This is a genomic window from Helicobacter sp. 23-1044 (assembly GCF_053654695.1).
Window position 1 is genome coordinate 1 of sequence record NZ_JBSIUQ010000010.1, and the last position, 55808, is coordinate 55808.

The window sequence follows — 55808 nt, forward strand, 5'->3', positions numbered from 1 at the left end:
ATTAAATTCCGCATTTATGGTGCTAAATTTATATGAATTTGGTGCGATGAAAAATGTCGTCTCTGCACTTACAGATTTGCCATCTTTGCTAGTGCCGACACAAGAGATACTCGCCTCACCGCTAGATTCAGGTGTGTATTCGCCAAAGATGAAATTTTTCCCTTTGCCTGAAAATAGCGCGCTAAAAAAGCTATTTTCTTTTGCTTGCCCGCTAAAACTTTTGCCACTTTTTTCGGTGATGGTGCAGTTTAATGATGAAATGCCACTGCTAAATTTCCCCGCGCTATCGATTGAAAAAATGCGGAAATTATATGAATTGCCTGAGATTTTGGTATGGACTTTTGAGGCGATTTGATTTGTATTGCCATCTTTTTCATCTAAAATTACTAAATTGCCTAACTCATCTGGCTTTTCGGGGTTGGGCTTAGAAGTGTCGCTCCACCCGCCACTTGGTGAATCTGAGCTCTGCTCGCAGGGGATTGCAGCGGTGCCCTGCCAATTTATGTATTCTTGGAATACGACAGATTGCCCGTTGCCGTTTCGTGGCATATTTGCAGGTGGTGCTGGGTCGGTGTATGTGTAGCAAAATCGCCATCCACTTGCTAGTCCTTTTATGCCTTTTAGGTGCTTTTCGCAATCGTCTTTTGTCATATCTGCCTTGCAGTTTGGCTTCCAATAATATCGTGTGCCATCAGCGTCTCTCTCGCATTTCATTGTGTCTATTTCATCTTTGCCTGTTTGCTTATCCACGCATTTTGCGACTTTGGACCAATCGCTGGTGCGGACGCAATATTTGTAGGTTGTAAATGGATTTTTGGAGCCGGTGCCGATGGCGAAGTTATTATCTTGGCATTGCAAGGGGCAGTCTGTGCCTACTTCGGCAACTCTGTCATCCTTGCCATCCAAGCTCCACACCCACTCTTTGTTGCAGTTTTCCGTTGTCGGTTTTGGGAGGCAGTAACTGCCAAGCATATTTTTTTTCGTGCTTTCCGTTTTGCCAATTTTGGAAAAACAGCGAAATTGTTTGTCAGATGGTTTTATGCCCCCCCCCGCTGCAAAAACAGCAGAAACGCTAAATCCAAGCAACAAAAGCAGTGCAAATATCTTTTTCATCGTAAGTCTCCAAAGGTTAAATTTATGAAAATTCGGCATTTTAGCAGGATTGATTTAAAAAATGTTTAAGATTCTGCGAAATTTATGAAAATCGCAGAATCTTGCCCCAAATCCGCAGAATCTGCCACAAAAATCATAGATTCTGCCCCTACAACCTCATCTCTAACACCTGATAGCTAAAATCAAACACCATCACACCGACATTTTCAACCTCCATTATTAGCTTCATATTCTTTTTTTGCTGATATTCTAACTCATCAAATGCGATTAGAAATCCCCTTGCCCAGCGGTTTCGCACCCCTAAAATCTCATCGCTTTCATCACTCTCAATCTCCCGCATCCACATAAAATCCACATTATTTGTCAGCCGAAAATGTAGCGATTCTACAAGCGGGATATCCACTTCGCTAAAAATCTCAATGAAAAAATACTCCCGCCCCGCGCCAAAAATGCGTGAATTTACATTATTTAAATGCGTGGCGATGGCGATTACTTCGCTTTTGCCATCCTTTGAAATCTCTGCCTTGCGACTTTGATTGATTTTTTTCTCCATCAGCACACTTGGCTTATATCCATCTTTGTAAAGTCCGCACCCGCTAAAAAATCCCGCATTTAGAAACGCAATTAGAATAATCCACCGCACCATTAAACTTCTTTTTTTAAAAATTTTTGGATAAGATTTTAGCAATTTTTTCTTTAAAGGATAAAAATGGCAAAGCACCTTTTAAGCACGACAGAATTAAGCGTAGATGAGATTTATGGCATTTTGGATGAAGCACTTGCGATGAAAAATGCGCCAAATATCGCGCCATTTTTGAGCGATAAACTTGTTAGCACGATTTTTTTTGAGAACTCCACTCGCACATTAAGCAGTTTTGAAATCGCTGTAAAACGCTTGGGCGGGAAGGTTGTCCGCCTTGATATCTCTAAAAGCTCCACACTCAAAGGCGAAAGTATGGCAGATACCGCCGCAAATATCAACGCAATGCGCCCAAATGCCATCATCATTCGCCACAGCCAAGCGGGAGCGGGCGAATATCTCGCGCGGTATGTGAGTGCGCCAATCATAAACGGCGGAGATGGCGCGCACGCCCACCCTACGCAAGCATTGCTAGATGCGATGACGATGAGAGAGCATTTTGGCGAGTTGCGTGGCAAGCGAATCGCGATTGTAGGCGATATCGCAAACTCGCGCGTGGCGACAAGCGGGATTGATTTATTTACGCGACTTGGTATGAAGGTGATTTTAGTCGCGCCACCGCATTTTCAAAGTTTGGCACAAGAATCGCAAAACTTGCAAAAATGCGCTGATTTGCGCGAAGTAATAGATTGCGTAGATGCGATTATGAGTTTGCGGACGCAAAGTGAGCGGCACAATCATCAAATCTATGGTTCGCTAAAAGATTATGCCTCCAAATTTTGCATAACGCGCGAGTTGCTTGGGGAGCGGGATATCATCATCTTGCACCCGGGACCTGTGCATCGAAATATCGATATTGATGATGAGATTTTGCGTGATAGGCGAAGCAAAGTGCTCTCACAAGTCGCAAATGGCGTTTTCGTGCGAATGGCAGTGTTGAAGCAATTTGTGCGATGAGAGTGCGCGAAAATTGTGAGATTCTGCGAATTTGGCGCGATTAAGATTCTGCGAAAATTGCGAGATTCTGCGAATCGCACGAAAATTGCAGAATCTACCACAAATCCGTCATTGCGAGGCACGAAGTGCCGAAGCAATCCACACATTTCGCCATTGCGAGATTCTGCGAATTTGGCGCATTAGATTCTGCGAATCGCAGAATCTGCATTAAAATTTCACATTTTTATTAAGGATTTGAGTTTTGAAAATTTTTATTTTATTTTGCGCTATTTTTTCCGCACTCATTGCACAGCCCTACATTTCAATCGATGGCAAAATCAAATACAAAAATTTAAAGCACTTTGATTATGCAAATCCAAACGCGCCCAAAGGCGGGACGCTCAAATCCGCTGCGATTGGCACTTTTGATAGCCTAAATAATTTTAGCCTAAAAGGCGCGAAAGCTGAAGGTTTGGAGCTGATTTATGACACGCTCACGGTGCAGAGCAAAGATGAGCCTTTTAGCGAGTATGGGTTGATTGCTGAATCTATCGCGCTTTGCCCAAAAAATGACTGCGTGATTTTCACCATAAATCGCAATGCGCGCTTTAATGACGGCGTTGCTGTGAAGCCAAGCGATGTGAAGTTTAGCTTTGAAGTGCTGATGAAGTATGGCAATCCGCTTATAAAGCAGTATTATGCCGATGTGAGCGCGGTTTCGCTGATTGGCGATGATAAAATCAAATTTAGTTTCAAAAACGGCGATAACCGCGAGTTGCCTTTGATTTTGGGGCAGTTAAGCGTGTTGCCAGAGCATTTTTACAAAGACAAGGATTTTGAAAATCCGCTGTTAGTCCCGCTAGGCAGTGGCGCGTATAAAATCAAATCCTTTGAAGTGGGGCGCAAAATCGTCTATGAGCGCGTAAAAGACTATTGGGCGCAAAATCACCCCACGCGTAAGGGGCTTTTTAACTTTGATGAAGTGATTTATGAATATTACAAGGACGAAAATGTCGCATTGCTCGCATTTAAAAGCGGTGCGTTTGATTATCGATTAGAAAATAGCGCAAAAGTGTGGGCTACGGGCTACGATGGCAAGGCGTTGCAAAGCGGTGCGCTAAAAAAGGCGACATTCACTCACGCGCTCCCTAGCGGAATGCAGGGCTTTTTTATGAATACGGCGCGGGAGGTTTTTAGCGATATTGCCTTGCGCAAGGCGATAAACTATGCCTTTGATTTTGAGTGGAGCAATAAAAATCTCTTTTTCTCCCAATACACGCGCACAAAGAGCTACTTTGATAATTCGATTTTCGCTTCGCGCGGGATTCCTAGTGGCAAAGAAAAAGAGATTTTGCGCGATTTGGGCGTGGATTCGCATATTTTAGATTCGCCATTTCCTAGCGTGGCGTTTAAAAATGCAAAACAAAGGCGCAAATCGCTTCTCCACGCGCAAAAAATCCTAAAAGACGCAGGATACACAAAGCACAACAATCGCCTTTTTAAAGACAATCGCCAAGTCAAATTTGAGATTTTGCTAGTCTCAAAGGCAATGGAGCGAGTCGCTTTGCCCTTTGTGGCAAATCTAAAAATTTTAGGCATTGAGGCAACTTTGCGGACGATTGATTTGGGGAGCTACATAAATCGCGTGAATAATTTTGATTATGATATGATTGTCGCAGTAATCCCGCAGTCGCTATTTCCGGGCAATGAGCAGCGGTATTTTTGGAGTAGCAAGAGCGCGGAGACAAAGGGTTCGCGCAATTTTGCGCGGATAAAATCGCCCATTGTCGATAAACTCATAGAAAATATTATAAATGCCAAAGATAGCGATTCGCAAGTCGCAAATGTCCGTGCGCTAGATAGAATCTTGCTTTGGGGATTTTATGTCGTGCCACATTTTCACTCACGCGAATTTCGCGTGGCGTATTATGATAAATTCGCATATCCCGCAACTTCACCACTCTATGACTTTGATATTTTTTCGTGGTGGGCGAAGTAGATTTGATGGATTTGTGCAAATCTAAAAGATAAATTCGCGCAATGATTCAAAGTCGAATCAATAAATAATTTGCATTTAGATTCGCTTAAAGTCCGCGAATCGCATAAGATTCACGATTCACTAAAATAGATTGCTTCGTTGCGTTCGTTTCACTTTGCTACACTCACGCGCCTCGCAATGATGAAATATTTACGCTTTAATTCGTGCAACGAATTACAATCGAAGTAATGGCGGTGTGGCTTTGCACGAAGTTTGCCCTATTGCAAGGAAATAGGACTAATCGTCCATTGACGAAGCAATAGGGCAAACTTCGTGTGAATTGCATACCCCAGAACAAATTGCCCCGCCCTGCGCTTACTTCCGCTTTTTCAACACTTCCGCCAACAAAAACGCCAACTCAATCGCCTGCGTCGCATTAAGTCGCGGGTCGCATTGTGTGCTATAATTTGACGCAAGCGCACTCTCCGTGATTTGCGCCCCGCCACCGATACATTCCGTTACATCTTGCCCTGTCATTTCCAAGTGAATGCCCCCAGCGTAGCTATTATGCGCCTTGTGAATCTCAAAAAAACTTTTCACTTCCTCCAAAATCTTGTCAAATGCGCGGGTTTTGTAGCCATTACTTGCCTTAATTGTGTTGCCGTGCATTGGGTCGATACTCCACAAAATCTTGCGCCCCTCAGGTAGCACCGCCTTTAAAAGCGAAGGCAACTTCGCCTTTATCTTATCTGCGCCCATTCGCACGATGAGATTTAGCCGTCCTGCTTCATTTTGTGGATTTAGCGCATCGCAGATTCCCATAATCTCATCTTTTGTCGCGGTCGCGCCAATTTTCACGCCAAGCGGATTTTCCACCCCGCGCAAAAATTCTATATGCGCGCAATCAAGCCCCCGTGTGCGCTCCCCTATCCACAGCATATGCGCAGAGCAGTCATACCAGCGTGAAGTCAGCGAATCCTTGCGACAAAGCTGCTCTTCATAGTTTAGCAGCAATGCCTCGTGGCTTGTGTAAAACTCCGTTTCTTTGAGCTGTTGCGTATTTTGCGCATCGATTCCACAGGATTTCATAAACTCCAACGCCTCCGTGATTCGCTCTGCCAAAACCTCATATTTCTTGCCAAATGCGTTGTTTTTAACAAATTTCATATTCCACTTATGCACTTCATTCAAATCCGCAAAGCCCCCTTGCGCAAAGGCACGGAGCAGATTTAGCGTAGCTGCGGATTGATTGTATGCCTGCAACATTCGCTTTGGATTTGGCGTCCGCGCCTCTACGCTAAAATCCGTGCTATTTATAATATCGCCCCGATAAATAGGGATTTCTACGCCATTTACAATCTCACTATCATTGCTTCTAGGCTTTGCAAACTGCCCTGCTAGTCGCCCGACTTTCACCACAGGCATACCCCCTGCAAATGTCAAAATCGCGCTCATCTGCATTATCACCTTAAACATATCGCGGATATTCACAGCGTTAAACTCGCTAAAAGATTCGGCGCAATCGCCCCCTTGTAGCAAAAATGCCCTACCCTCCACTGCGTCTGCAAGGCGTTTTTTAAGGTTTCGCGCCTCCCCTGCAAAAACAAGTGGCGGATAGCTTTTTAGTTCGCCCTCCACGCGCTTTAATAGCGTTTTATTTTCGTAAGTGGGCTGTTGCTTGATAGGGAAATTTCTCCAACTCTTTGGCGTCCAATCTTTTGTATGTGGCATAAATCCGTCCTTAAAAATTTATAAAAAATCGCCATTTTAGCAGAATCTGCTTTAAAATTTATCAAATTCGCAGAATCTAGTGGGCGGATTGCTTCGTCAGTGCTTCGCACTTCCTCGCAATGACGAAATTATTTTTTGTAGATTGCTTCGTCAGTGCTTCGCACTTCCTCGTAATGACGAAAAGAAAACGCGAAATCTAAAATCTTAAAACAAACTTTGCCATACAAATACTACCGCTCCAATCGCAAGTGCAGTAAATGCAATAGTGCTAATGGTGGTTAATATAAACTTCGCTACCGCTTTGCCACCAAAAAATCTAGCCACTACGGCTATAATAGCGATGATTGCCACAAGCACAAATATGATAATGCCATAGCCAAGCATAGAGCGGATATTATCAGCACCAATCACCGAAATTAGCTTAAATAGTAACATAATGCCAATTATGCCACCTGCAATTAGTGCAATGTATGTGATGATGGACTTTATAACGATTTTACTGCCAAATATTTTGATAATCCCCACACAAACAAACACCACAACAAACAATCCAAATAAAAACGCAATCACGCCAAATCTCCCATTAAATTATCCTCTTGTGGTAGCTCTATGTCTAGCTCTTTTGCTTTTGCCTTTATGCTTTCAAAGTCGCTTTGCAGTATTTTTTCTAACTCCGCGTTGTTTGCGATAAATTCATTTAGCTTATCGCCCACAAAGCCTTTGGGTTTTACAAAAAGATTTTTTAATCTAGTGAAAAACGAGCCACTCAACCCTTTTTCCAAATCCACTATCGCACAGCGAAAAACAAGCGTTTGGTGCATTGATACCAATAGCTCATAGCTCATCGCAAATTTTTCTTTTTCTAAACGCTGTATTTCTTCATTTAGCCTTGTTATTTCATTAGAATAAGCGATGATTTTACTTGAATCGCTTTTAGATTTATCGCCAAAAATCAAATCTTTTGTTTTACTCGCCAAATCTAATCCCATCGAAGCTATGCCAAGACTTTTAACTATGCCAAATTTAGCGATTGTAGCCCCAGCTGCCGCAAAAATCGGTAATGCCATTTTATATCCTTTGCTTGTTTGTAGGCAGCGCAACGCCCAATTTCTCTGCATCGCGTTTTAGGCTATCATAGCTTTCGCTAATGATTTTTTCTAGCTCTTTGTTATCAGTCATAAAATTATCCATTTTATCGCCTATAAAGCTCTTATGCGATTTAAATAAATTGCCTAATTTAGCGAAAAATGAACCGCTTAATTGCCCTTCCATCTCAACCATCGCACGGCGGAAAATCAGCGTTTGCTTCATCGCTTCTAATAATTCGTATTTAAGATTTATATTTTCTTTTTCTAACTCATTTATTTTGCTAGATAGCGCAAAAGTATCCACACTACTGCTAGATTCGTTGCTTGAATCGCTAAAAAACATATTTTTTACGCCACCCAATACGCCCAATCCGCCACTTATCAAACCAAATCCCTTTTCGATATTTTCAGTAGTTAGAAAGTCGCTCCAACTAGTTTTGCTTGTTTTCTTTGCCATCGCTATTTCCCCACTTCATAAACACTAGCTTTTCCGCCGACAATATCCCACTTAATGCGCCTTTTGCAATTAGGGCAATTCGCACTTCCGCTAGATTTCGTATTTGGCGAGTCGCTAACCTGCCTTGTGGATAATAATTTGCCACATTTGCATTTTATTAAAACTTGCACATTTGCCATTTTCTCTCCTTAATCTTAAAATTTCAGCGAATAATACAAAAAAAAAAAAAAAAAAAAACGCAAGTCAATAAAAGTGATTTATTTTTTGATATTTTTGTAAGTGCTTTGTCGGTGCTTTGGCGCAAACTCAAATGATAAATTCGCAGAATCTAGCATAAACTCGCACGAAATTTCGCAGAATCTAGCGCGGTTTTCGTAAAAAAACGCAGAATCTGCGCTCAAATTTGTCATTCTGAGCGAACAAAGTGAGCGAAGAATCTCTTTTATTTTTTTGAGATACTTCACTTCGCTCAGTATGACAAAATTTTAGATTGCCACGACTTCGCTTTGCAAAGTCTTGCAATGACGGATTTGATTTGGATTGCTTCGTTGTGGCTTCGCCACGCCTCGCAATGACGAAATAAAAGCAGATTCTGCGAAAGGCACAATTTTCGCAGAATCTCGCACAGCAAAATCGCAGAATCCCGCACGAAAACCGAAATTTTCGCAGAATCCCGCATAAAAACCGAAATTTCGCAGAATCTTCGCACATTGTCGCACAAATCCCCACGCAACCTAACGCATTTGATTACCCATCATTTTCCCCCACATTAGCTTATATTTGCGTTGCACTGCTTCTAATTCGCGCTTTTTGTTTTCCACCTCTTGCAAAAGCGTTTCTATCATTTTTTTGTCATCCGCTTCTTTTTCCCTAGCACTTAAAAGCGTATCTTTTAAAAACTGATTTTCGCCCTTGATTGTGGCAATCGTCTCATCTTTTGCCTCAATGACTTTTTCGTGCAAACTCAAAATCGTCCCTATGCTTTGTTCAAAAAACTCGCCCTCCACGCCACTTTTTGCCACCAAATCGCTCTGTGTGCTTCGCACAAGCGCGTTTGTCCCGCTCACACTATCGACATATAGGACATTTTCGATATATTTTGCGTTGATTTGCCCCTTTGCGATTAGCTCTTTGATTTGTTCGGTTTTTAGTCCTGTGATTGTCAAAAACTCATCGATTTTTATCCAATTTTCTTTTGTATTCGCGCTCATTGCTTAAATCCTAACTTCGATTTCCGCAGAATCTAACTCGACTTTTTTTGCCTTCATCACCCTATCTTGAATGAGTTTTCCAGCCAACTCTTCATTTTTCAGTGCCAAAATCTGCATTGCCAAATACGCCGCATTTATCGCACCTGCCTTGCCTATCGCCATTGTCGCCACAGGCATTGCGGATGGCATTTGCGCAGTTGATAGTAGCGAATCTAGCCCACCAAGCGCACTTGCATTCAGTGGCACACCAATCACAGGGCGCGAAGTCTCCGCTGCCACCGCACCTGCCAAATGCGCCGCCATCCCCGCAGCCGCTATAAACACACACGCACCGCGATTTTGCGCGTCTGCGACATATTTACGCGTCCGCTCGGGGCTTCTATGCGCAGAACTAATGATGACTTCATAAAGGCAATCAAACTTTTTTAGCACACGCGCGCACTCGCTCATCGTCTCATAATCGCTTTTGCTTCCCATAATTATGCTGATAAAATCCATATTCGCGCTCCCAAAATTAAACTTTTTGAAATGATAGCAAATTTTAATCCCTTTGCCAAAAACTCTCATATAGGCGCGAATCTGTGCTGATTTGCGATGCAAAATCCGCACCGTTAGATTCAAGTAAGGTTTGTCCTAAAAACGGATTGCGCCCTAATCCAAATGATTTTGTGCAAATTCCTAGCGAATCTAAAATAAGTGGCGCAAAGTCAAAGTGCGAAAGATTACGGGATTTTGTCAAATCGTCATACTTTTTATTTTTGTCATTCTGAGCGAGTGCAACGAGCGAAGAATCTCTCTTTTGAGATATTTCGCTACGCTCAATATGACAATTATTTTTATGACAATTATTTAAGTTTTTTGTGTGTGAATCACAAAAGCGCGGATTTATAAAGGCATTGTAAATTTTGCGCGATTCGCGGGGCAAATCGATATTTGCATTCATCAAATGGTCGCCCACAATCAAAATCGTAGTATTTTTATAAAAATCCTGCGTGCGAATCCACGCCACAAATTCGCCAATTAGCAAATCTTCGCAATGTATGGCGTTTTGGTAGTTTTTTTCCATTTCGCCACAAGTTTGCTCAATAAAAAAGTCAGGCGAATGGGTGTTATTAGTCAATAAATATAACGCAAAAGGGCGTGAATTGCTGTCATTGCGAGACAAGCCTTTGGCTTGGCGTGGCAATCCATTTTCGTGATTTGTGGATTGCTTCGGCGAATCTTGCGATTCGCCTCGCAATGACGGAGCGGGGGTTGAATCTTGCGTTAGTTTTCGCAACTCATCTTTTGCAAATTCAAATAGTTTGCTATCCGAAAATCCCCAATGGTGCGGATAATCATTTGGCAATGCGCCGATATTTTTGTAGTGTTTTACATCTTTGCTTTGTATTTTGTGAGTGGCTAAAAACGCGCCCTTTGCGACAAAATCATCGTTTTCACCCATAATCATCACTTGATTGTAGCCCATTTTTGCAAGCGAATCGCTCACGCACTCCGCATTTGGCAAAAATGTCTTTGCGATGATTGAGGGCGAATTTAGCGGGATTCCGCACATATAGCCAACTATTCCAGCGATTGTCCAAGAAGTCGCGCCCACTTGATTATGCCCACCAAAGCCCTGTGTGGTTGAAAAATTCACATTTTTATTTGCAAAGGCGCGTAGATTTGGGATAAGAAAATTTGACTCCAAAGATTCGACAAAGATTACAATAAGATTGCGCTTTTGCGTGGAGTGTGGCAAATCAGAGCTTTCTATCCTATAATTTTCCTCATAAAAATTGCTATAATCCTTTGGCGCGAAGTATTTTTGCAAATGAAAATGCGAATCCAAAATCCACGCATTTAGCACGATGACAGCGATAAAAAGCGTGATTTGTGCGTAGAGATTCATAAGCGCACAGATTTTTTTAAACAGCCAAAATATCGCAAAAAACACAAATGCGATTGCGCCAATCCACAAAATCGCCTTTATCGCAAACCACGCGCCAAAAGGCTCATTCCACCAAAATGATTTGAAATATCCGCCTTTGATGAAAGTTAGCACCATTTCATAAAGCGGAATGTGTTGTTGCCACGCCACAAGCATTGAGACTTTGATGATTTTTTGTGCTTTTAGCAAAAATACCCCAAAGATTAAGCCTAAAAATAGCGCGACATTTGGGCGAATCGCAAACAAAACCGCCACCAAAACGCTAGGGATTAAAGCGCGTGTTGCATAGCTTATCAAAAAGTCGCTATTTACGCCCACAAGGGGAAATCGCAAGTGAAACATAACCACATCAATGGTAATGTCGGCGTAATAATTATTGACAATCCAAATATAGCTAAACACCGACAACGCGCTTAAAAATGCGATAAAAATCGCAAGGATTCGCAAGGAAAGGCGAATCTTTTGGTGCGAATCTAAAAAATGTCGCAAAGGCGCGTCAAATTTTTGATTTGGGCTTTGATTTGCATTTTGATTTGCGCTTTGATTCACGCCAATCCTCGCAAGTAAAATGGTAGATTTTTTTGCTCATCTTTGATAGTTGTGCTCTGTCCGTGTCCGGGATAAAGCGTGGCGTTGTAGGGGATTTTGCCAAATCTTTGCAATGAATCTTTCATATCACTAGGACTTGAATAGGGAAAATCACTGCGCCCGATAGTGCGATAGAAAATAAAATCACCGCTAAAAATGTAGATTTCGCTAGATTCTGTGATATTTGTGCGATTCGCAGAATCTAGCTTGTTTTCCGTCATTGCGAGATTTGACGAAGTCAAATCGTGGCAATCCATTTTTAGATTCTGCGTTTTGGTGCAAGATTCTGCGATTTTTATTTGATTCGCAGAATCTGCGATAGTTTCGTTATTTTGTTTATTTGATTCGTTTGTTTTTTCTCGCAAAAGGGCTGCACCCCTTCCCCGCTCCCCCCGACTATTTAATTGTGTCCCCAAAAGCTCACGCTTTTCGCTTTTAGGGGGAGTGCCTCGCTTATCCGCTTCTAGCAAAAAATCGGCGGTTGCACTACTGCAACCTTCAATCCGATTTTTTGCACCACGAAGCGGGCGAGATTCGGTGCTGTCGCACGGATTTGATTTTATTGTGGATTGCCACGAAAATTCGCTACGCTCATTTTCTAGCAATGACGGATTTTTTGCACTTTGATTCGCATCGCGAATCACAATCGAAGTATTTGCGGTATGGCTTTGCGCCGTTTTTGCGTGAAACGAGCGAGATAGAACTTGGGGTTCATCGAGCGAAGTTTTATGCGAAAACGGCGCAAATTGCATACCCAAAGACAAATTGCCCCCGCTAATTTTTATCATCGAACAGCCCGGCGTATGCCCCGCAAAGTGCATAAACTCCACTTCAATATCCCCAAATCTAAAAATTTCATTTGGCTCTACTTCAAAATCCGCCGCACACGGCGTTAATCCCAAATCAAAACAATCGCTTTTTAACATAAACGCATCGCCTTTTGGGCAGTAAATGGGGACGCCTAGCAATTTTTTCAACTCCGCATTGCACCAAATGTGGTCAAAATGCCCGTGTGTGTTTAAAATCGCTAATGGTTTGCGGACATTTTCACACACCCATTTTGCCGAATCCACTCCCGCATCGATGATAAATTCGCCCATTTTCGTGCGTAAAATGTAGCAGTTTGTTTCATAGATTCCAAATGCTTTGCTTAATAATTCCACGATTCGCCCCCTAAAATTTCAGCAAAAAACGCAATTTTAAAGTAATTTTGATAAAATCGCAAATTTTAAAATTTTAAGATTCGGGGGCAAAAATGGCGCAAAAAAAGCAAAAAAATACAGATTCGCACACAAAAAGCGCAAAAAAATATAGCGACACACATAGATTTTATGATTCAAGCTATGATTTTAGAGAGCCCTTTGCGCGGGACAAAGATAGGATTATTCATTGCAGTTCATTTCGCCGTTTGGAGTATAAAACGCAGGTTTTTTTAAACGCGCATATCGAATCGCTTGAAGGCGATTATTTTCGCACACGGCTAACGCATAGCATTGAAGTTAGCCAAATAGCGCGGACGATTGCAAGATATTGCGGATTAGATGAAAATTTGGCAGAAGCCATTGCATTGTCGCACGATTTGGGACACTCGCCTTTTGGGCATTGCGGGGGTGATGAGTTGGATTTGCTACTCAAACAAAATGGCTTTAAAAATGGCTTTGAGCATAATTTCCAAAGTTTTCGCGTGGTTACGAAACTAGAAAAACGCTATCAAAATTTTGATGGGCTAAATCTCACTTTTGCCACGATAGAGGGCATTTTGAAGCATTCTGCGCCGTATAAAAAGCCATTTTTTAGTGAAAAGCTAAATAGCGAATTTAGCATTGATTTGCCCCCGCGAATCGAAGCGATAATCGTAGATTTTAGCGATGAAATCGCCTATATTAGCCACGATATTGATGATGGCGTGAAACTTGGATTGATTGATTTTGACATAATCGAATCTAACAAAATCGCAAAAGAAATCATCGCAAAAATCGAAGCGCAGGGCATTAGTCGCAATGATAAGATTTTCAAATATCGCTTTACAAGTGCGCTAATTTGCTATCTAATCGAAGAAATTATCCGCAATTTTAAGGCAAGTGGGGCGATTTTCTATGATGAATCCATCGCAAAAAATCTCTCCAAACTAAAACAAATTTTATTCAAAAATCTCTACCGCCACGAAGATGTCGTGCGAAAAATGGCATTTGGCAAAAATGTCGTGCGCAATTTGTTTAGCGATTTTATGAATGATAGAGATTTACTGCCTTATGATTTGCGCGAGAAAATATCGCAAGGCGCGAAGTTGCATCGCGTTGTCAGCGACTATATCGCCTCTATGACGGATAGATTTGCCATAAAACTTTACAAGGAGCTTCACATTGGATAAAGAAATTTTCAGCAAAAAATATTTGTTAGATACTTATGCGAGAGATTACACGCATTTTGTGCGTGGGGAGGGGGCGAAACTCTACACCGATAAGGGCGAAGAGTTTATCGACTTTACCGCTGGGATTGGCGTAAATGCGCTAGGGCATAATCACCCCGCTTTGGTTAAATCAATCGCAAATCAGGCGCAAAAAGTGCTTCATTTGTCAAATCTTTTTTATATTGATTCACAAGCGCATTTGGCAAAAAAAATGGTTGAGTTAGCGGGGCAAGGCTCAAAAAATCAGTGCGAAATAAAAGTGTTTTTTTGCAATTCAGGGTTAGAAGCAAATGAATGCGCCATAAAAATAGCGCGAATCTACGGGGAGCGATTTAGGGTAGATTCTGCGAAAAACGCAGAATCTGCTTCATTTTCTCATTCTCAAAACGCAGAATCTGCTTCATTTTGTCATTCTAATGGTGTGAAGCAATCCACCACTTTTTGTCATTCTGAGCGAAGCGAAGAATCTAAGAAAAATAGAGATTTTTCGCCTATGGCTCAAAATGACAATAATGATTTTTTCTCCGCATACAAAAATCACCGCTACAAAATCATCACGCTCAAAAATAGCTTTCACGGGCGCAGTATCGCCACGCTCCGCGCTTGTGGGCAGGACAAAATGCACACGCATTTTTCGCCATTCCCAGATGGATTTCTCTACGCAAAGGACATTAGCGAGATGATTGAACTTGCAAAGAGCGATAATGCTGTAGCTGCGGTGTTTATCGAGCTTATTCAAGGCGAGGGCGGAATCTACGCTTTGCCAAAAGAGCAAGTGCAAGAATTAGCGCGATTTTGCGATGAGCGCGATATTTTGCTGATGATTGATGAAGTGCAAAGTGGCGTTTTTCGCAGTGGCAAATTTTTGGCGTCTCAATATTACGAAATCGCCCCAAATGTCGTAACTTTGGCAAAGGGATTGGCAGGTGGAGTGCCTATTGGCGCGGTTATGTGCGATAAGGGCGATATTTTTGCCCCATCACAACACGGAAGCACCTTTGGAGGCAATCCACTATCCACAACAGCGGGACTTACCACACTTGAAGTGCTTGAAAAATACCAAAAAAGCGGCGATTTAGCCAAAAATATCGCGCTTTTTGATTCGCAACTACAAGCAATCAAAAGCGCGTTTAGTGGCGTAGTGAGTGGCGTTAGTGGCGTTGGATTTATGCGCGGACTAAAAATCAAAGATGATGAAACTTTGGGGCGAATCATCGCAAAAGCAAGAGAAAAGCGACTTTTGGTGCTTCGCTCAGGCAACGCCACACTGCGCTTTTTGCCCCCGCTTTTAATTAGCGAAGGCGAGATAGACGATGGCTTTGCGCGACTAAAAAGCGCGTTTGGCGAAATTTAGATTTGCGATTTAGCGAGTATTTTGGCGAATGGATTTGCGCGTATTATGCGCAAACTCCGCTTGGGCGCGACTTTTATACGGCTGTTAGCGCAAGTCGCTTTTTTGGTGGTGCAATCGCAAAATATATTTTGGATTTGCTTGAATCTGGCGCGATTTTGTTGCCTTTAAATATCATTGATTTGGGCGCAAATAGCGCGAATCTTTTGAGTGATATTTGCGCATTTTTAGAGACGCTAGGGCTTGGCGTGGTTGAGAAATGCAATTTTATCGCAGTAGAGGCAAATGCGCCTGAATTGTCATTACGAGATTCGCAACGCAAATCAAAGCAATCCGCTCCCGCCCCGTCATTTCAATGCAAGTTATCGCCAAAGCAATCCGCTCCCGTCCTGTTATTGCAAGATAGCGAAGCTGTTGCCCGTTTTTGTCATTCTGAGCGAAGCGAAGAATCTCAAAAAAATAGAGATTTTTCGCCTACGGCTCAAAATGACAACGATGATTTGGCTCAAAATAACAAAGTGATTTTTTACAAGAATCTTGCCGAGTTAAAGAATGCGAATCGTTACGCAAATCGCCACAATATTTTCATCGCAAATGAATTTTTTGACGCGCTCCCTTGCGAAATAATCGACAATGACAAAATGGCATTTATGCAAAATCATCGCCTTATTTTTAAAGCACACGATGATAAAAAAGTGCAAGAAATTTGCAAAAATTTTAAGATTCACAAAGGCGAAATTCCGCTAATTTATGATGAGATTTGCGATGAGATTCGCGCATTTAAATTTATCTTTATCGCCTTTGATTATGGCAACGAAACGCCACGCAACGACTTTTCTACGCGCTTTTTTTATCGCCACAAAGTGCAGAATTTGAATGATTTTTTGATAGATTCGGCGTTAGATTTAAGCGCAAATAGCGCGAATCAGACGCACGATTTGCCGAATCAAAGCACGAATCTTGCACGGCTTTTTGGCAAATGTGATATTACTTATAATGTCCCGTTTTTTGTGCTAGATAGGGCGTTTGAGCGAATCGGAGCGACAAAGATTTTATCCAAACGGCAGGATTTGGCACTCATTGAAAATTTCAAAATTTTGGATTTATTGCAAGATTTTTACGAATCGCAAAACGGCGCAAACCGCATATATTTGCACGAATCAAACAAAATCAAAACTTTGCTTTATGATTTAAGTCCAAAATTTAGCACACGAATCTACAAAAATTTTTAAACCCGCACACCAGATTCTGCGAAAAAATGTAGATTCTGCAAAATATTTGACAAAAAATTTATAAATTTTAAGCAAAAAAGATTGCGTATTTTTTGTATAATTTCAATTTTCGCAAAATTTTTTAAGGGGGAGAAATGGCAGAGAGTATTGAGAGACGCGACTTTCTTGGTATGAGTTTGGGTGCGCTTGCGGCTGTGGGCGCAATAGGCGCACTTGGAGCGATGAAAAAGAGCTGGGACCCGCTTCCTAGCGTGGTTTCGGGTGGATTTACGATTGTAGATATTTCGCAGTTGCAATTTGGCGAGTTGAAGACTTTTGAGTGGCGCGGACAGCCCGTGTATGTGCTTAAAAAGCCACAAGGCGAAGCAAAAGTCGATGGGCGAGACTTTGAAATCGAAGGTGCGCTCTATACGATTGGATTGCAGGTTTGCACGCATTTGGGCTGTATCCCGCAATATAGAGCAGAGAAAAAAGAGTTTTTATGCGCGTGTCACGGGGGCGTTTTTGATATTTCAGGGCAAAATATGGCAGGACCGCCACCGCGTCCTATGAGTATCCCGCCATTTAATATCGATGGCAAAAAGCTCGTGCTTGGCGAAGAAGGCGAGATTTACAAACAAATGATTAAGGCATAAGGGGGAGAAAATGGCAGAGTTTAAAAAGGCAGATGGCATTATTGATTGGCTAGACCAGCGACTAGCGGTAAAGACGCTTTCAAAAGTGCTAATGACTGAGTATTGGATACCAAAAAATATAAATTGGCTTTGGGCGATGGGCGTGGTGCTAACGATGCTCTTTGCGTTACTTGTGGTGAGCGGGATTTTCTTGCTGATGTATTATAAGCCTGACACGGCACTCGCATTTGATAGCGTGAATCGCGTCATTATGCAAGAAGTGGAGTTTGGGTGGCTTTGGCGACATATCCACGCAGTGAGTGCTTCGCTGATATTTTTAATCATCTACATTCATATGCTTGTAGCGATTTACTATGGCTCTTATAAGCGCGGGAGAGAGATGATTTGGATTACCGGTATGCTACTTTTTGTGCTATTTTCTGCGGAGGCGTTTAGCGGATATATGCTACCTTGGGGGCAGATGAGTTATTGGGCGGCAAAAGTTATCACGGATTTATTTGGTAAAGTGCCTTTTATTGGACCGGATTTGGTGGTGTGGATTCGCGGTAATTTTATCCCAGCGGATGCGACTTTGACTAGATTTTTTATGCTACACGTGTTTTTATTGCCGTTAGCGATTATGCTACTAATCGCTACGCATATGTATTCACTGCGAATCCCACACGTAAATAATCAAGAAGGCGAAACTATCGACTTTGACAAAGAAGTCGAAGTCTATAAAAAAGACAAGAAAAAGGCGAAAATCGTGGCATTTTGGCCTGATTTCTTATCCAAAGATATTTTTGTAATTTGCACCTTTATGATTTTGGTGGCGTATCTTGTGTGCTTTAATTATAACTTTGCGATGGACCCAATTAACTTTGACCCCGCAGACACGCTAAAAACCCCAGCGCACATTTACCCCGAGTGGTATTTCCTTTGGAGCTATGAGATTTTGCGCGGATTTTATATGAGCGAGGCTTTGGGACTGATATTCTTTGGCGTGGCGCAAGTGGTATTTTTCGCACTGCCATTTTTGGATAGAAGCCCCGTTGTCGCACCGGCGCACAAACGACCGCTATTTTGCGTGTGGTTTTTTGTGCTGTTAGCGGACTTAATCGTGCTTACCATTTTTGGTAAGCTCCCGCCAGAGGGCATAAATAACTATGTAGGATTTGTCGCGGCAATCGTATTTATCGCGCTAATCATCGCACTCCCCATCATCACCAAAATGGAGAAAGGAGGTGCGAAATGAGTGCATTGCGTGAATTAAAGATTTTGGCATTTGTGGTTGTGGCGGTAGGCATTTTGTATTGGGGCGTAGAGCCTTTGGCGCATTCGATTTTTCACCCAAAAACCGCGCCTGTGGATTTTGCATTTAGCGATTTAGAAAAGTTGCCTACAAGTGGCAATGCGGAGAATGGCAAGGCTTTGGCTTCGATTTATTGCATTGCGTGTCATAGCATTGAAAAAGAGGGCTTCCCCGCGCTGATGGATAATGAATCGTCGTTTAACGCTTATGGCGTTGTCCCGCCGGACTTATCAAGCATTGGTGCGCTTTATGATGGCAATTTTTTGGCAAATCTCATCAAAGACCCCGTGAAAGCATTGAAATTAGGGCATAAATTTGGCACGGATAAATTTTTCCCGATGACTGCTACGCCCATAAGCGATGCGGAGATAGGCGATATGGTGGCGTATTTTGAAAGCATTGGCACAAAACATTTAGAGGCAAAAGTCGCAGAATCTGCTGAATACAAAGCAAAGGTTGAGGCGATAAATAAGGCAGATTCTGCGGATAAAAATACGCAACTTGCCGCGCTTAAAACGCACTTGCTGAATAAAGAGACTTTCAAAGAAGCGTGTGTGCGTTGCCACTCTATGAACTATGATAATGTCTCTTCGCTAACGCCAAGTGCGAATATTTTGGATTATATGGGCGCGAAAGCTCCCGATTTGTCGATGATGATTCGTTCGCGTGGGGCGCCCTATTTGCATAAATTTATAAACGACCCGCAAAAAATGCTAGTCAATGCCTCTATGCCACGCGTAGGGCTAAATGAAGCGTCTCAAAAGCGCGTGGTTGCGTATATTGATAGCATTGGCGATAGCAAAAAAGAGCAGCGAAACTTCGTAGGAATCGTGCTTATTGGCTTTATGACAATTATGGCGATTTTGGCATATCTATGGAAGCGCAAGGTGTGGAGTAAGCTACATTAAGATTCTGCGAAAACGCAGAATCTGTGGTAAATTCTGCAAATTTCGCTTAAAATAAGGACAAAAATGAATTATGAAAATATCAATAATGGCAAAGATTTTTTGCAGTTAAATAAAAATTTGCGCGATGAAGAGTGCGAAGTGATTATGGACGCCTCGCCAAAATCGCCACTTTTTACCATCGCAATCCCCACTTATAATCGCATAGATACGCTAAAAGAAGCACTAGATTCTGCGATAAATCAAAATATTAAAATAGGGGGGGGGCAGTAGAAGTTTGCGGAATTTAGATTCTGCGAATTTCGCAGAATCTCGCCCGAAATCCGCAGAATCTACCGCATTTTCAAATATAGATTCTGCGAATTTGGCGTATGAAATTATTGTGGTTGAAAACTGCGATGATTTTAACGCGACTTCCCCCACACAGGCATTCTTAACCAAATATTACAAGGGTAAAATCTCATATTACAAAAACAAACGCAATTTAGGTCTTTTTGGCAATTTCAATCAATGCCTAAAACTCGCAAAAGGCAAGTGGGTTTGCATTCTGCACGATGATGATATTTTGCTCCCAAACTATTTAGAGAAAATGTCGCAAGCAGTGCAAGATGTCGCGCCAAATACCTCGTTAATCTCATCTCGCCCCATATTTTTTGGCAATTTGGATTTATTTGAGATTCAAAAAGAAAATACAAAAACTTTTAAATATTACCTAAAAACGCACTGGGATAGGACATTTCGCGCGTTAAAGGCGATTAAAAATGCAATTATTTTTAGCGCATTAAATATCAAAACTTACAAATATTTAGACACGCGAAATGCCACATATATCGCAAATTTTAATCCACTCCATCCATCTTGTATGCTTCATAATCGCGAACTCTGCCTAAAACTTGGCGGGTATAATCAATCATATTTCCCAAGCGATGATTGGTATTTCCACACGCGCGCCGCTATGCATTCAAATGTCTATCAAATCAATGAGTTTTTAAGCAAATATCGCTTGGCAAACAACACTTCGTTTAATAAAAATACAATGCGTGGATTTGGCATTTTGGATTATTATTTCGTGCGGGATTGTATGCAGGTGGGGGCAAAAATGCGCGAGATTCTGCTCCAAAAGCATTATTTGCGAGTGATGAAATTTGGCGATGATGAGTTGATAGATGAAGTTTTATCGCACATAAAATTAACTCCCAAAAAACTTTCATTTTGGGATGAATTGCGCTATAAAATGCACAGAATGCACGAAGTTGAAATATATGGAAGCGAGTAGGTTTTGTGAGATTCTGCGATTTTACGAGATTCTGCGAAATACATTAAAATCGCAGAATCTTAAATCGCCTTTTAGATTCTGTGATTTTGCAGAATCGATTTGCAAAAATGAAATTTTTGCGCTAGAATTCGCACTTTTATTTTTGGAGAGTTGAGAAAAATGGAAGTTTTGCAGAGATTTAAGGCATTTGCGCGATATATTTGGGATTATAAAGTCGAAATTTCATTTTACGCAGAATCTAAAATCGCAGAATCTCCCCTAAATTTCGCAGAATCTAGCACAAAATATACCCACCCCCTAACCCCCTCCGCAAGGGAGGGGGAATCTTTTTGCAAATCCTACCTCTCCGCAAGGGAGGGGGAAATTTTTAAAATCCCCCCCCCCCAACAGCAAAATAGCAGTTTAGAATCACAAAGTTTTCTTGCAGAACTTGCGCTAAATGTTTGGCGCCATCGATACAAAAATTAGAAGCAAAGATAAAAAGCACGGACAATCCACAGCAAAGGGCGATTTCTAGTGCGATTAGCAGAATCTATGACTTACTAGCGCAAAATCACATCACAATCAAAGATTACACAGGCATTAAATACAATGACGGGCTAAATATCGACATAATCGAGTGCGTGCAAGTTGTAGCAAAAGATTCTAGCGACACTAGCGAAATGATATTAGAGACGCTTCAACCTAGCATTCTTTTAAATGGCGAACTTTACAAAAAAGCAAAAGTCATCAAAGAAACCAAAATCAATCCAAATCAAACAAAGGAGTAAAAAATGGACAATATGGTAATAGGCATAGATTTAGGCACGACAAATTCAGAAATCGCGCTTTTTAACAATGGCAAAGTGGAGATTTTGAAAAATACGCTAGGCGATGAATATACGCCATCAGTCTTTGGAATCTCCAAAGGCGGCAATGAGGAAGTAGGCAAAAAGCCTTATACGCGCTATTTTAAGGATTGCACCAAAGATGAATGGGAAAACAATAAGCCAGAAATCAAGCGCTCAATGGGACAAAGCGAAAAAATTTATTTTCCGCGCATTCAAAAAAGCTACTTGCCCGAAGAGATTAGCTCAAAGATTTTGCTAAATTTAAAGCAAAATGTCGCACGAAAAAATAGCAATATCAACGCAAATGCTGCGGTTATAACTATCCCAGCGCATTTTGATACCACGCAATGCGAAGCGACAAAAAGAGCGGGGAATTTGGCAGGATTTGAATATGTGATTTTGTTGCAAGAGCCCATAGCTGCGGCGATTAGCTATGGTTTTTCAAATGCAGAAAATGAAAATTGGCTCGTGTATGATTTAGGTGGCGGGACTTTTGATGTCGCCTTAATCGCACTAAAAGACGGGAATCTAAGCGTTTTAGGGCATAGTGGCGATAATTTTTTGGGCGGAAAAGATATTGATAATCTAATCATTGATAAAAAGATTTTGCCTTTGATTAGCGAAAAATATGGCGTGAATCTTGATAGAAGTGATGATGAATACAAAATCGCCTTTGCAAAGCTAAAATACGCAAGTGAGAGCGCGAAAATCGCCCTTTCAAGTAGCGATTCTACAAGTATTGAGATTGACTTGGAGGATTATAATATTTATGAAAATCTAACTATTACAAATGCGGAGTTGGAGAATATTTTAGACGAATTGCTAAACAAAACCATTGCACACGCCAAAAAGACTATCGACGAAGCAAATGTAAGCAAAGTGGATAAAATTATTTTGGTGGGCGGACCCACGCAGTTGCCTTTTATCCGCACAAGACTAGAAAAAGAGCTAAATATCAAAGTCGATACAAGCTCCGATGCACTCACTGCGGTAGCATCTGGCGCGTGTATTTATGCCACAAGCCAAAAAATCCCCGAACATTTGAAAGCCAAAAAAGAAATTAGCAACGATGCCTTTGAGATTGAATTGCATTACGAATCGCTAACTTCTAGCGATGATGAGCTAATCACAGGCATAATCCCGCAGTTAAAAAATAGCGACAAAGATTATTTTTTGCGAATCCAAAATGATAGCAATACTTTCACAAGTGGCGAAATCAAACTAAAAAATGGCAAATTTAGCGCAAATATCGCATTAGAACCAAAATGCGTAAATACATTTCATATATTTTTATCCGCAAATGATGGCACACCATTGACACTATCACAAAATAGCTTTACTATCACGCACGGCATAAGCATTTCAGGGACACCCATTCCACATAGCATAGGCGTAGGCATTAGTAAGGCGGATTATATTACAGGTGAGTTAAAGCAAGAATATGAAATATTTTTCCCTAAAAATTCCATTTTGCCACTAGAAAAAACCAAAACCTTTAAATCGCTAAAAACTATCAAAAAAGGCGATAAAGAAAATTGTCTGCCTATCACAATTTATGAGGGCGAATTCCCTATGCCTGATAGAAATACGGAGATTTGCGATTTGTCTATTAGTGGAGAAAATATCAAATACACCATAGGCGAGGGCGAGGATATTGAAGTAACTATCAAAGTAAATGAAAGTAGAGAGGTTTTCGTAGAGGCATATATCCCGCTAATAAATGAGAGTTTTAATGCTCGCGCCACGACTTTTGCCAAAGAAGTATCCGTCATTGATTTATCAAGGGAGCTATCAAAAGAAAATGAACGGGTGGATAAAATCAAAAATCTACTATCCGATGAGGAAAAAGATGAGATTGAATCTAGCGCAGAATCTATTAGCAACTCGATTCATAATTCTGTAAATAATAATGACGAACGCGCCAAAGCGCAAAATCAGCTAAAAGCACTTCGCGCCAAAATCGATGCAATCGAAAAAAGCAAAGATATTGATGTGCTTAAAAACGAATATGAAAGATTAGTTAGCGATTCGCAGAATCTATTAGAAAAAGTCAGCGACAAAAGCAAAAAAGAGCAATTCACATTGCAATTTAAAACGCTAAAAAATGACGCACAAAAAGCAATTACACAAAATAGCGCGACATTATTAGCAAAAGTCAATGAGCGATTCAAAGAATTTAACGCCGAACTCTTTGGCGAAGATGATTCTATGTGGATTGATATGTTTAATCAATTAAGCATTTTGCCACTTGGTGCGTTTGATGATAGGGATAAAGCTAAAAAGCTAATTGCTATGGGCGAAGATTCACTACAAGACAATGACATTGAGCGATTGCGTGGCATTTGCATTGCATTACTTCAAATGCTACCAGAGTTCCGCAATAGAAGCAATGGAGACATAGCCAAAAATATCGGCAAAATCGCAGGTATCACCCTTTAATGCAATCAAATCCTATTCTTTACAATGCTTACGGCATTTTGGGACTTGTCCCAAATGCCACGCGCAAAGATATTGAAAGACAAACAAAAGAGATTGAAAAACTTTTAAAAATCGATGAAATCCCGCAATATACGCTTGATTTTTCGCATTTTGACAAACTCCGCAATGAGAAAAATATCCGCGAAGCAAAGCAAAATTTATTAAATGCCGAATCAAAGATTTTGCATTATTTTTTTAGCTTTTATATTACTAGCGATAGCGAAGCATTTGCCAAAAGGGCGATGGATTTGTATAAGAGCGGTGATTTTCACGCATTTCACACATTTATCGACAAGAAAAATATGGCAATTTTTCTTTGCATTTATATTTTGTGCGTGTGGGATACATTGTCTAATAAAAATGACGAGATTGATATTAAACAATATTTAGCACTTTGGAGCGAAGTAATCAGCGATGAAAATCTCTCAAAATTCAAAAAAATTTATCTCCACGATGATGATATAGGCATAAATGACAATATCCTAAATGGCGCAGATTCTGCGATTAAAAACGCGCTTATTTTATCGCATACGCATTTCGCAGAATCTCTAAAAGATGAGTTAGTTAAGAGAAATTTTATCGCAAATATTATTGATATTTTTTCTCCAAGTGATGAGGTTGTAAATGATATAAAATTCATTGCTGATATTTATAAAAAGATAAATGAAGACATTTCGGCGATTGAAAATGCAAGTGCGATTTCTACGCTAAAATCGCATATTTTAAAACTAAACACGCATTTTAATCAACTGCGAAAATTAAACCTAAACGCCCGCAGTCAAACTTCGCTTTTAAAAGATAGGATTTCAAAGATTCTGCGCGACAAGTCTTTTTATTTAAACAACGAGCTAAATGACGCAGAATCTGCGCTAAATATCATCGATGAAGCACTAAAAATGTGCGGAAGCAACTTTGAGCGAAGCAAACTGCAAAAAAGCAAAGAGCAATTAAATGATTTGATAAAACACAAGCAAATCTCAAAATTGCTAGATGAAGTCAAATCAAAAGTCAATAAGGGGGATTTTTATGGATTTGATGAAATTGAAGCTAAGATTCGCGCAATCTCCCCAAAGAATAGCGATGATTTTATCGACCAAATCGCCGTAATCATCGGCAATAAGGCGATTGAAAATGCAAATAACGCATTAAAATACATAACTTCTTACGATAGAAATACCGCTATAATCACTCTAAATAACGCAAATAATGAGTTAGAATCTCGCCTAAATATCGCAAAAAAATACGCCAAAAAGCAAAGGACACGCGATTGGTTAAATAATCAAATGCCAAAGGCAAGTGATAGAGCAAAACTTCAAAAAGCAGCAAACAGCATAAGTGGCGGTGGCGAAAGCAGTGGATGGGATGCTTTTTGGGGTATTTTTTGGTTTATTGTTATTGTTATAGCTATTGCAAAATGTAGCGGTGCTTAAAATGTCGCAGATTCTGCGATTTTATGTAATTTTTTGATTAGATTCTGCGATTTTTGTGTAAGATTCTGCGATTCGCACTAAAAACGCAGAATCTCGCAATAAAAACCCAAAATAATCATTTACCGCATTTTTACGCTACAATTTCGCGCAAAAATTTAACTTTTGGACGCAAAATGCAAAATAAACAAAAATTCGTAGTAGGCATCACGGGGGCGAGTGGCATTCGGCTTGGCATCCGCTTCGCAGGGCATTTGGCGCGGTTTGCGAGTGACGCAGAAATCTTTGTGATTTTTAGCAATGGCGCGAAAATGGTGGCGCGCTATGAGGACAAAATCGCTAAAAATGCGCTAGATTCTGCGATGTTTCAAGGCATTTCGCAGAATCTAACCATTCTAAACGACAGCGATTTGGATTCGCCCGTATCATCTGGCTCTTTTGGCGTTAGCGCAACGCTGATAATCCCGTGTAGCGCGAATACACTTGCAAAAATCGCCTGTGGCATTAGCGAGACGCTCATCACTCGTGCCGCCCTTGTCGCGCTAAAAGAGCGCAAAGCCTTGCTTTTAGCCCCGCGCGAAGTGCCACTAAATGCGATAATGTTGCATAATATGCTCTCACTATCGCAAATGGGCGCAATCATCGCTCCGCCAATGCTCTCATATTACGCTGGGAGCGAAAATCTCGCCGAAATGGAGGACTTTGTGTGCGGAAAATGGCTTGATTCTATCAGTGTAGCACATAATCTTTTCCCGCGCTGGGGCGAATCTAGCGTTGATGGACGCAAACACACCCCTAAATCACGCAAATCTACCAAATCCAAAAAAGGACAATAATGCAAAAAATCGCAATTTATCCAGGCACTTTTGACCCTATCACAAACGGGCATTTGGATATTATCGCCCGTTCATCGCAAATTTTTGATAAAGTCATAGTCGCAGTGGCGCACTCTGCGGATAAATCGCCACTATTTAGCACACAAAACCGCATAGCGATGGTAAATCTCGCAATCCAAAATATGCCAAACATCAGCGCAGAATCTTTTGATAATCTTTTGGCGGATTTTGCAAGTGAGAGGGGCTGCAATATCCTTATTCGTGGGCTTCGAGCCGTTAGCGACTTTGAGTATGAGCTGCAAATCGGCTATGCGAATGCTTCGCTAAATCCCGCGTTGGAGACGATTTATCTAATGCCGTCCTTGCAAAATGCCTTTATAAGTTCAAGTGTGGTGCGCTCGATTCTGCGCCACAATGGTAAAATCGCGCACCTTGTCCCACCAAAAGTAAATGATTTTATCGCAGATTTTATCACGCATTTGGGGGCGCAAAATGGGTAAATATGTCGTAATAGAAGGCATTGATACCACAGGCAAAAGCACCCAAATCGAGCTTTTGCGCAAGCGTTACAAAAACGCCATTTTTACAAAAGAGCCTAGTGGGGGCGATTTTGGCGATACGATTCGCACCTTGTCTTTGCATAGCGATATTTGCAATCTCACGCAAACTATGCTATTTCTTGCCGATAGGGCGCACCACACAAAGCGCGTGATTACGCCAAATCTAAATGCAAGGCGGCTTGTCATTAGCGATAGAAGCCTTATTTCTGGCGTGGCGTATTGCGATTCGCTTGATTTTGATTTGGCTTTGCAAATCAATCGTGTGGTTGCAAAAGTGCCTAATTTAGCCATAATTTTAGAGACAAATGAGGCGATTTTGCGCTCCCGCCTATCACAAAAAGAAAATGACAATATTGAATCGCGTGGCATTGCGTATTTATTAGCGGTGCAAGAGCGAATCATAAAGAGTGCCAAATCTTTGGGCGTGAAAACGCTAAAAATCCCCTGTGATTTGCCAAAAGATGAGATTTTGGAGATGATTTGCGCTGAAATTGATTCGCTAGATTCGCACAAATCGCGCTAAGGCAAAAGCGCGATGAAATGCCTAATGTGCGAGGATTTTAGCTTTAATATTATCTGCAAAAATTGCGATTCATTACTCAAACTCTCCCCGCAAAAACGCTTTTATGCCGATGGATTCGCCGTTTTTAGCTTTTATGAATATCAATCAATCGAATTTTTGCTAAAAAGCAAATATCACCTAATCGGCAGTCGAATCTACAAATTTTTGGCAAAAAAGGCGTGGGCATATTTTAGTGGCACAAACGCCGATTTTGGTGGCGTGTATGGGATAGGAATCGATGATAGGGTGAGCTCATTTTACTCGCATTCAGGCGTCATCGTGAAAGAATTTGCCAAAAGTTTCACTCCGCTTTTTGGCGCACTTAAAGCAAAAGGCGACATTCACTACGCGGGGAAATCCCTAAAATACCGCCAAAATCACAAAAAAGGCTTTGTTTATAGCGGGAGAGGCGACATTAGCGCAGTGCTAATTGATGATATTATCACAAGCGGGGCGAGTATCGATGAGGCAAGAGAATGCTTGGAGAACAACGGCGTGCGCGTTTTATTTGCGCTAGTGCTAAGCGATGCGAGATTTTAAGGTGGGGCGCATTTGATAGAAAAATTTTTGATTACAGAGGGCAATTATAATGCGATTTTGGCGAATCCTACGCGATTAAAAGCGCATAATATCACCAAAATTTATCTGCGTGATAAAAAATTGCCGAGTGAAATTTTGCGTGAGTTTCAACAAATAAAAAATGTCGAAATTTTTGTGAATTACGCCGATTCGCCTACGATTTTGACGCACACGCATATTCACTTAAAAAGCGATGAGTTGCATTTGGCAAAAGCACTAAAATCGCAGAATCTAAACGCAGAATCTAAAAAATCTTGTCATTTGGTTGCTTCGATTCGTGCTTCGCACTCTGCTCAGAATGACAAAAATATTCTCCCCCTCCCTTGCGAAGGGGGATTAAGGGGGTGGGTTGATTTACAAAAAAATAGTAACGCGAAATTTTCAAATAGCAATTTTACCCACCCCCTAGCCCCCTCCGCAAGGGAGGGGGGATATAAAATTCTATCCTATTCTGCGCATAGTTTGAAGGACATTATCCGCGCACACGAAGCGCGAATCGATTTTATTTTCATTAGTCCCATTTTTGCGGTGGAAAACAAAAATGCGCCACTTGGCATTGAGTTTTTAGCGAAAATCCCACGCGAAATAAAGCCCAAAATTTTCGCGCTAGGCGGGATAAATGCGAGTAATATTCATCAATTTGAAAATTTAGGCATTCGTGGGGTGGCTGGGATTCGCATTTTTGAGAATATTTTTAAGTAATTTTGTATATAATGCTTTGAAAACTCAAAAAAGGATTTAAAAATGGATGAAATCATCGCAAAACGAAAGAAAATCTACAATCCCGAATCTACCGAATCTGTAAATGAACGCAAGGTGTTTAACGGCGACCCTACGAGCATTTTTGACCTAAACAAAATCAAATATCAATGGGCGTATAATCTATGGAAAGTTATGCTTGCAAACACTTGGTTTCCCGAAGAAGTGGGTATGGCACAAGATAAGCGCGACTATGTTGGCGGACTAACAGAGCAAGAGAAATTAGGCTACGATAGGGCGTTAGCGCAGCTTATATTTATGGATTCGCTTCAAACAAACAATCTCATCGACAATGTCAATCCCTACATTACAAGCCCCGAGCTAAATCTCATTTTGGTGCGTCAGGCGTATGAAGAGGCACTGCATTCGCAAAGCTATGATGTGATGGTGCAAGCAATTAGCGACAATACCGATGAGATTTATGAAATGTGGCGCAAAGATGTAGAGCTACGCAATAAAAATGACTATATCGCCGATGTTTATATGGATTTGGCGAAAAATCCCACTGAGACAAATCTACTCAAAGCATTTTTTGCAAATCAAATCTTAGAGGGCATTTATTTTTATTCGGGCTTTTCGTTTTTCTACACGCTTGCAAAAAGTGGCAAAATGTTAGCGTCTGCAAATATGATTCGCTTCATACAGCGCGATGAAGTTACGCATTTGCTTTTGTTTTCAAATCTCATAAATTCTGTCCGCAAAGAGCGCAGTGATTTATTTACGCCGAGTTTAGAAGAAGAAGTTATTGAGATGTTTAGAAAAGCGGTCGATTTGGAATCTAATTGGGGCGATTATATCACGCAAGGGCAGATTTTGGGGCTTACAAGCGAGATTATCCGTCAATATATCGAATATTTGGCTGATGAACGCTTGGAGCGTGTGGGATTTGCAAAGTTATACAACGCAAAGCACCCGATAAAGTGGGTTGACCAATTTAGCAGTTTCAATGAGCAAAAGACAAATTTCTTTGAATCAAAAGTAACGAATTATTCCAAAGGGAGCATAACATTTGATGATTTCTAAAAAATCTAGTGGCGCGATTTTGAAGCGATTTTACGCACTGCAAATAAAAATCAGCACTTCATTTGAGGAAAATTTAAGCCGAATCGAATCGCTTTCAAAAGGCTGTGGCGAGGGCGCAATCATTTTAACGCCCGAAGTGGCGATTAGCGGATTTTGCTATCAAAAGATGAATGAAGCAAGTGAGTTTAGCAAAGTCGCCACTGAGCGACTTTTGGAGGCTAGTAGTGATAAAACAATCATTACCACGATGATTGAAAAAAATAAAGGCAAATTTTACAATAATCTCAAAGTTTTTTCGCGTGGCGTTATGATTCACAAGCAATCAAAGCACAAACTTTTTCCACTTGGCGATGAGCATAATCACTTTGCAGCGGGGGAAGAGGGCGAATTTTGCGATTTTGAAATCGATAACATAAAATGCGCTGCGATAAATTGCTTTGAAGTGCGATTCCCGCGAATCTGGGATTTGGTAAGAGGCGCGGATGTGATTTTTGTCCCCGCACAATGGGGCAAAGAGCGCAAAGAGCATTTTGAGACGCTAACTCGCGCTTTGGCGATTGCAAATCAAGCGTTTGTGGTTTGTGCGGACGCTACAAATGTGAATCTGGCAAAGGGAAGTGCGATTATTTCGCCTTTTGGCGTAGTCATCAAAAATGACAAGCGCGATGTGGTGAGCGCGGAAGTGGATTTGAGCGAAGTTGCAAAAATGCGAAAATACATAAAAGTGGGGTTAGATTGAGCGTAGAATTGGAGCGAATGTTAGATTCAATCGCAAAACAATTTAGCATTTCGCCAAATGTGCGAAGTGCGATGAGTCAAATCCCGCGCGATATTTTTATGACAGAAGCGTTGCGTCCCCTTGCTTATCGAATCGATGCCATTTCAATCGGCGCAAATCAATTCATCAGCTCCCCGCTCACTGTGGCAAAAATGACGCAATTTTTAGAAATCGACAAAAGTTGCGATAGTGTGCTAGAAATCGGCTGTGGTAGCGGGTATCAAGCGGCGATTTTAAGCAAACTTTTTCGGCGCGTGTTTAGCATCGAGCGAATCGAGCGACTGCGCGAAGAGGCGATTGTGCGATTTAAAAAACTTGGCATTATGAATGTCAATACAAAAGTCGATGATGGCAACAATGGCTGGGAAAAATACGCGCCTTTTGATAGGATTTTGTTCTCCGCTTCGCCTAGTGTGATTGCGCCAAAAGTCTCATCGCAACTGCGTGAAGGCGGGATTTTGGTTGCGCCGATGACGCAAAATGACGGCACACAAATCATCACGCGCTTTATAAAAAGGCACGGACGACTAAATGTGCTTGACACAAAAGGCGAGTGCGAATTTGTCCCTGTGAAGCGCGATATTGAGCGATGAGAATGCAAAAAACGCAAAATCTAAACGCAGAATCTAATGTGAAATCGCAGAATCTAAATGTGGATTGCCACAAAAATTCTTGCGAATTTTCTCGCAATGACGAAATTATCGCAGATTCTGCGAATCGCACTTCAAATTGTCATATTGAGCGTAGCGAAATATCTCAAAACAGAGATTCTTCGCTCACTTCGTTCGCTCAGAATGACAAAAATATTCTCCCCCTCTCTTGCGGAGGGGGATTAAGGGGGTGGGTAAATTCTACAAAATCCACAAATTGTCATACTGAGCGAAGCGAAGTATCTCTTTTTAGATTCTGCGATTCTGCGCTTGTGTCGCCTAATTTCACTTTAAAATCCCTTATTTTCTCGCAAAAAGGGTTGCACCCCCGCTCCGCTCCCCCCGACTATTTAATTGTGTCCCCAAAAAGCAGCCGCTTTTTCGCTTTTAGGGGGAGAGCCTCGCTTAATCCGCTTCTAGCAAAAAATCGGCACTCGCACTACTGCTCGTTTGCTCCCGATTTTTTGCACCACGAAGCGGGCGAGATTAAGGGTGCTTCGCACGGATTTTTATTAGATTCTGCGATTCGTGCAAAAAACGCAGAATCTAACACGAAATCGCAGAATCTAAATGTGGATTGCCACGAAAATTCTTGCGAATTTTCTCGCAATGACGAAATTATCGCAGATTCTGTGAAACAAATACAAATCGCAAAATCTAATTCATTTGTCATTTGGTTGCCTCGCTACGCTCGCAAATCCTACGGATTGAGCGAAGCGAAAAATCTCAAAAAAATAGATTCTGCGATTCACAAAATCTCACGCAAATTCGCAGAATCTACCCCAAATTCTGCGAATCTTAAAGCGGGGTAAGAATGATTTTTTTAGAAAGCATTGAAATTATCACAGCGTTAATCTTTGGGCTTTGCTTTGGCTCATTTTTAAATGTGCTGATTTTGCGCCTACCAAAGGGCGAATCTATCGCATTTCCCGCGTCACATTGCGTCTCTTGTGGCAACGCATTAAAGTTTTATCACAATATCCCGCTTTTATCCTTTATCTTTTTGCGTGGCAAATGCGCCTTTTGCGGGGCAAAAATTGCGATTCAATATCCGCTAATTGAAGCGATTTCAGGCGTATTCGCACTTTTTATCTACCTAAAATTTGGATTTAGTGTCGAATCTATTTGCATTGGCATTGCGATTTTGCTACTTTTGGCGTTGAGTGTGATTGATTGGCGGTTTAGCGAAGTGCCTGACAATCTTAATTTCTCCGCATTTATTTTTGCGATTATTGGCGGACTTTTTTGGCATAAAGATTTTATTTTTGTCATCGGTAGCGCGTTTGCATTCGCTGGATTTTTCACGCTTTTGCGATTTGCATTTCAAAGTTTTGCCAAAAAAGAAGCATTGGGCGAAGGCGATATCATCATCGTTGCCACGATGGCTGGGATTTTAGGCTATAAAGTGGCATTTGTGGCGATTTTTTTAGGTGCGCTATTTTCGATAATCCCGCTTTTGGCACTTGGCAAAAATGCCAAAATCCCATTTATCCCATTTCTCTACGCTGGGCTATTAGTCGCACTATTTTGCTATGAATATATCGAAGCATTTTTGAAAGACTACGCGCTATGAATTTTACTCGTAATCATTTGCGCAATTACATTTCGATGTCCTTTGGACGGCTATTTTTTATATTTTTCATCGTGCTATTTTTCATCTCATCAATTATCGTGCTAATCACCATCGCGCAGGTCACTTTTGTGGTTAAGATGAGTTTTGCGGACTTATTTTGGCTATATTTGTATTCGCTCCCAAATAGCGTTCTTTTCGTGCTTTCAATCACATTTTTTGCCGCTGCGATTTTATCGCTTTCAAAGTTGAGCTATGATTATGAAATGCTTGTCTTATTCGCGCTTGGCGTTAGTCCGCATAAAATAGTGCGCGTTTTTCTCCCGCTTTGCGCACTTGTGAGTTTAACAATGCTAATTTTCTCCCTTGCCATAATCCCGCTTTCAAAGAGTGCGTATTCAAACTTTGTCGCCGAAAAGCGCGCAAATATCGATGTAAATATCAAGTCAGGCGAGTTTGGACAAAAGCTTGGCGATTGGTTAGTTTTTGTAGATTCTGCGAAAAATCGCAATTATGAAAATTTGGTGCTGTTTTCAAATAAAGGGCTTGGATTTGAGAGCTTTATTTTAGCGCAAAATGGCAGTGCAAGTAGCGCAAATGGCGCATTTGAGATGAATCTAACAAATGGCGTGGCATACTTCGCAGAATCTGCCAAAATCCGCAAAATCGACTTTGAAAATATGGTAGTCCGCAACGCCATCGATGAAGTGAAACTGCGTAGCTATGATTTGATGGCGTATTGGGGGAGTGCGTTTAGCGGTGACTCACGGCGAAATGCGGAGCGATTCACGCAATATGTGCTAATTGCGCTGATGCCTGTTGCGAGTATTTTTCTACTACCGCTCTTTGGCATTGCAAATCCGCGATTTAGCAAAAATCTTTCATCGCTTTACATTCTCGCAAGTGTGGGGATTTACTATACGCTTGTATATTTTGCGATGGAGTATGCGCCGCTTTATGGCATTGTGCCGCTTTTGGCGGTGTGGATTGGGGCGAGTTACGCGCTGTATCGGCGATTTATTTTGAGATTTTATTAAGGGGGTTTGCGTGAATCATCAAATGCTGCTTGAAAATGTAGATACAATCTCGCTTTTTGTAATCGCGCTTGGGATGGCGTTTTCCCACTGCTATGGTATGTGTGGCGGGATAGTGCTTGCATTTTCGCAGAATCTCCCTAGTAGTTTTTGGCGGAGACTTTTTTTGCATTTGCTTTATAACGCGGGGCGAATTAGCACTTATACAATCATCGGCATTGCGTGCGCGCATTTGGGGGCGAAGCTTTCAGTGAGCGATTCAGCGCGGGGTGGGATTTTTATCATTTTGGGATTTTTGATGGGACTTTTGGGCGCGGGGTATTTGATATATCCAAAAATCTTGCATTTTTTAGAGCCAAATATCGGGGGTTTTGGGATTTTTAAAAGGGCATTTGGATTTTTTATGAAGCAAGCAAATCCGTTTCGTGCGTATCTTTTGGGATTTTTAAATGGACTTTTGCCCTGCGGGATTGTGTATTTTTTCGCGATGAATGCGATGATTGCGGCAAGTGATTTGCGCGGGATACACGCACTTTTAAAGGGCGCGGAGATTATGCTAATCTTTGGCGTGGCGAGTGCGATACCGATGCTACTTCTTGGGAGTTTTAGCGCGATTTTGGCAATCTCAAAGTTTAAAAATATCTTTGTAAAAATCTCGGCATTTCTCATCATCATCTTTGGCGTTTGGACGATGATGAAGGGCTTTGGGATTTTGTTTAAATAACGCTGAATCTAGGCGGGGATTTTGGGGATTTTAGCGATTCAGCGTTTAGATTCAGCGAAAATTGGGTTAGATTTTGCATTTAGATTCTGCGATTCAAATGCAAATTCGCAGAATCTAAAATCAAATGTATGGATTGCCACGATTCTGCGTAAATCGCAGAATCTCGCAATGACGATTCTGGCAAGATTCTGCGAATTTTGAATCAGATTCTGCGTTTTACAAACGATTCTGCGATTAGATTCTGCGTTTCACAAACGATTCTGCGAAATTATTAGATTCTGCGATTTTGCGATAAAATGCAGAATCTACATTTATTTTCAAAGGATTTTTATGCAAAAAGCGGTGTTTTTCGATAGGGATGGCGTGGTAAATGTGAATAATGAGTATGTCTATAAAATCAGCGATTTTGTGTATATGAGCGGGTTTGTGGAGTTTTTTCGTGTAATAAAGAAGCGCGGATTTTTGGCATTTGTCGTTACGAATCAATCGGGCATAAATCGCGGATTTTACAGTGAGCGTGATTTTGAGAATTTGAGTGATTTTATGCAAAATGATTTGCGCCAAAGATGCGGTTTTTGCTTTGATAAAATCTATCATTGTCCGCATTTGCCGAGCGAAAACTGCCTTTGTCGCAAACCAAAAATTGGTATGATAGAAAACGCAATGCGTGATTTTGACATAGATTTGGGCGCGTCATATCTTATCGGCGATAATGAAAGCGACATTGAGTGCGCGATAAATGCGGGGATAAAGACGCAGATTCTGCTAAATAAAAATGCAAAGCAAAGCAAGGCAGGGCATATTGTTAGCGATTTTCAGCAAATTTTTAGTATAATTGCGCCACTTTAAATCGGGAGGGCAAAATGAAATATATTTACGATGATTTGGACGATAAAGTCATTCTAATCACGGGCGGTGCGGGGTTTATCGGTAGCAATTTGGCAAAATATCTAAACAAGCACCACCCACGCGCAAAAGTTGTGATTTTTGATAGATTTCGCGATAATTCGTGCTTTGCAAACGGCAATCCTACGAGTTTGGGGCATTTTAAAAATCTGCTTGATTTTAAGGGGGAGATTATCGTAGGCGACTTGGCAAATAGCGCGGATTTGGGGCGATTAGATGACTATAAATTTGACTGCATTTTTCATCAAGGCGCGATTTCGGACACGACTTGCCTAAATCAAGAATTAGTGCTAAAAACAAACTATGAAAGCTTTGATTATTTTATCCGCAAGGCAAAAAATGACAATGCAACGCTGATTTATGCTTCAAGTGCGGCAGTTTATGGCAATAGCTCCGCGCCAAATGTCGTAGGCGTAGGCGAATCGCCCGAAAATGTCTATGGTTACTCAAAATGGCTTATGGATAAAAAATTGCGCGAACTTATCGAAAAAGCTCAAAATAGCGATGATTGCGATGACAATGTCAAAATCATAGGTTTGCGATATTTCAATGTCTATGGCAATGGCGAGTATTTCAAAGGCACGACTGCTTCGATGATTTTGCAGCTTGCAGAGCAGATTCGGCAGTTTAAAAAAGTGCGCCTTTTTGAGTTTGGCGAACAAAAGCGTGATTTTGTCTATGTCAAAGATGTGATTCAGGCAAATATAAAGGCGTTGGAAGCGCAAAAAAGCGGGGTTTATAATATCGCTAGTGGCAAAGCGCGAAGTTTTAATGACATTGTGGCGATTTTAAAGGCGCATTTTGGGGAATTTGAAGTGGAATATATCAAAAATCCTTACGCATTTTATCAAAATCACACAGAGGCGGATATTAGCGAGACTACAAAAGATTTGTTTTATGAGCCTAGATATTCGCTTGAAGATGGCATAGCGGATTATGTCGAAGTGTTAAAGGGGCTTTGATGGCGCGAATCTTAATCATCGGCGATTTGATGTTAGACCACTATGTGTGGGGAAGCGTGGAGCGAATCTCACCCGAAGCCCCCGTGCAAATCCTAAAAATCACGCGTGAAAACAATCGCTTGGGTGGCGCATCTAATGTCGCACTAAATCTCATCGCACTTGGCGCAGAGGCGCATATTTGCGGGATTATCGGTGATGATAGCGATGGTAAAGTCATTATGGATTTGCTAGATTCATCAGGGATTAATCGTGATTTGCTTTGCGTAAAAGGCGATTTTCAAAGCATTAAAAAGACGCGATTTATTGCTTCAAATCAGCAAGTTTTGCGCGTTGATAGGGAGAGCGTGGATATGTCGCTTGATAGCGCGATTTTAGAAAAAATCAAAGATTCGCTACATAAATTTAGCGCGATTATTTTGTCGGATTATGGTAAAGGTGCGCTTGGCGTGGATTTTACAAAGCAAATTATCGCCCTAGCAAATGAGCAAAAAATCCCTATCCTTTGCGACCCAAAGGGCGATGATTACAGCAAATACACCAACGCCACGCTTTTAACGCCAAACAAAAAAGAAGCGCAAATTGCCACAAATATCCGCATAGATTCGCCTGAATCTTTGCTACGCGCCCTAAAAAAGCTAAAAAACGACTACAATCTAACCTATTCGATTATCACTTTGAGCGAAGATGGAATGGCGATTTATGATGACAAAATGACGCAAATCCCAACCCTCGCCAAAGAAGTCTATGATGTAACGGGCGCGGGGGACACGGTGATAGCCACACTCGCCTTTGGAATCTGTCATTGCGCAGACATTTATGAAAGCGCGAAGTTGGCAAACGCCGCTGCGGCTGTCGTTGTCGGCAAAATCGGCTCAGCACAAGCAAATATGAATGAGATTCGTGCGGTTATGGAGGATATTAGTGATTGCTTTGAAGTCGATGATTTGAAGCTAATCGCGGATTTGAAAAAAGATGGCAAAAAAATCGTATTTACGAATGGTTGCTTTGATATTTTGCACTTTGGGCATATTAGTTATTTGCGCAAGGCAAAGAGTTTTGGCGATATTTTGGTGGTGGGACTAAATTCAGATGATTCGGTGCGGAGGCTAAAAGGCGATTCGCGCCCGATAAATGACGAATCCGACAGGGCGCAGATTTTAAAAGAGCTTGAATGCGTGGATTTTGTCATCATTTTTGATGAATCCACGCCACTAAATCTTATAAAGCAGATTCGCCCCGATATTTTGGTAAAGGGCGCGGATTATAAAGGCAAAGAAGTCGTGGGAAGCGAAATCGTCCCTGATGTGCGCTTGGTGGAGTTTGTAGAAGGCAAAAGCACAAGCAAAATCGCAGAAAAAATTCAAAATGCGTAGTGCGAATCTAAAAAAGATTCGTCATTGCGAGATTCTGCGAACGCAGAATCGTGGCAATCTAAAAAAATTAAAAACGGAGGCAACAAATGAATGATTTGATACAAGGCGAGTTTTTCTCACATATTGACACAGCGCAAATGGCGTTAAAAGAGCTAGTAGGCGACATTGACAAGGCAAGTGCGATAATGATAACTGCGCTAAAAAATGGCAATAAGATTATGTCGTGTGGAAATGGCGGGAGCGCGGCAGATTCGCAACATTTCGCAGCGGAATTAAGCGGGAGATATTTGGAGGATAGGGACGGAATTGCGTGCGTAGCTCTCACCACCGATACCTCCGCGCTCACCGCAATCGGCAATGACTTTGGATTTGAGTTTATATTCTCACGCCAAGTCGAAGCCATCGCAAAAAAGGGCGATGTGCTACTTGCAATCTCCACAAGTGGCAATTCGCAAAATATCATCAAAGCAATCTCCACTGCCAAAAGCAAGGGTTGCAAAGTCATAGGTTTGAGCGGAAAAGACGGAGGCGCGATGAATGGGTGTTGCGACTTAAATATCGTAGTGCCAAGCTCATCAACCCCGCGAATCCAAGAGGTGCATTTGCTGATAGAACATATTTTATGCAATATCATCGAGCGAAGTTTTGCGTGAAAACGGCGCAAAGCACTACCGCCATTACTGCGATGGTTTTGTTTAGATTCTGCGTTTTTTTGGTGTAGATTCTGCGAATTGCAGAATCTAGTGCGATTTTTTCGTCATTGCGAGGAAGTGCGTAGCACTGACGAAGCAATCCACAATTAGATTCTGCGATTCGCAGAATCTAATAAAAATTTGCCAAATTCCGCAGAATCTACAAATAAATCAAAGCAGCAATCCAAATCACACAAATCCAAAAAAAGCAAATCGATAAATAATCGCATTTATCTTTGCCGCTTGCTACTTTTTGTAACGCAGATTTACAAAAATTTCACATTTTTTTATTTCATATTCCCGCAAGACAAAATATGTCACACCCATTTGTTAAAATTTCATTGTTTTTTACATTTCAAAATAAAAGGACAAAAAATGGAAATAGAAATGAATATAATACCAAATACAACCACGCCAAAAATCGCCGTAGTAGGCATAGGCAGTGGCTGTGAAATCATCGAGCAACTTAAAAATAGCGTTACAGGCATTAAACTTATTGCGAGCGTTGCGCCGACATATATCAAAGATTTGCGCGATTCGCACTTTGTGATGATTATCACAAATTTGGGTAATGCGACAGACGCCCAAAATGCGATATTATGCGCACAAAATGCCAAAGATTTTGGCGCATTTACTATGCTAATTACAAATCACACATTTGCAGACATTTACGCATTGCTAACGCTACAAAGCAAGGTAGATTCGATACTCATCGCTAAAAATGCTACTAAAAGCATTGCGTGTGCGGTAAAAAGCATTGCCGATGCTATCCTAAATATCGATAATGGCGGATTGCACTTGGATTTAGCGGATTTTGAAGCTACGATAAAAGGATTTGGATTTATTGGATTTAGCGAGAAAAATGGCAAAGATTCTGCGCTAAATGCGATGATTGAGATACTAAAATCATTTGGCAATATTAAAGGCGCAAAGGGCGCGATTATGCACTACGCTATAAATGAAAAATATCCATCGCAAGAGTTAGAAAGTGCAAATGAGATGTTGCAAAAGCAACTTAATAAAAACGCATTTGCCAAACAAGGCTATTCGTGGGATAACTCGCTAGAACCTACGCAAATAAGGATTACGCTGATAATTGCGAACTTTGAAAAATGCGATTTGGCAAGATAGATTTTTACAAAATCGCAGAATCTGCCTTTGAAATCATTGCAAGATTCTGCGATTTGCACAAAAAATGCGCTAGATTCTGTAAATTCGCAGAATCTCCCCACACCAAAACCCACATTTTTCATAAAATCCCCGCAAAAATCAAATTCGCAGAATCTGGTGCGATTTTTTGTCATTTGGTTGCTTCGCTACGCTCGCAAAACGAAGTTTCTTTAGTAAATCCCACGGATTGAGCGAAGCGAAAAATCTCAAAAATAACAGAAATTCTCCGCGAACGAAGTTCGCTCACAATGGCAAAATAATCACAAAATCGAAATCCACAAAATCCAATCCCCCCGTAAATCATTACAATTCTACACATTTTCGCAGAATCTACAATAATTTTTCAAAAATTTATCATTTTTAAGAAAACTTTAAGGGGGGGGGGATTATCATCGCAATTTTATTTCAAATTTAAAGGGAGCAAATTATGAAAGCATTTTTGAGATTAGCGATGGTGGCGATGGCGGTGATTTTTGCGGGGTGTGCGAGTGCGGTAACGCCCTTTTCTACAAATGTCGAGGTTAAGCCAAACGAGGCAAAATACGCAGAATCTACCTGCCGATGGGTATTTGGCATTCGCTTTAAGGGGTGCTCGGTGGATGAGGCGATTAGAGAGGCGGGGATAACGCAAGTGCAGACGATAAACTACGACTTTTTTAATATCGGCGTTTATAACTCGCAAACAATCGGCGTGCGGGGCAAATAAGAGAAATGATGAAAATAATCTTATTGTGCCTTTTGGCATTTGCGCCACTTTTAGCGCAAAATAGCGATAAATCAAATGATGAAAAAGTCCGTGAGTTAGAGCAAGAACTGCGCGTTTTAGAGCTGCAAAAGCAAATAGAGCACGCAAAGCGCAACCCCATTCAGCGCAAGGACTGCTTTAACTGCGGGGAGAACTATATGCCAGGCGAGGTAGAACCTAGCGGATTTATGATAGGCGGGGGACTTGTGCTAGGCAAGTCGCTTGTTTTTAGTGGTTATAGCTCAAATGGTAATGGGCGACCTGAACAAGAATATGATTGGCAGACACAGTGGGGTGGCGAAGTGCTTTTGGGGTATAAGTGGTTTTTTGGTCCTATTTTTGGACTGCGACTTTATACGGACTATCAAATTTTATTTATTAACCGCGTATTTCCCACCACCACGCATAATTTTTCGGGTAATTTTGACTTAATGTTTAACTTTAACAAATCGCAAACTTTGCGCGTGGGACTGCTTTTGGGAGTGCATTTAGGTGGCGGGGTGGTGAAATATAAATATTCTAAATTCTGCGAGAGAGGTTATGGAGGATATGAACTCTGCGATAGTGAGCCATCTTTCACGATTGGCGGTAATCTCGGACTGCGATTTGTGATATATGATAATCACGCAGTTGAGCCGACTTTTCAGCCAAAAATGGACTTTGTTAATGGTTTGCAAATGTTAGGACTTGTGAGGTATGTTTATACATTTTAGGGGATTTTAGGGGGCGTTTTGATTTTTTGGGCGTAGATTCTGCGAATCGCAGAATCTGCCTTAAAATTGTCATTTTGAGCGTAGCGAAAAATCTCAAAAAATTCGTCATTGCGAGAAGTCGCACATTTAAGGGCGACTTCGTGGCAATCTAAAAAATTAAAGTTTGGATTGCCACACTCGCTTCGCTCGTTCGCAATGACGGAATGTGTGGATTGCTTCGGTCGCTTCGCTCCCTCGCAATGACGAGTTTAGCGTAGATTCTGCGATTCGCAGAATCTACGCCTTTATTTCACTTATTTCCACTTATTTCCACTTTTTCATCGCCATTTCGGCTTCTCTTTTGAGTGTTTTTTGCTTTAGGGATTCGCGTTTGTCATAGAGCTTTTTGCCTGAAACTAGCGCGATTTGGAGCTTTAAATTTTTTCGCTTAAAATACGCCGTAAGCGGCACGATACTAAATCCTTTTTGGCTGACTTGCGAAAAAAGTTTGTTTATTTCCTTGCGTTTTAGCAAAAGTTTGCGAGTGCGTCGCTCATCGGGCTTAAAATGGCTATTTGTCGTCTCCAAGTGGCTAAAATGCGCCCCAAACAAAAACGCCTCGCCTTTTATGATTCGCACAAAGCTATCTTTGATATTCACACGATTTTGCCGTGCGGCTTTGACTTCGCTACCTTTGAGCGCGATTCCAGCCTCTAGCGTTTGGTGGATAAAATAATCAAAATGCGCCTTTTTGTTGTTTGCGATGATTTTCATTTTATGCCCAAATTTCGCGGAGTTTTGGCGATGAATCCTTTATCCTAAAAAAGCTAGAGCCACTGCCACTAAAAAAATATCCGTCCTTTGCGTATTGGTGCAAATTTGGGTAGATTCTACAAGCGGGGACATATAAATCATTTAGAAAATCTATCGTATTTTCGCGCAGTAAGCTAATCGAATCTTTTTTCAAAAGCTCCCGTCCTTGCGTGAAAAACGCCACTTCACCACGCGCTTTCATCGCGCGAAACTCATCATAAACCGCCTTTGTGGAGCATTGAATCGGTGGCACGATAAATTCAAATTCAAGCGAATCTTCGCTAAAAAATTCCACTCCATCGCCTATGCCAAAGACATTCGCGCTTTTTTTATCATACAAAAAGAAGCTCACATCTGCGCCCACTTTCGCGCCAACTCGCATTAAATCTCTTTGCGATAGATTTAGCTCCAAAATCTCATTTATCGCTTTTAGATAACTTGCCGCATCGCTACTGCCTCCGCCAAGTCCTGCGAATGCGGGGATTTTTTTATCCACTTCCACGCTAAAAAATTCTAGCGATTCGCGCATTTTTTTGAGATTCTTCGGGCTATCGCCCTCAGAATGACGGGGATAAGTTTCTAAAAATTCCCCTAACGCTTCCTTTGCCTTAAAAATCGTATTTTCTTGCATTGTGCAACTAAAATTTCCATCTATTTGAAACGAATCAGCATTGCGAATCTCTATCGTATCGCATAGATTCGCACTCTCTACAAGCACGAATCTTGAAGCGATTTCACAATAGCCATTTTGCAAAATATTTGTAATTTTAAAGCAAATATTTACCTTTGGATAAGCGCGAATCTCCATTTTTAATCCCCAAAAAATATCATTTTTTTGACAAAATTTTGCCTAATTTTTGCAAATTTAGTGCCGAATCTTCTTTTGACGCCTTTAAGTTTTCTCCCACAACTGCGGCTTTTAGCTCGCCTCGCAATATGACTTTGTCCTGTGGCGCGTCAAATCCAAGCTTTACAATGCCATTTTGCACTGATATGACTTTGATTGTGATGTCCTCGCCGATTACTATTTCTTCGTCTATCTTCCTTGATAAAACTAACATAAATCAATCCTATTTAAAATATATTCTACATATCCGTAAAAATCAATGCGAATTATAGAAAAAAAATCATCAAAAATCGCAATATATCGCTGATTTTTTTGCGGTAAATCTAAATGGATTTTTTTGCCATTGTAGATTTTATCACGCAAATGCGGGATTTTTAGCTTATCGATTGCTAATTTTGGATAGGGCAAAAAATCAAGTGGATTTAGCATTTTGTAATTTTCAAAGACAAAATCGCCTTCTTTGATTCGCGATAGTGCGGAGAGTGCGCCAATCGTGCCTAAATTTTGTGCGATGATTGCGCCTAGTGAGCGGATATACGCGCCCTTGCTAACGCTAACTTTGAAGTTTAAAAATGGGTGATTGTAGCTTAAAAGCGCAATATCAAAAATCTCCATTTCACACGAATCTAGCGCAAAATCCGCATTTTGCCTAGCCAATTTATAGGCGCGAATCCCGCCTACTTTTTTCGCGCTAAATTTTGGGGGCGTGTAAGTGATTTTGCCTTTTAGCGATTCAAACACCGCGTGAATCTGCGCCAAATCAAAGGTGCGAATCTCGCTCACTCGCAAAACGCGCTCAATATCAAGCGTGGGCGATTCAACGCCTAGCCAAAGCGTGGCAATATAGACTTTTGGACTTAAATTAAAATGACTAAAAAGTCGCGTGTGCTTATCACTAGCCACCACAAGCGTCCCACTAGCAAATGGGTCAAGCGTCCCGCTAAAACCAAGTGTGCGATTGTCAAAACGCCTTTTTAGCGTGGCAAGAAAGGCATTTGAGCTGATATTTGTGGGTTTGTGAGCGACAAAGAGCATTTATTTTTATTTGTTGCCGTCATTGCGAGATTCTGCGTTAGCAGAATCGTGGCAATCCACACCCACGCTGTCATTGCGAGATTCTGCGTTAGCAGAATCGTGGCAATCCATAGATTTTATTTTCACATTAAAATCATCTATAAAACTTATGAAAATATCTTTTAAAATTTCTATATCGCACAGCTTCACGCACTCATCTACCGCGTGAATCCTATCATTCACCAACCCAAACTCCACCACCTCCACGCCAAACGCACTAAAATACCGCGCATCGCTTGTCCCGCCCTCTGTATTTGGGCGAGGATTTAGATTTGTATGCTTTTTTATCGCGGGGATTAGCGAATCTAACAGCGTTTGCGAATTGACGATAAAAGGAAAAGAGCCTTGACTAATCATCAAATCATAGCTTTGAATCCCCGCGTTTTTTAAGAGCGATTCGATATAGTTTTGAATCGCATTTTTGTCGGTCAGCGGGTTATTTCGCACATTAAACATTAGCTTTAAGTCGCTAGGCGTTACATTTGTGGCTTCAATCCCTGCGCGAATGTCGGTAAGGACGATTTTGCTAGGCGCGAAATGCTCATCCCCGCTATCCAAATCAACCCCCGCGATTTGCGCTAAAATAGGCGCGATTAAATGCGCGGGATTTACGCATTTATGCGGGTAAGCGGCGTGCCCTTGTGTGCCAAAAATTTTCAAAACGCCATTTATTGAGCCACGCCGTCCGATTTTTATGCTATCGCCTAAATTTTTCTCGCAAGTAGGCTCGGCAACTATCGCAAATTGCGGGAGCAAACCCTGCTTTTTTAATTCATCTAACATAATTTTTGTGCCAAAAATGCCTTCGCCCTCTTCATCGCTAGTCAAAAGCACGGACAAAATGCCATCAAATTCTCGCACAGCTTTAAGTGCGGATATAAAACACGCCACGCCACCTTTCATATCCTGCGCCCCTCTGCCGTAAAGGACACCGTTTTTTATAATTGCTTCAAATGGATTCACACTCCAATTATCTCCCGATGGCACAACATCAATGTGTCCTGCAAAACAAAGATGGATTTTTTTGTCATTGTGAGATTTTGTGATTGTGTTTTGATTCGCAGAATCTGCGATATTTTCGCCACTTTGCCCCTTTGATTCGTTTGAATCTTCCCGCAAAAAGGGCTGCACCCCGCTCCCGCTCCCCCCGACTTCATTTAAATTGTGTTCCCAAAAAGCAGCCGCTTTTTCGCTTTTAGGGGGAGTGCCTCGCTTTTCCGCTTCTAGCAAAAAATCGGCGGTTGCACTACTGCAACCTTCAATCCGATTTTTTGCACCACGAAGCGGGCGAGATTCGGTGCTGTCGCACGATTGATTTTTATTAGATTCTGTGATTTTTGTTTGATTCGTAGAATCTACCCCAAAATCTTTATACAAAAACAAATTTTTTACGCCATTTTTTTCTAATTCAATCGCCTTAAAGTCCGCCAACTCCGCCTTTATAATCTCATAGATTCCGCACTCTTCTGGCGTAACGCTCTGCCTTTTGATTAGCTCTTTTAGCAACTCCACCACTTCCATTTAATCCCCTTTTAGCGCGATAAAAGTCGCAAAATTTCCAAAGCGAAACACCGCTTCAACCGCCACAAATCCCGCGCCCATCAGCATTGCAACATTTTCATTTTCGCTAAAAGGTATTAGGATATTTTCTAATGCCTCGCGCTTTTTGCTAATCTCCGTTTTTGAATAGCCGTTTTGCGCCTTAAATGCGTGGTAAATGTCGATTAGCTTTTTATCCAACCACGCATTTTCGCACACTAGCTTTTCGCTCATCACAAACGCCCCATTTTTTTGCAATGAATCGCAAATCTTTTTGCAAAGCGATTCGCGCTTTTGTGGGCGGATAAATTGCATTGTGTAATTTGAAACAATGGCATCAAATTGCGTCCCCTGCGGTATTTTAAAATCAAAATCCAAAATATCCGCTTCAATAAAATGCACTTTTGCGCCATAGGCACTTGCTTTTGCCCTTGCAATATCTAACATTGGCGCAGAGTTATCCACGCCAAAAAGCGCGGTTTGCGGGAGTTTTTGCGCCAAATAAAGCAACAAATTCCCCGTAGAGCAGCCTAAATCACAAATCGCCTTTTTGTCCTCCAAAAGATTCGCAATCAGCGCGATATTGTCATTGTAGTAAGGCACAGAGCGGGGCAACATATCATCAAAAACACTCGCCACCTCGCGATTAAATGAAAATTTCGCCCCAAAATCCTGCGTAAAAATCCTATCTTTCACCGCTCTGCCCTACCCTTTCGCATAAAATTTCGCATAAAATTTTTGTATAAAATTTCGCATAAAAACCGCTCTTTTGCGTAAAATAAAATCGCAATTATATCGCAGAATCTAATATTTTAAAATCCTAAAAATCAACCCCATTTTATGAAAAATCGATAGATTTGAAAGCAAAGTGATTTTTATATATTTGCGCTTTTTGTGCGCTGTGCGCGAGTTTATAAACTCCAAATACAAACTACTTGGCGAGAAAAATATATGATTTTTACTTCGCAGAATCTCAAAAAGTTTTGATAGCGCAATCTCTCGCCTAAACAAATATGCGCTATCAAACTTTTTGCCATTATAGTTATTTTCCCCGTGTATGCGGTATGAAATGCCATAAAAATCCAAATGATAAATATTCGCCCCAACCAAACTCGCCCCATAAATAATGCAATCATCCGCGCGGATTTTCCACTCATCCTCCAAATCAAGTGGCAGAATTTTCCGCAGAATCTGCATCTTTATGCAAATGCACGAAGTTGCAACGCCAAAATATTCCCTGCCAAAATAAGTCGCATATAATCCAAATCCGATGTCGCTTTCATAAGGCACGGGGCAATTTTCCCTTGTGCCGTCATTGTAGAGATTCTGCGTTTTACAAAAAATGTAGTCAATATTTGGATTTTTGGCGAATGCTTCCACGCACCGCGCGATATAATTTGCATTCATCAAATCATCGCTATCGATAAAAAAGACAATCTCGCAACCCTCTTTCACCGCGCTAAATCCAGCATTAAACGCACTTAGTTGCCCGCCATTTTGCTTTTTTACCACGCAAATTTCGCTAATTTGCGCTAATAAATCTAGCGAATTATCGCTACTTCCATCATCCACTACGATAATTTGCAAATTTGGATAATGCTGATTTTTTATAGAATCTATGCACTCTAAAAGAAATCTTCCATAATTATAATTTGTCACAATGCACGCAACAGCGGGGAGATTCTGCGATTTTTTTAGATTCTGCGATTTTTTTGTCATTGCAAGATTCTGCGAATTATTTAGATTTTGCATTGAGTTGCTCTGCGATAAATTTTCTTTCGCTCTCATTAAAATACCAATCCCACTCTTGCTTTTCGATGACTTTAAATTGATTTTTGGTATAAAACGCAGAATCTAACACTTTCCGCCCCCCCCCAGCAGCATTTTTCGCAGAATCCGTGCTATTTTTCGCAGAATCTTTATCGTTTTTCGTAGAATCTACGCTATTTTTTGCAGAATCTATTTTGATTGCTTTTATCGCATTTGAACCAAACTCATCGATAAAATCCACATAAAATCCATCGCAAATCTCGCTCAAATCGCAACTTTCGCATTTTTTGTGATAGATTTTGGATGGCACGATATCGCGCATAACTTCCTTTTGCTCGATGTAAAAATGCTCGATTTTGCTTAATTTTGGGCGAAATTTTGCATTTGGCGTGTAAAATCGCAATTTGTTTAAAATGGGTTTTTGATAGGGCAAAATTTCCTCATAATGCCTTGCTTGTGGCAAAAATGGCATAATTAGTCGCCTTAACCACCGCATTTTTTCACTCAAACTTTTAGAGCGATAAATCTTAGAAATCTTAAAGCGAGAGAGATAATAAATCGTCCTTCGCTTCTCAATCTCTGCCTTTGCCTCCCTTTGATTATTTCTATCAATCCAAAGTCTGGAACTCGCCTCCCACTCGTGAATATCATAAATCATCTGCTCACCATTTTGGATATTTTTACGATACTTTTCATCCATCACGCAAAATGGCAAAAATCGCACATTCACCTCAATATTAAGACTTTCCAATCGCTGTATTTGCGGGGCGAGTTTTGTAGCGATGATGTCATAATATGGGATTTTTTCTCTATCACGCAGAATCTTTTGGTCGCCTGTATTGTTGTATGAAAGAAAATTCACCACCCTTGCGTTATATTTAATCGCCAAATCCACAATTTGTGGCAACTCGCTAATGATTTCATTGCTAAGCACGGCATTCACGCGAATGGGGATTTCCAACCTCGCTAAATTCTCCAACGCCGCTATTTGCTTTTCAAAAGCATTATTTTTCCCAACGACTTTATTATAAGTCTCCCCAATGCCCTGCAAACTTACCAAAAAGTCATAAATCCCAGCATCTTTGAACTTTTTAGCATACTCAAAATTCGCCAAAGCGATGAGATTTGTAATCAAAGTGGGTTTTAAATCAATCTCATTGCAATATTTTAGCAGCTCAAAAATCTGCGGATAAATAGTCGGTTCTCCGCCCTGAATATCGATACTATTTAATCCATACTCATCCTTAAAGATTCTGCAAATTTCCTTTGCTTTTTCTATCGTAAAAAATGGATGCTGTGGGTGAGATTTATCTGCGATTTTTTCAGCAAAGTAGCAAAAATAGCAGTTTAAATTACAAGTCTGCCCCAGCCAAATAACGCCACGCCGTGTGGGAAGTTTCTTATTTGTGAGAACAAAATCTTTGTTTATGACTTTGATGGAAGTTTGGGTAGATTCTGCGTTTTTTGTTTGATTTGCAGAATCTAATGCGCTGTTTTCGGTCATTGCGAGATTTGCCAAAGGCAAATCGTGGCAATCCAAATTTAGATTCTGCGAAATGTTGCTACATTCTGCGATTTTAGTTAGGGATTCTGCCCCCCCCCCCCGTTTTGAAGTTTTTCATTTTTTTATCCTTTGTTTTGAAATTGAAATCGCAATCATAGCAAAATTATTTTAAAATCGTCTTTGCTTTTTTGATATCCTTTTGAATCTGCGCTTTTAGCGCGGGGAGCGAATCAAACTTGCGATTATCACGGATTTTTTCCACAAAAAAAATCCGCGCTTTTTTGCCTAAAAGCACATTTGATTCCGCCCCAAAATCGCCCAAAATGTGGCTCTCAATCGCAAAATTATTATCCGCGCTTGTGCGTTTGCCAAGAAAAGTAATCGAATCGTGCATTTTGCCAAATATGCGCGTTTTACTCGCATACACGGCACTTTGCGGGAGCAGATAATCGCATACTTCCACATTTATCGTAGGCACTACCGCTTTTTTGCCAAGCCCTTGCCCACGCACAATGCGCCCCTTTATGCTATAAAGTCGCCCAAGCAGTTTGTTTGCAAATGCGACTTTGCCATTTTCCAAAAATGCGCGGATATTTTGCGAATGCACAGGGATTTTATCGATTTTCATTTCCTTAAAAATATGAGTTTTTAGATTTGAGATTTTAGAAATATCTTTTGCACAAAATGCGCGATTTTTGCCAAAGCGAAAGTCTTCACCCACGATTATTTTACGCAAATGCGGGAGCTTTTTTTGTAATAATTTTATAAATTTTTTGCCACTTAGATTTTTGATTTTGTCAAATTTTATAAAATAAATGGGAGTTGAAATATAGCGTTTTTTCTCGCTCTGCGGGAGAATTTGTGCGTTTTGATTCGCGCCTTTTGACTTTGAATCGCCAAAATCGCCCCCAAACGCGATAATAATCACCGCGCCATTTTTATCCAACGCCGAAATTAACCGCTGGTGCGCAAGATGAATGCTATCAAATTTGCCGATTGTAATGTTTGTGATTTTGTTATTTTTGGATATAGATGAAAATTTCTTCATTGCCTTCCTTTCCCTTAATCGCGCAAGATTCAGCACTTATCACCTTAAAATCATTTGCTTTTAGCGTAGTTTTAAAAGATTCTAGCGTTTCTAAAATCGCGCTTTTATCCACCACCACGCCTTTTTTGTTGCGTTTGACATTTTTACCCACTTCAAATTGTGGCTTAAAAAGTAGCAATGCTTTGTCCGCACAAAGTCGCTTAATATCGGGCAAAATGTGGTGCAAAGAAACGAAACTCACATCACATAGGACAAAATCATAAGTTTGATTCGTGCGAAAGTCTGCAATCGCGCAGTTTTCATAAAATCTAATCTTTGGATTTTGGCGCAAATGCGAATCTAACTGATTGCTCCCCACATCAACGCAAACCACGCTTTTTGCGCCATATTTTAGCGCGACTTGCGCAAATCCACCCTTTGCGCTACCAATATCGATGACATTTAAACCCTGCAAATTTAGGCTGTGATTTTTAAAAAATGACTCTAATTTCTCTCCCGCTCTGCTTACAAAAATGTCATTTTTAAGGATTTTGAGATTTTGCGCTATATTTTGCGATTGCACTAAAAATGATGGCTTTAAAATAACTCGCCCATTTACGCACACAAAGCCATTTTTGATAAGCTCTACGCTTTGATTGCGCGATTGCGTGAAGCCATTTTTATGCAAAAAAATATCAAGGCGAATAGATTCTGCGCTTTTGCTTTGATTTGTAGAATCTAGCGCAGAATCCACCGCAGAATCTGTAAAATTTTGCATTCGCCTTCCCTTAAATTTTTCTAATTTTTATCGCATTTTAGCAAAAATTATCTCAAACTCACTACCCTTGCCTAATTCGCTATGCACGGCGATTTTTGCATTGTGGATTTTGGAGATTGTGCGTGATAAGCAAAAAATCAATCGCGGGTAAATCGCAGGCAACTCGCTAGGCGCGTAAATATCCGCACCTTTCATCTTGAAATTTCAAGCAAAGATAATTTAGTAAATTTCTTTTTATTTTTGGCAGATTCGCGCAAATCTTGCGAATCATCTGCGTTAGATTCGCTATTTGGCTCGAAATTTTGTGCTACGCCGTTTATGAAATGCGCTGAATTTGCGATTCGCGCCTTTGTGTCTTTTAAATCACTTAAAAACACGCCCTCAATATTTAGCCACCAAAGCACCAAAACCACGCATAGCAAGGCAAAAACGCCAAATATATATTTAAAGATTCGCCATAGTTTTTTGCGCCAAGTATTCATTTTAAATCCTAAATTTACGCTTCAAAAATGACAAACTTTTATCGCTTTTTATTATAAATTCGCATTAAAAAAGCCAATTAGTTTGTCTTTTACCAAATCCGCTTTGTCATACAAATCCGTGTGCGAAGCACCTTTTACCCAAAAAAGTTCCTTTGGCTCACTCGCCTTTTTATACGCGTCTTCGCTAAATTCGCGTGAATGTGCCTTATCGCCACTGATAAAAAGCAAAGGGCGCGGGGCAATTAAATCCAAATCATTAAACGGATAGAAATTTGCAAATTTGCTAACCGAACTTAAAGTCGGGTGCGTGGTGCTTTGCGCACTTGCGCCTTTTGGCGTAAATTCCCCGCGTGGCGTTCGGTAATACGCATAAAATTCGCGCTGAATCTCATCGGTATTTTCTGTAAGTTCGTGCGTTGTCCCGCCTGTAAGTTCGCGCTTTGCGCCATCAAACTCAGCCCAGCGTTTTGATGCAGATTCGGCAATCATCGCTTTTCTTTGCTCTAAATTTATGCTTTTGTTTAAGCCGTTACGATACGCCGCGCCCATATCATACATACTTATAGTGGCGATTGCCTTTATGCGCGGGTCGATTTTAGCAGCTGACACAGCAAAACTCCCACTGCCACAAACGCCGATAACGCCGATTTTTTCTCTATCGACAAATTTTTGTGTGCCTAAATAATCCACCGCCGCACTAAAATCCTCCGCATACATATCGGGCAAAACGCTATTGCGTGGCGTCCCAGCACTATCGCCCCAAAAGGACAAATCAATCGCCAAAGCTATAAATCCTGCCTCCGCCATTTTGTAAGCATACAAACTAGCACTTTGCTCTTTTACCGCGCCCATCGGGTGTCCTGCGATGATAGCGGGGTGCTTTTTGCCTTTATCCAAATTTTTTGGGACAAAAAGATTGCCTACGACTTTCATATCGTATTGATTTTTGAAGCTGACTTTTTTAAGAGTGATTTTATCGCTCTTTGGGAAAAGTCGCCCTTCTCCTGTATCACCAAATGCAAACACTGCGCCAAAAAGTGCCACAAGGCACAACTTCAATACTGAATTTTTCATATTTTTCTCCTTTTTTAAAATTTCGATTAGCTCAAACTTCGCATATCAATGACGAAGCGAAAATTCGCCTCGCCTTTTGCGACTTTTTTGTAGGCATTATCTAGCTCGCTGATAGGGATTAGCTCAATCTGCGGGTAGATATTATTTTTCACGCTAAAATCTAGCATTTCTTGCGTTTCTTTTATGCCACCGATAAGTGAGCTATAAATCTTGCGCCTAAACTGCCAAATCATCGCATTTGCGTCTAAATGCGGATTATCTTTTGGCGCAGGTAAGCCTACGATTGCCATTTCGCCATACATTTTTAGCATTTTTTGATAGGCGTTTATGTCGTAGTGATAGGGGATAGTTGAGATGATAAAGTCAAATTCATTTGCGATTTGGCTAAATTCTTTGCTTTTGACATTGATAAATCGCTTTGCCCCTAGCTTTAGCATGGATTCGCGTTTATCTACTATGTCAAATCCCGTAACCTCCGCGCCTAATGCCACCATATATTTTACCGCCAAATGTCCTAGTCCGCCTACCCCTGCGACTGCGACTTTTTGCCCTTTTTTTACCTTGCTAAACATTATAGGCGAATAAGTCGTAATCCCCGCGCAAAGCAGGGGCGCGACTTTTTCAATCTGTGCGGATTTTGGCACTTTTATGGCAAATTTTTCGCTTACTACATAGTTGTTTGAGTAGCCACCATAGGTGTTTTCACCGCCGTGAAAGACATCTTTGCTATTGTAAGTAAAGACGGTTTTTGCATTGGTGCAAAACTGCTCTTCGCTTCTTTTGCACGCTTCGCACTCGCCACAGCTATTTACCATACAGCCGATTCCCGCGTAATCGCCGATTTTAAACTTGCTAACTTTGCTCCCAACCGCGACTACGCGCCCTGCGATTTCGTGCCCGGGCACTATGGGATAAATAGGCGCGTGGTGGTCGCCAGCGACTGAATGCAAGTCGCTATGGCAAATCCCCGCGTATAAAATCTCTATCAAAATGTCGCGCTCGCCTAGCGGGTGGCGCGTGAAGGTGTATGGCTTAAATGTGAAATCCTTGCTAAAAGCTGCGTAGCCTTTAGAATCAATTCGCGCTCCGCTTTTTGCCTGTGCTATCGCCTCATCTGTGCCGATGATTTGGGATTTGCCTTTTGGATTCGCGCCTTTTGGATTTGCACTTTCTTTGCCAAATGCTAGTGAATGCCCCAAAATCGCACTTATGCCAATCGCACCGCCGATTTTCGCACTATCTTTTACAAACTCTCTGCGTTCGCTATGAATCTCTTTTTTCATATTTTTCTCCTTTAAATTTAAAATTAAAAATGAAATTATAAAAGATGATAGTTACTATCTGTCAAGGGGCAAATCAAAATTTTTGCAAAAAATTTTAAGATTCGCACCCACTTCGTCATTTTTAAGCGAACAAAGTGAGCGAAGAATCCAAAACACGCGAATCTAAAAGGCGCGAATCTAAAATCCACACGCAAGATTCACGCATTTATTTTTGTGGCAAAAATCTTATCTCAAACTCACTTCCCTTGCCTAGCTCACTATGCACGGAGATTTTGGCGTTGTGGATTTTGGCGATTCGCTTCACAATAGCAAGCCCCAAGCCATTGCCACCCAAATTTTTAGAGCGGGACTTATCCACGCAGTAAAATCGCTCAAAGATTCGCTCACATTCATTTGGCGCGATTCCTATGCCATTATCCACCACGCGCAAAATCACGCTATCATTTTCATAATCCAAAATGACTTTCACCTCGCCATTTTTGTCGCTATATTTAATCGCATTTTCGCATAAATTATACACCATATCTTCAAGCAACGCAGGGATTCCTAAAATCTCTTGCACCCCCATTTCGCACTCCACAAGCTCCCCGCTCTCCACAAACTCGCATTTTATGCCCTTTTCACGCGCCAAAAGCTCAATATTTGGCAAAATCTGCCTTATGATATTTGATAGATTTAACCGCTCTTTTTCCACCGCCACTTCTTCTAAAAATGAGATTTTCAAAATCTTTTCAATAAGCGTCAAAAGTCTTTTAGATTCGGCGTAGATTTTGGCGATAAATTCGGCTTTATCGCGCTCTGCTACTAAATTATTGCTTAACATTTCCGCACTTAGTAGAATGCTAGATAGGGGCGTTTTTAGCTCGTGGGTTACATTTGCGCTAAACTCTTTTCGCAATGCCAAAATATCACGCTGTGTGCTTTTATCAAAAAGCAAAATGATGATAGCTTTTAGCGTGGATTTTACAAAAATTGGCATACAAATACCCGCGCAAAAATACTCATTTAGCGAGATTTCAAAGGATTCGTTGCCCGAATCTATGCTATTTTGCACGGCATTGCCAAATTTTGGATTTTGGCTAAAAATATTGCTATTTTGCGTGGTTTTTAGGATTTGCAACGCCTTTGCATTGCATTGCGTGATATTGCCCTCCCAATCCACCACCAAAAAGCCTTCGTTCATATTTTTTGTGATTAGCTCAAAGCTCATTTTGTTTTGCTTTATGCGCTTTAATTGCTTTTTGATTTTCTTTTTTTGTTTGGAGATTTGTTGCATAAAAATATGCAATTCGGCATAAGGATTCGTGCGAATGGGGTGAGACAAATCGATATTTTTGATAGGATTTAGGATTTTGCGAGAGAGTAAAATGCCAAGTGCCACGCTAACAATCGCGCTAAAAATTAACAGCGTGGCAAAAAGCGGAGTAAAATTTTTGAGATAAGCAAAAAGCGAATCTTTGTCCTTGCTAACGCGCAAAATAAGAGATTCGCGCTGCGAATCCTGCGAATCCGCGCCCAAATTTAGCGTAATAAAGCGCGTAAAATAGAGATTTTCTTTTAGCTCCGAATCTGAAAGCCTTGCGACTTTTTGGCTTTTGCCTTGTAGTAAATTTTGCACTTCTGCGCGGTGCAGGTGATTGTCTAGCGTTGCAATATTTATTTTATTATCAAAAATCACCTTGCCACTCAAATCAATAATGCTTATACGATAATGCGAATCTACCGCGCCAAGCGCATTTTCAAGCGAATTTTGCGATAGATTATCCCCTAACGATTCGCCCAAAATATTCGCATAAATTTCTAAATCCGCAAACGCTTCATCTTTGTGCGATTCGTTTAAAAATACCGCGCTTATGGCAATGCTAATCACTTGCACGATAAAAATCAGCGAAAAAATCCCAAGCACAAGTCGCCTCGCAAGGCTCTTTGGGCGGTAGATTTTGCCTTGCGCAAATTCGCCTAAAAATTTAGGATTCGTCAAATCGGTAGCCTACTGAGCGAATCGTCTTTATGCAAGTGCCATATTTGCCTAATTTGGCGCGTAGAGAGCTTATGTGAATGTCAAGTGTCCGCGTGTTGCTATATCCCCAAATGTTTTCAAGCAAATCTCCCTTGCTAAAAGCGCGATTGCGATTGCTAAAAAGTAGCACCAAAAGCTCAAATTCCTTTGGCGTCAAATCCACGCGCTCCCCATCAATGCTAATTTGGCGCGAATCCACTGCCACGACAAGCCCACTATGTTGCAAAATATTGCTATTTTGCGCGGGATTTCGGCGCATTTGCGCCTTTACTCGTGCGATTAGTTCAAGGGCTGAAAAGGGCTTTGTGAGATAATCATCTGCGCCCAAATCTAATCCGCTTACTTTGTCATACTCTGCGTTTAACGCGCTAAGAATGATGATTGCGATATTTTTTGTCCTGTGATTTTCGCGCAATTTTTTAATCACACTCAAACCATTTTCATTTGGTAGCATAATATCACACACCAAAACCTG

General features: G+C 41.1%; 70 protein-coding genes and 1 pseudogene (1 of these 71 running past the window's edge). 38 read left to right on the top strand and 33 right to left on the bottom strand.

Features of this window, described 5'->3' with window-relative positions; translation table 11 throughout:
• Together ACWIUD_RS08510 and ACWIUD_RS08515 are read right to left on the bottom strand one after the other, a co-directional pair.
• On the bottom strand, positions 1-1113 hold a 1113-nt coding region (locus ACWIUD_RS08510; protein ID WP_454148510.1), incomplete at its 3' end, for a hypothetical protein.
• Positions 1114-1261: 148 nt separating this feature from the next.
• Positions 1262-1759, bottom strand: a complete 498-nt coding sequence (locus ACWIUD_RS08515; RefSeq protein ID WP_454148511.1) for a hypothetical protein — start codon at positions 1757-1759, stop codon at positions 1262-1264.
• A gap of 63 nt (positions 1760-1822) precedes the next feature.
• Here ACWIUD_RS08515 and ACWIUD_RS08520 point away from each other — a divergent pair, with 63 nt between their 5' ends.
• From ACWIUD_RS08520 to ACWIUD_RS08530, 3 genes are read left to right on the top strand one after another with little or no spacing between them, the layout of a single operon-like run.
• On the top strand, positions 1823-2710 hold the full coding sequence (locus ACWIUD_RS08520) for an aspartate carbamoyltransferase catalytic subunit (RefSeq protein ID WP_454134960.1): 888 nt from the start codon (positions 1823-1825) through the stop codon (positions 2708-2710).
• A 15-nt stretch (positions 2711-2725) separates the two neighbouring features.
• Positions 2726-2893, top strand: a complete 168-nt coding sequence (locus ACWIUD_RS08525) for a hypothetical protein (RefSeq protein ID WP_454148512.1) — start codon at positions 2726-2728, stop codon at positions 2891-2893.
• A gap of 58 nt (positions 2894-2951) precedes the next feature.
• Entirely contained in the window at positions 2952-4688 is a 1737-nt protein-coding gene (locus ACWIUD_RS08530) for an extracellular solute-binding protein (protein WP_454148513.1), read from the top strand.
• A 196-nt stretch (positions 4689-4884) separates the two neighbouring features.
• Here the strand turns inward: ACWIUD_RS08530 and ACWIUD_RS08535 are convergent, their stop codons facing one another.
• The 13 genes from ACWIUD_RS08535 to ACWIUD_RS08595 form a co-directional block, all read right to left on the bottom strand.
• Positions 4885-5025, bottom strand: coding sequence for a hypothetical protein (locus ACWIUD_RS08535; RefSeq protein ID WP_454148514.1), 141 nt, complete (start codon positions 5023-5025; stop codon positions 4885-4887).
• Positions 5026-5042: 17 nt separating this feature from the next.
• Positions 5043-6398, bottom strand: coding sequence for a class II 3-deoxy-7-phosphoheptulonate synthase (locus ACWIUD_RS08540; RefSeq protein ID WP_454148515.1), 1356 nt, complete (start codon positions 6396-6398; stop codon positions 5043-5045).
• Entirely contained in the window at positions 6311-6508 is a 198-nt protein-coding gene (locus ACWIUD_RS08545) for a hypothetical protein (protein WP_454148517.1), read from the bottom strand. The genes ACWIUD_RS08540 and ACWIUD_RS08545 overlap by 88 nt, the downstream gene beginning before the upstream one ends.
• Before the next feature lie 94 nt (positions 6509-6602).
• Entirely contained in the window at positions 6603-6968 is a 366-nt protein-coding gene (locus ACWIUD_RS08550) for a hypothetical protein (protein ID WP_454148519.1), read from the bottom strand.
• The gene (locus ACWIUD_RS08555) at positions 6965-7465 is read right to left on the bottom strand and encodes a hypothetical protein (protein ID WP_454148520.1); all 501 of its coding nucleotides are present in this window, start codon (positions 7463-7465) and stop codon (positions 6965-6967) included. Before ACWIUD_RS08555 ends, ACWIUD_RS08550 begins: the two co-directional genes overlap by 4 nt.
• Position 7466: 1 nt before the next feature.
• Positions 7467-7943, bottom strand: a complete 477-nt coding sequence (locus ACWIUD_RS08560; RefSeq protein WP_454148521.1) for a hypothetical protein — start codon at positions 7941-7943, stop codon at positions 7467-7469.
• Positions 7944-7945: 2 nt separating this feature from the next.
• The gene (locus ACWIUD_RS08565; RefSeq protein WP_454148522.1) at positions 7946-8122 is read right to left on the bottom strand and encodes a hypothetical protein; all 177 of its coding nucleotides are present in this window, start codon (positions 8120-8122) and stop codon (positions 7946-7948) included.
• Between the two features lie 78 nt (positions 8123-8200).
• Positions 8201-8407 carry a hypothetical protein gene (locus ACWIUD_RS08570; protein ID WP_454148523.1) on the bottom strand — a complete coding sequence of 69 codons (207 nt, stop codon included), beginning with the start codon at positions 8405-8407 and terminating at the stop codon, positions 8201-8203.
• A gap of 21 nt (positions 8408-8428) precedes the next feature.
• Entirely contained in the window at positions 8429-8662 is a 234-nt protein-coding gene (locus ACWIUD_RS08575) for a hypothetical protein (protein WP_454148524.1), read from the bottom strand.
• Positions 8663-8677: 15 nt separating this feature from the next.
• A complete protein-coding gene (locus ACWIUD_RS08580; RefSeq protein ID WP_454148525.1) occupies positions 8678-9154 on the bottom strand; it encodes a DUF3972 domain-containing protein in 477 nt (158 codons plus the stop codon).
• 3 nt (positions 9155-9157) lie between these two features.
• Entirely contained in the window at positions 9158-9652 is a 495-nt protein-coding gene (gene purE, locus ACWIUD_RS08585; RefSeq protein WP_454148603.1) for a 5-(carboxyamino)imidazole ribonucleotide mutase, read from the bottom strand.
• 43 nt (positions 9653-9695) lie between these two features.
• Entirely contained in the window at positions 9696-11633 is a 1938-nt protein-coding gene (locus ACWIUD_RS08590) for a sulfatase-like hydrolase/transferase (protein ID WP_454148526.1), read from the bottom strand.
• The gene (locus ACWIUD_RS08595; protein ID WP_454148527.1) at positions 11630-12835 is read right to left on the bottom strand and encodes an MBL fold metallo-hydrolase; all 1206 of its coding nucleotides are present in this window, start codon (positions 12833-12835) and stop codon (positions 11630-11632) included. The genes ACWIUD_RS08590 and ACWIUD_RS08595 overlap by 4 nt, the downstream gene beginning before the upstream one ends.
• A 92-nt stretch (positions 12836-12927) precedes the next feature.
• On the opposite strand from ACWIUD_RS08595, the gene ACWIUD_RS08600 reads away from it, so the two are divergent.
• The 30 genes from ACWIUD_RS08600 to gmhA all read left to right on the top strand — a co-directional run bounded on the left by ACWIUD_RS08600 (position 12928) and on the right by gmhA (position 38476).
• The gene (locus ACWIUD_RS08600) at positions 12928-14043 is read left to right on the top strand and encodes a deoxyguanosinetriphosphate triphosphohydrolase family protein (protein ID WP_454148528.1); all 1116 of its coding nucleotides are present in this window, start codon (positions 12928-12930) and stop codon (positions 14041-14043) included.
• Positions 14036-15436 (top strand): aminotransferase class III-fold pyridoxal phosphate-dependent enzyme, encoded by a 1401-nt coding sequence (locus ACWIUD_RS08605; RefSeq protein WP_454148529.1) that lies wholly within the window; start codon positions 14036-14038, stop codon positions 15434-15436. The genes ACWIUD_RS08600 and ACWIUD_RS08605 overlap by 8 nt, the downstream gene beginning before the upstream one ends.
• 2 nt (positions 15437-15438) lie before the next feature.
• Positions 15439-16665, top strand: a complete 1227-nt coding sequence (locus ACWIUD_RS08610; RefSeq protein WP_454148530.1) for an SAM-dependent methyltransferase — start codon at positions 15439-15441, stop codon at positions 16663-16665.
• Between the two features lie 134 nt (positions 16666-16799).
• Positions 16800-17300: a Rieske 2Fe-2S domain-containing protein gene (locus ACWIUD_RS08615; RefSeq protein ID WP_454148531.1), complete on the top strand. Its 501-nt coding sequence runs from the start codon at positions 16800-16802 to the stop codon at positions 17298-17300.
• A gap of 10 nt (positions 17301-17310) precedes the next feature.
• Positions 17311-18534, top strand: coding sequence for a cytochrome b (locus tag ACWIUD_RS08620; RefSeq protein ID WP_454148532.1), 1224 nt, complete (start codon positions 17311-17313; stop codon positions 18532-18534).
• A complete protein-coding gene (locus ACWIUD_RS08625; protein WP_454148533.1) occupies positions 18531-19499 on the top strand; it encodes a c-type cytochrome in 969 nt (322 codons plus the stop codon). Before ACWIUD_RS08620 ends, ACWIUD_RS08625 begins: the two co-directional genes overlap by 4 nt.
• A gap of 63 nt (positions 19500-19562) precedes the next feature.
• Positions 19563-19769: a hypothetical protein gene (locus ACWIUD_RS08630; RefSeq protein ID WP_454134921.1), complete on the top strand. Its 207-nt coding sequence runs from the start codon at positions 19563-19565 to the stop codon at positions 19767-19769.
• A gap of 4 nt (positions 19770-19773) precedes the next feature.
• Positions 19774-20772 (top strand): glycosyltransferase family 2 protein, encoded by a 999-nt coding sequence (locus tag ACWIUD_RS08635; RefSeq protein WP_454148534.1) that lies wholly within the window; start codon positions 19774-19776, stop codon positions 20770-20772.
• Complete coding sequence (locus tag ACWIUD_RS08640; RefSeq protein WP_454148535.1) at positions 20750-20926, top strand: hypothetical protein; 177 nt, start codon at positions 20750-20752, stop codon at positions 20924-20926. The genes ACWIUD_RS08635 and ACWIUD_RS08640 overlap by 23 nt, the downstream gene beginning before the upstream one ends.
• Positions 20927-20931: 5 nt before the next feature.
• The gene (locus ACWIUD_RS08645; RefSeq protein WP_454148536.1) at positions 20932-21240 is read left to right on the top strand and encodes a hypothetical protein; all 309 of its coding nucleotides are present in this window, start codon (positions 20932-20934) and stop codon (positions 21238-21240) included.
• A complete protein-coding gene (locus tag ACWIUD_RS08650; protein ID WP_454148537.1) occupies positions 21216-21542 on the top strand; it encodes a hypothetical protein in 327 nt (108 codons plus the stop codon). The genes ACWIUD_RS08645 and ACWIUD_RS08650 overlap by 25 nt, the downstream gene beginning before the upstream one ends.
• A 3-nt stretch (positions 21543-21545) precedes the next feature.
• Complete coding sequence (locus ACWIUD_RS08655) at positions 21546-24041, top strand: Hsp70 family protein (RefSeq protein ID WP_454148538.1); 2496 nt, start codon at positions 21546-21548, stop codon at positions 24039-24041.
• A complete protein-coding gene (locus ACWIUD_RS08660) occupies positions 24041-25510 on the top strand; it encodes a hypothetical protein (RefSeq protein WP_454148539.1) in 1470 nt (489 codons plus the stop codon). The genes ACWIUD_RS08655 and ACWIUD_RS08660 overlap by 1 nt, the downstream gene beginning before the upstream one ends.
• A gap of 173 nt (positions 25511-25683) precedes the next feature.
• Entirely contained in the window at positions 25684-26343 is a 660-nt protein-coding gene (locus ACWIUD_RS08665) for a UbiX family flavin prenyltransferase (protein ID WP_454148540.1), read from the top strand.
• Positions 26343-26843, top strand: coding sequence for a pantetheine-phosphate adenylyltransferase (coaD, locus tag ACWIUD_RS08670; RefSeq protein WP_454148541.1), 501 nt, complete (start codon positions 26343-26345; stop codon positions 26841-26843). Before ACWIUD_RS08665 ends, coaD begins: the two co-directional genes overlap by 1 nt.
• Positions 26836-27426 (top strand): dTMP kinase, encoded by a 591-nt coding sequence (gene tmk, locus ACWIUD_RS08675; protein ID WP_454148542.1) that lies wholly within the window; start codon positions 26836-26838, stop codon positions 27424-27426. The genes coaD and tmk overlap by 8 nt, the downstream gene beginning before the upstream one ends.
• 12 nt (positions 27427-27438) lie before the next feature.
• Positions 27439-28005, top strand: coding sequence for a ComF family protein (locus ACWIUD_RS08680; RefSeq protein ID WP_454148543.1), 567 nt, complete (start codon positions 27439-27441; stop codon positions 28003-28005).
• 12 nt (positions 28006-28017) lie between these two features.
• A complete protein-coding gene (locus tag ACWIUD_RS08685) occupies positions 28018-28746 on the top strand; it encodes a thiamine phosphate synthase (RefSeq protein WP_454148544.1) in 729 nt (242 codons plus the stop codon).
• A 51-nt stretch (positions 28747-28797) separates the two neighbouring features.
• A complete protein-coding gene (locus ACWIUD_RS08690) occupies positions 28798-29826 on the top strand; it encodes a ribonucleotide-diphosphate reductase subunit beta (protein WP_454148604.1) in 1029 nt (342 codons plus the stop codon).
• Positions 29816-30565: a nitrilase-related carbon-nitrogen hydrolase gene (locus tag ACWIUD_RS08695; protein WP_454148605.1), complete on the top strand. Its 750-nt coding sequence runs from the start codon at positions 29816-29818 to the stop codon at positions 30563-30565. The genes ACWIUD_RS08690 and ACWIUD_RS08695 overlap by 11 nt, the downstream gene beginning before the upstream one ends.
• Complete coding sequence (locus ACWIUD_RS08700) at positions 30562-31197, top strand: protein-L-isoaspartate(D-aspartate) O-methyltransferase (RefSeq protein WP_454148545.1); 636 nt, start codon at positions 30562-30564, stop codon at positions 31195-31197. Before ACWIUD_RS08695 ends, ACWIUD_RS08700 begins: the two co-directional genes overlap by 4 nt.
• Before the next feature lie 2 nt (positions 31198-31199).
• Entirely contained in the window at positions 31200-32066 is an 867-nt protein-coding gene (locus ACWIUD_RS08705; RefSeq protein WP_454148546.1) for a hypothetical protein, read from the top strand.
• Between the two features lie 2 nt (positions 32067-32068).
• Positions 32069-32827, top strand: a complete 759-nt coding sequence (locus ACWIUD_RS08710) for a prepilin peptidase (protein WP_454148547.1) — start codon at positions 32069-32071, stop codon at positions 32825-32827.
• A complete protein-coding gene (locus ACWIUD_RS08715) occupies positions 32824-33861 on the top strand; it encodes an LptF/LptG family permease (RefSeq protein ID WP_454148548.1) in 1038 nt (345 codons plus the stop codon). The genes ACWIUD_RS08710 and ACWIUD_RS08715 overlap by 4 nt, the downstream gene beginning before the upstream one ends.
• Before the next feature lie 10 nt (positions 33862-33871).
• Positions 33872-34582 carry a sulfite exporter TauE/SafE family protein gene (locus tag ACWIUD_RS08720; RefSeq protein WP_454148549.1) on the top strand — a complete coding sequence of 237 codons (711 nt, stop codon included), beginning with the start codon at positions 33872-33874 and terminating at the stop codon, positions 34580-34582.
• Between the two features lie 21 nt (positions 34583-34603).
• On the top strand, positions 34604-34783 hold the full coding sequence (locus tag ACWIUD_RS08725; protein ID WP_454148550.1) for a hypothetical protein: 180 nt from the start codon (positions 34604-34606) through the stop codon (positions 34781-34783).
• A gap of 129 nt (positions 34784-34912) precedes the next feature.
• Complete coding sequence (locus tag ACWIUD_RS08730; protein ID WP_454148551.1) at positions 34913-35431, top strand: D-glycero-alpha-D-manno-heptose-1,7-bisphosphate 7-phosphatase; 519 nt, start codon at positions 34913-34915, stop codon at positions 35429-35431.
• Positions 35432-35445: 14 nt separating this feature from the next.
• Positions 35446-36450, top strand: a complete 1005-nt coding sequence (rfaD, locus tag ACWIUD_RS08735) for an ADP-glyceromanno-heptose 6-epimerase (RefSeq protein WP_454148552.1) — start codon at positions 35446-35448, stop codon at positions 36448-36450.
• The gene (gene rfaE1, locus ACWIUD_RS08740) at positions 36450-37823 is read left to right on the top strand and encodes a D-glycero-beta-D-manno-heptose-7-phosphate kinase (RefSeq protein ID WP_454148553.1); all 1374 of its coding nucleotides are present in this window, start codon (positions 36450-36452) and stop codon (positions 37821-37823) included. Before rfaD ends, rfaE1 begins: the two co-directional genes overlap by 1 nt.
• An 86-nt stretch (positions 37824-37909) precedes the next feature.
• Entirely contained in the window at positions 37910-38476 is a 567-nt protein-coding gene (gene gmhA / locus ACWIUD_RS08745; protein WP_454148554.1) for a D-sedoheptulose 7-phosphate isomerase, read from the top strand.
• On the opposite strand, the gene ACWIUD_RS08750 is transcribed toward gmhA, so the two are convergent.
• Both ACWIUD_RS08750 and ACWIUD_RS08755 read right to left on the bottom strand, forming a co-directional pair.
• The gene (locus tag ACWIUD_RS08750; protein ID WP_454148555.1) at positions 38454-38615 is read right to left on the bottom strand and encodes a hypothetical protein; all 162 of its coding nucleotides are present in this window, start codon (positions 38613-38615) and stop codon (positions 38454-38456) included. The genes gmhA and ACWIUD_RS08750 overlap by 23 nt on opposite strands.
• Positions 38616-38622: 7 nt before the next feature.
• On the bottom strand, positions 38623-38745 hold the full coding sequence (locus ACWIUD_RS08755; RefSeq protein ID WP_454148556.1) for a hypothetical protein: 123 nt from the start codon (positions 38743-38745) through the stop codon (positions 38623-38625).
• A gap of 145 nt (positions 38746-38890) precedes the next feature.
• On the opposite strand from ACWIUD_RS08755, the gene ACWIUD_RS08760 reads away from it, so the two are divergent.
• From ACWIUD_RS08760 to ACWIUD_RS08780, 5 genes are all read left to right on the top strand, one after another.
• Positions 38891-39646, top strand: coding sequence for a hypothetical protein (locus ACWIUD_RS08760; protein WP_454148557.1), 756 nt, complete (start codon positions 38891-38893; stop codon positions 39644-39646).
• The gene (locus ACWIUD_RS08765; protein ID WP_454148558.1) at positions 39628-39876 is read left to right on the top strand and encodes a hypothetical protein; all 249 of its coding nucleotides are present in this window, start codon (positions 39628-39630) and stop codon (positions 39874-39876) included. Before ACWIUD_RS08760 ends, ACWIUD_RS08765 begins: the two co-directional genes overlap by 19 nt.
• A 236-nt stretch (positions 39877-40112) precedes the next feature.
• On the top strand, positions 40113-40391 hold the full coding sequence (locus tag ACWIUD_RS08770) for a TRL domain-containing protein (protein ID WP_454148559.1): 279 nt from the start codon (positions 40113-40115) through the stop codon (positions 40389-40391).
• Positions 40392-40399: 8 nt separating this feature from the next.
• A complete protein-coding gene (locus ACWIUD_RS08775; protein WP_454148560.1) occupies positions 40400-41143 on the top strand; it encodes an outer membrane beta-barrel protein in 744 nt (247 codons plus the stop codon).
• Between the two features lie 26 nt (positions 41144-41169).
• Positions 41170-41295, top strand: coding sequence for a hypothetical protein (locus tag ACWIUD_RS08780; RefSeq protein WP_454148561.1), 126 nt, complete (start codon positions 41170-41172; stop codon positions 41293-41295).
• A 151-nt stretch (positions 41296-41446) separates the two neighbouring features.
• Here the strand turns inward: ACWIUD_RS08780 and smpB are convergent, their stop codons facing one another.
• The 16 genes and pseudogenes from smpB to ACWIUD_RS08860 all read right to left on the bottom strand — a co-directional run.
• Positions 41447-41896: an SsrA-binding protein SmpB gene (smpB, locus tag ACWIUD_RS08785; protein WP_454148562.1), complete on the bottom strand. Its 450-nt coding sequence runs from the start codon at positions 41894-41896 to the stop codon at positions 41447-41449.
• 1 nt (position 41897) lies between these two features.
• Positions 41898-42743, bottom strand: coding sequence for a 4-(cytidine 5'-diphospho)-2-C-methyl-D-erythritol kinase (locus ACWIUD_RS08790; RefSeq protein ID WP_454148563.1), 846 nt, complete (start codon positions 42741-42743; stop codon positions 41898-41900).
• Positions 42744-42762: 19 nt separating this feature from the next.
• Complete coding sequence (gene csrA, locus ACWIUD_RS08795; protein WP_454134877.1) at positions 42763-42996, bottom strand: carbon storage regulator CsrA; 234 nt, start codon at positions 42994-42996, stop codon at positions 42763-42765.
• Entirely contained in the window at positions 42990-43817 is an 828-nt protein-coding gene (gene truB, locus ACWIUD_RS08800; RefSeq protein ID WP_454148564.1) for a tRNA pseudouridine(55) synthase TruB, read from the bottom strand. The genes csrA and truB overlap by 7 nt, the downstream gene beginning before the upstream one ends.
• Positions 43818-43937: 120 nt before the next feature.
• Positions 43938-45377, bottom strand: a pseudogene (gene dapE, locus ACWIUD_RS08805) (succinyl-diaminopimelate desuccinylase); the annotation flags it as partial.
• Positions 45378-46091, bottom strand: a complete 714-nt coding sequence (gene cmoA, locus ACWIUD_RS08810; protein WP_454148565.1) for a carboxy-S-adenosyl-L-methionine synthase CmoA — start codon at positions 46089-46091, stop codon at positions 45378-45380.
• A gap of 108 nt (positions 46092-46199) precedes the next feature.
• A complete protein-coding gene (locus ACWIUD_RS08815) occupies positions 46200-47183 on the bottom strand; it encodes a glycosyltransferase family 2 protein (RefSeq protein WP_454148566.1) in 984 nt (327 codons plus the stop codon).
• A complete protein-coding gene (locus ACWIUD_RS08820) occupies positions 47131-48705 on the bottom strand; it encodes a radical SAM protein (protein ID WP_454148567.1) in 1575 nt (524 codons plus the stop codon). Before ACWIUD_RS08820 ends, ACWIUD_RS08815 begins: the two co-directional genes overlap by 53 nt.
• A gap of 127 nt (positions 48706-48832) precedes the next feature.
• Positions 48833-49717 (bottom strand): bifunctional riboflavin kinase/FAD synthetase, encoded by an 885-nt coding sequence (locus tag ACWIUD_RS08825; RefSeq protein WP_454148568.1) that lies wholly within the window; start codon positions 49715-49717, stop codon positions 48833-48835.
• Positions 49686-50474, bottom strand: coding sequence for a 23S rRNA (cytidine-2'-O)-methyltransferase TlyA (tlyA, locus tag ACWIUD_RS08830; protein ID WP_454148569.1), 789 nt, complete (start codon positions 50472-50474; stop codon positions 49686-49688). The genes ACWIUD_RS08825 and tlyA overlap by 32 nt, the downstream gene beginning before the upstream one ends.
• 27 nt (positions 50475-50501) lie before the next feature.
• Positions 50502-50669, bottom strand: a complete 168-nt coding sequence (locus tag ACWIUD_RS08835) for a hypothetical protein (RefSeq protein WP_454148570.1) — start codon at positions 50667-50669, stop codon at positions 50502-50504.
• Positions 50666-50956, bottom strand: coding sequence for a hypothetical protein (locus ACWIUD_RS08840; protein WP_454148571.1), 291 nt, complete (start codon positions 50954-50956; stop codon positions 50666-50668). Before ACWIUD_RS08840 ends, ACWIUD_RS08835 begins: the two co-directional genes overlap by 4 nt.
• Positions 50957-51007: 51 nt before the next feature.
• On the bottom strand, positions 51008-52030 hold the full coding sequence (locus ACWIUD_RS08845; RefSeq protein WP_454148572.1) for an alpha/beta hydrolase: 1023 nt from the start codon (positions 52028-52030) through the stop codon (positions 51008-51010).
• A gap of 26 nt (positions 52031-52056) precedes the next feature.
• Positions 52057-53313 carry an NAD(P)-dependent alcohol dehydrogenase gene (locus ACWIUD_RS08850; RefSeq protein ID WP_454148573.1) on the bottom strand — a complete coding sequence of 419 codons (1257 nt, stop codon included), beginning with the start codon at positions 53311-53313 and terminating at the stop codon, positions 52057-52059.
• A gap of 205 nt (positions 53314-53518) precedes the next feature.
• Positions 53519-55294, bottom strand: a complete 1776-nt coding sequence (locus ACWIUD_RS08855; protein WP_454148574.1) for an ATP-binding protein — start codon at positions 55292-55294, stop codon at positions 53519-53521.
• Positions 55281-55808: the 3' portion of a response regulator transcription factor gene (locus tag ACWIUD_RS08860; RefSeq protein WP_454148575.1), read on the bottom strand. Its footprint extends 132 nt past the window's final position; 528 of the gene's 660 nt are visible here — the last part of the coding sequence; its start codon lies beyond the right edge, outside the window — the gene reads right to left on this strand; the stop codon is at positions 55281-55283. The genes ACWIUD_RS08855 and ACWIUD_RS08860 overlap by 14 nt, the downstream gene beginning before the upstream one ends.

Bases quoted from the DNA above. Each gene is read 5' to 3' on its own strand.
- ACWIUD_RS08515 (WP_454148511.1), bottom strand. From the start codon at position 1,759: ATGGTGCGGTGGATTATTCTAATTGCGTTTCTAAATGCGGGATTTTTT.
- ACWIUD_RS08520 (WP_454134960.1), top strand. From the start codon at position 1,823: ATGGCAAAGCACCTTTTAAGCACGACAGAATTAAGCGTAGATGAGATT.
- ACWIUD_RS08540 (WP_454148515.1), bottom strand. From the start codon at position 6,398: ATGCCACATACAAAAGATTGGACGCCAAAGAGTTGGAGAAATTTCCCT.
- ACWIUD_RS08555 (WP_454148520.1), bottom strand. From the start codon at position 7,465: ATGGCATTACCGATTTTTGCGGCAGCTGGGGCTACAATCGCTAAATTT.
- ACWIUD_RS08560 (WP_454148521.1), bottom strand. From the start codon at position 7,943: ATGGCAAAGAAAACAAGCAAAACTAGTTGGAGCGACTTTCTAACTACT.
- ACWIUD_RS08565 (WP_454148522.1), bottom strand. From the start codon at position 8,122: ATGGCAAATGTGCAAGTTTTAATAAAATGCAAATGTGGCAAATTATTA.
- ACWIUD_RS08580 (WP_454148525.1), bottom strand. From the start codon at position 9,154: ATGAGCGCGAATACAAAAGAAAATTGGATAAAAATCGATGAGTTTTTG.
- purE (WP_454148603.1), bottom strand. From the start codon at position 9,652: ATGGATTTTATCAGCATAATTATGGGAAGCAAAAGCGATTATGAGACG.
- ACWIUD_RS08600 (WP_454148528.1), top strand. From the start codon at position 12,928: ATGGCGCAAAAAAAGCAAAAAAATACAGATTCGCACACAAAAAGCGCA.
- ACWIUD_RS08615 (WP_454148531.1), top strand. From the start codon at position 16,800: ATGGCAGAGAGTATTGAGAGACGCGACTTTCTTGGTATGAGTTTGGGT.
- ACWIUD_RS08620 (WP_454148532.1), top strand. From the start codon at position 17,311: ATGGCAGAGTTTAAAAAGGCAGATGGCATTATTGATTGGCTAGACCAG.
- ACWIUD_RS08625 (WP_454148533.1), top strand. From the start codon at position 18,531: ATGAGTGCATTGCGTGAATTAAAGATTTTGGCATTTGTGGTTGTGGCG.
- ACWIUD_RS08630 (WP_454134921.1), top strand. From the start codon at position 19,563: ATGAATTATGAAAATATCAATAATGGCAAAGATTTTTTGCAGTTAAAT.
- ACWIUD_RS08645 (WP_454148536.1), top strand. From the start codon at position 20,932: ATGGAAGTTTTGCAGAGATTTAAGGCATTTGCGCGATATATTTGGGAT.
- ACWIUD_RS08655 (WP_454148538.1), top strand. From the start codon at position 21,546: ATGGACAATATGGTAATAGGCATAGATTTAGGCACGACAAATTCAGAA.
- ACWIUD_RS08660 (WP_454148539.1), top strand. From the start codon at position 24,041: ATGCAATCAAATCCTATTCTTTACAATGCTTACGGCATTTTGGGACTT.
- ACWIUD_RS08665 (WP_454148540.1), top strand. From the start codon at position 25,684: ATGCAAAATAAACAAAAATTCGTAGTAGGCATCACGGGGGCGAGTGGC.
- coaD (WP_454148541.1), top strand. From the start codon at position 26,343: ATGCAAAAAATCGCAATTTATCCAGGCACTTTTGACCCTATCACAAAC.
- tmk (WP_454148542.1), top strand. From the start codon at position 26,836: ATGGGTAAATATGTCGTAATAGAAGGCATTGATACCACAGGCAAAAGC.
- ACWIUD_RS08680 (WP_454148543.1), top strand. From the start codon at position 27,439: ATGAAATGCCTAATGTGCGAGGATTTTAGCTTTAATATTATCTGCAAA.
- ACWIUD_RS08695 (WP_454148605.1), top strand. From the start codon at position 29,816: ATGATTTCTAAAAAATCTAGTGGCGCGATTTTGAAGCGATTTTACGCA.
- ACWIUD_RS08705 (WP_454148546.1), top strand. From the start codon at position 31,200: ATGCAAAAAACGCAAAATCTAAACGCAGAATCTAATGTGAAATCGCAG.
- ACWIUD_RS08710 (WP_454148547.1), top strand. From the start codon at position 32,069: ATGATTTTTTTAGAAAGCATTGAAATTATCACAGCGTTAATCTTTGGG.
- ACWIUD_RS08715 (WP_454148548.1), top strand. From the start codon at position 32,824: ATGAATTTTACTCGTAATCATTTGCGCAATTACATTTCGATGTCCTTT.
- ACWIUD_RS08730 (WP_454148551.1), top strand. From the start codon at position 34,913: ATGCAAAAAGCGGTGTTTTTCGATAGGGATGGCGTGGTAAATGTGAAT.
- rfaD (WP_454148552.1), top strand. From the start codon at position 35,446: ATGAAATATATTTACGATGATTTGGACGATAAAGTCATTCTAATCACG.
- rfaE1 (WP_454148553.1), top strand. From the start codon at position 36,450: ATGGCGCGAATCTTAATCATCGGCGATTTGATGTTAGACCACTATGTG.
- gmhA (WP_454148554.1), top strand. From the start codon at position 37,910: ATGAATGATTTGATACAAGGCGAGTTTTTCTCACATATTGACACAGCG.
- ACWIUD_RS08755 (WP_454148556.1), bottom strand. From the start codon at position 38,745: ATGCGATTATTTATCGATTTGCTTTTTTTGGATTTGTGTGATTTGGAT.
- ACWIUD_RS08760 (WP_454148557.1), top strand. From the start codon at position 38,891: ATGGAAATAGAAATGAATATAATACCAAATACAACCACGCCAAAAATC.
- ACWIUD_RS08765 (WP_454148558.1), top strand. From the start codon at position 39,628: ATGCGATTTGGCAAGATAGATTTTTACAAAATCGCAGAATCTGCCTTT.
- ACWIUD_RS08770 (WP_454148559.1), top strand. From the start codon at position 40,113: ATGAAAGCATTTTTGAGATTAGCGATGGTGGCGATGGCGGTGATTTTT.
- ACWIUD_RS08775 (WP_454148560.1), top strand. From the start codon at position 40,400: ATGAAAATAATCTTATTGTGCCTTTTGGCATTTGCGCCACTTTTAGCG.
- smpB (WP_454148562.1), bottom strand. From the start codon at position 41,896: ATGAAAATCATCGCAAACAACAAAAAGGCGCATTTTGATTATTTTATC.
- ACWIUD_RS08790 (WP_454148563.1), bottom strand. From the start codon at position 42,743: ATGGAGATTCGCGCTTATCCAAAGGTAAATATTTGCTTTAAAATTACA.
- csrA (WP_454134877.1), bottom strand. From the start codon at position 42,996: ATGTTAGTTTTATCAAGGAAGATAGACGAAGAAATAGTAATCGGCGAG.
- truB (WP_454148564.1), bottom strand. From the start codon at position 43,817: ATGCTCTTTGTCGCTCACAAACCCACAAATATCAGCTCAAATGCCTTT.
- ACWIUD_RS08815 (WP_454148566.1), bottom strand. From the start codon at position 47,183: ATGAGAGCGAAAGAAAATTTATCGCAGAGCAACTCAATGCAAAATCTA.
- ACWIUD_RS08825 (WP_454148568.1), bottom strand. From the start codon at position 49,717: ATGAAGAAATTTTCATCTATATCCAAAAATAACAAAATCACAAACATT.
- tlyA (WP_454148569.1), bottom strand. From the start codon at position 50,474: ATGCAAAATTTTACAGATTCTGCGGTGGATTCTGCGCTAGATTCTACA.
- ACWIUD_RS08835 (WP_454148570.1), bottom strand. From the start codon at position 50,669: ATGAAAGGTGCGGATATTTACGCGCCTAGCGAGTTGCCTGCGATTTAC.
- ACWIUD_RS08840 (WP_454148571.1), bottom strand. From the start codon at position 50,956: ATGAATACTTGGCGCAAAAAACTATGGCGAATCTTTAAATATATATTT.
- ACWIUD_RS08845 (WP_454148572.1), bottom strand. From the start codon at position 52,030: ATGAAAAATTCAGTATTGAAGTTGTGCCTTGTGGCACTTTTTGGCGCA.
- ACWIUD_RS08850 (WP_454148573.1), bottom strand. From the start codon at position 53,313: ATGAAAAAAGAGATTCATAGCGAACGCAGAGAGTTTGTAAAAGATAGT.